General features: G+C 59.5%; 48 protein-coding genes and 6 pseudogenes. 27 read left to right on the top strand and 27 right to left on the bottom strand.

Annotated elements, in window-relative coordinates; genetic code table 11:
- Nucleotides 1–21 precede the first annotated feature (21 nt).
- The 3 genes from G6N73_RS23625 to G6N73_RS23615 form a co-directional block, all read right to left on the bottom strand.
- Nucleotides 22–1,116, bottom strand: a complete 1,095-nt coding sequence (locus tag G6N73_RS23625; protein WP_165032098.1) for an IS630 family transposase — start codon at nt 1,114–1,116, stop codon at nt 22–24.
- Nucleotides 1,117–1,184: 68 nt separating this feature from the next.
- Nucleotides 1,185–1,730, bottom strand: coding sequence for a class I SAM-dependent methyltransferase (locus G6N73_RS23620; protein ID WP_246252479.1), 546 nt, complete (start codon nt 1,728–1,730; stop codon nt 1,185–1,187).
- A 251-nt stretch (nt 1,731–1,981) separates the two neighbouring features.
- The gene (locus G6N73_RS23615) at nt 1,982–3,127 is read right to left on the bottom strand and encodes an MFS transporter (RefSeq protein ID WP_165032096.1); all 1,146 of its coding nucleotides are present in this window, start codon (nt 3,125–3,127) and stop codon (nt 1,982–1,984) included.
- A gap of 115 nt (nt 3,128–3,242) precedes the next feature.
- On the opposite strand from G6N73_RS23615, the pseudogene G6N73_RS38685 reads away from it, so the two are divergent.
- From G6N73_RS38685 to G6N73_RS23600, 4 genes and pseudogenes are all read left to right on the top strand, one after another.
- Nucleotides 3,243–3,377 (top strand): annotated as a pseudogene (locus G6N73_RS38685) (LysR family transcriptional regulator); the annotation flags it as partial.
- 63 nt (nt 3,378–3,440) lie between these two features.
- Nucleotides 3,441–4,163: a LysR substrate-binding domain-containing protein gene (locus G6N73_RS23610; RefSeq protein ID WP_246252488.1), complete on the top strand. Its 723-nt coding sequence runs from the start codon at nt 3,441–3,443 to the stop codon at nt 4,161–4,163.
- Between the two features lie 256 nt (nt 4,164–4,419).
- The gene (locus tag G6N73_RS23605; protein ID WP_206079048.1) at nt 4,420–4,695 is read left to right on the top strand and encodes a hypothetical protein; all 276 of its coding nucleotides are present in this window, start codon (nt 4,420–4,422) and stop codon (nt 4,693–4,695) included.
- A 103-nt stretch (nt 4,696–4,798) separates the two neighbouring features.
- Nucleotides 4,799–5,515 carry a hypothetical protein gene (locus G6N73_RS23600; protein WP_165032092.1) on the top strand — a complete coding sequence of 239 codons (717 nt, stop codon included), beginning with the start codon at nt 4,799–4,801 and terminating at the stop codon, nt 5,513–5,515.
- A 212-nt stretch (nt 5,516–5,727) separates the two neighbouring features.
- Here the strand turns inward: G6N73_RS23600 and G6N73_RS23595 are convergent, their stop codons facing one another.
- Complete coding sequence (locus G6N73_RS23595; protein ID WP_206079047.1) at nt 5,728–5,955, bottom strand: hypothetical protein; 228 nt, start codon at nt 5,953–5,955, stop codon at nt 5,728–5,730.
- Between the two features lie 57 nt (nt 5,956–6,012).
- On the bottom strand, nt 6,013–6,450 hold the full coding sequence (locus G6N73_RS23590; RefSeq protein ID WP_165032088.1) for a dihydrofolate reductase family protein: 438 nt from the start codon (nt 6,448–6,450) through the stop codon (nt 6,013–6,015).
- Between the two features lie 101 nt (nt 6,451–6,551).
- On the opposite strand from G6N73_RS23590, the gene G6N73_RS23585 reads away from it, so the two are divergent.
- The gene (locus G6N73_RS23585) at nt 6,552–6,710 is read left to right on the top strand and encodes a hypothetical protein (RefSeq protein ID WP_165032086.1); all 159 of its coding nucleotides are present in this window, start codon (nt 6,552–6,554) and stop codon (nt 6,708–6,710) included.
- A 364-nt stretch (nt 6,711–7,074) separates the two neighbouring features.
- On the opposite strand, the pseudogene G6N73_RS23580 reads toward G6N73_RS23585, so the two are convergent.
- The 3 genes and pseudogenes from G6N73_RS23580 to G6N73_RS23570 form a co-directional block, all read right to left on the bottom strand.
- A pseudogene (locus tag G6N73_RS23580) lies at nt 7,075–8,321 on the bottom strand (adenylate/guanylate cyclase domain-containing protein).
- Nucleotides 8,318–8,707 carry a response regulator gene (locus tag G6N73_RS23575; RefSeq protein ID WP_165032105.1) on the bottom strand — a complete coding sequence of 130 codons (390 nt, stop codon included), beginning with the start codon at nt 8,705–8,707 and terminating at the stop codon, nt 8,318–8,320. Before G6N73_RS23575 ends, G6N73_RS23580 begins: the two are co-directional and overlap by 4 nt.
- Nucleotides 8,708–8,711: 4 nt before the next feature.
- Nucleotides 8,712–10,844, bottom strand: a complete 2,133-nt coding sequence (locus tag G6N73_RS23570) for a GAF domain-containing protein (RefSeq protein WP_343044719.1) — start codon at nt 10,842–10,844, stop codon at nt 8,712–8,714.
- Between the two features lie 82 nt (nt 10,845–10,926).
- Here G6N73_RS23570 and G6N73_RS36405 point away from each other — a divergent pair.
- The 3 genes and pseudogenes from G6N73_RS36405 to G6N73_RS23555 all read left to right on the top strand — a co-directional run.
- Nucleotides 10,927–11,094, top strand: a pseudogene (locus tag G6N73_RS36405) (carboxymuconolactone decarboxylase family protein); the annotation flags it as partial.
- A gap of 95 nt (nt 11,095–11,189) precedes the next feature.
- A complete protein-coding gene (locus G6N73_RS23560) occupies nt 11,190–11,603 on the top strand; it encodes an MbcA/ParS/Xre antitoxin family protein (protein ID WP_165032084.1) in 414 nt (137 codons plus the stop codon).
- The gene (locus G6N73_RS23555) at nt 11,597–12,295 is read left to right on the top strand and encodes an RES family NAD+ phosphorylase (RefSeq protein WP_343044718.1); all 699 of its coding nucleotides are present in this window, start codon (nt 11,597–11,599) and stop codon (nt 12,293–12,295) included. The genes G6N73_RS23560 and G6N73_RS23555 overlap by 7 nt, the downstream gene beginning before the upstream one ends.
- A gap of 289 nt (nt 12,296–12,584) precedes the next feature.
- On the opposite strand, the gene G6N73_RS23550 is transcribed toward G6N73_RS23555, so the two are convergent.
- The 5 genes from G6N73_RS23550 to G6N73_RS23530 all read right to left on the bottom strand — a co-directional run bounded on the left by G6N73_RS23550 (nt 12,585) and on the right by G6N73_RS23530 (nt 16,284).
- Nucleotides 12,585–13,142, bottom strand: a complete 558-nt coding sequence (locus G6N73_RS23550) for a GNAT family N-acetyltransferase (RefSeq protein ID WP_165032079.1) — start codon at nt 13,140–13,142, stop codon at nt 12,585–12,587.
- Between the two features lie 51 nt (nt 13,143–13,193).
- Nucleotides 13,194–13,643, bottom strand: a complete 450-nt coding sequence (locus G6N73_RS38680; RefSeq protein WP_165032077.1) for an HIT family protein — start codon at nt 13,641–13,643, stop codon at nt 13,194–13,196.
- The gene (locus G6N73_RS23540) at nt 13,636–14,169 is read right to left on the bottom strand and encodes a GrpB family protein (RefSeq protein ID WP_165032075.1); all 534 of its coding nucleotides are present in this window, start codon (nt 14,167–14,169) and stop codon (nt 13,636–13,638) included. The genes G6N73_RS38680 and G6N73_RS23540 overlap by 8 nt, the downstream gene beginning before the upstream one ends.
- 133 nt (nt 14,170–14,302) lie before the next feature.
- Nucleotides 14,303–14,983: a hypothetical protein gene (locus G6N73_RS23535; RefSeq protein ID WP_165032073.1), complete on the bottom strand. Its 681-nt coding sequence runs from the start codon at nt 14,981–14,983 to the stop codon at nt 14,303–14,305.
- A gap of 395 nt (nt 14,984–15,378) precedes the next feature.
- The gene (locus tag G6N73_RS23530; RefSeq protein WP_165032071.1) at nt 15,379–16,284 is read right to left on the bottom strand and encodes a LysR family transcriptional regulator; all 906 of its coding nucleotides are present in this window, start codon (nt 16,282–16,284) and stop codon (nt 15,379–15,381) included.
- Nucleotides 16,285–16,403: 119 nt separating this feature from the next.
- Here G6N73_RS23530 and G6N73_RS23525 point away from each other — a divergent pair, with 119 nt between their 5' ends.
- The 7 genes from G6N73_RS23525 to G6N73_RS23495 all read left to right on the top strand — a co-directional run bounded on the left by G6N73_RS23525 (nt 16,404) and on the right by G6N73_RS23495 (nt 22,398).
- Nucleotides 16,404–17,072, top strand: a complete 669-nt coding sequence (locus G6N73_RS23525; protein ID WP_165032103.1) for an RraA family protein — start codon at nt 16,404–16,406, stop codon at nt 17,070–17,072.
- Entirely contained in the window at nt 17,069–18,289 is a 1,221-nt protein-coding gene (locus G6N73_RS23520) for an aspartate transaminase (protein WP_343044717.1), read from the top strand. Before G6N73_RS23525 ends, G6N73_RS23520 begins: the two co-directional genes overlap by 4 nt.
- Nucleotides 18,290–18,314: 25 nt before the next feature.
- The gene (locus G6N73_RS23515; RefSeq protein ID WP_165032070.1) at nt 18,315–19,130 is read left to right on the top strand and encodes an ABC transporter substrate-binding protein; all 816 of its coding nucleotides are present in this window, start codon (nt 18,315–18,317) and stop codon (nt 19,128–19,130) included.
- Nucleotides 19,131–19,180: 50 nt separating this feature from the next.
- Nucleotides 19,181–19,879: an amino acid ABC transporter permease gene (locus G6N73_RS23510; RefSeq protein ID WP_165032068.1), complete on the top strand. Its 699-nt coding sequence runs from the start codon at nt 19,181–19,183 to the stop codon at nt 19,877–19,879.
- On the top strand, nt 19,879–20,592 hold the full coding sequence (locus G6N73_RS23505) for an amino acid ABC transporter permease (RefSeq protein WP_165032066.1): 714 nt from the start codon (nt 19,879–19,881) through the stop codon (nt 20,590–20,592). Before G6N73_RS23510 ends, G6N73_RS23505 begins: the two co-directional genes overlap by 1 nt.
- On the top strand, nt 20,589–21,317 hold the full coding sequence (locus G6N73_RS23500; protein WP_165032064.1) for an amino acid ABC transporter ATP-binding protein: 729 nt from the start codon (nt 20,589–20,591) through the stop codon (nt 21,315–21,317). The genes G6N73_RS23505 and G6N73_RS23500 overlap by 4 nt, the downstream gene beginning before the upstream one ends.
- A gap of 607 nt (nt 21,318–21,924) precedes the next feature.
- Complete coding sequence (locus G6N73_RS23495) at nt 21,925–22,398, top strand: Ros/MucR family transcriptional regulator (protein ID WP_165032062.1); 474 nt, start codon at nt 21,925–21,927, stop codon at nt 22,396–22,398.
- A gap of 356 nt (nt 22,399–22,754) precedes the next feature.
- On the opposite strand, the gene G6N73_RS23490 is transcribed toward G6N73_RS23495, so the two are convergent.
- The 7 genes from G6N73_RS23490 to G6N73_RS23460 form a co-directional block, all read right to left on the bottom strand.
- A complete protein-coding gene (locus G6N73_RS23490) occupies nt 22,755–23,135 on the bottom strand; it encodes a GFA family protein (RefSeq protein ID WP_165032060.1) in 381 nt (126 codons plus the stop codon).
- A 267-nt stretch (nt 23,136–23,402) separates the two neighbouring features.
- Entirely contained in the window at nt 23,403–24,131 is a 729-nt protein-coding gene (locus G6N73_RS23485; RefSeq protein ID WP_165032058.1) for an ATP-binding cassette domain-containing protein, read from the bottom strand.
- 37 nt (nt 24,132–24,168) lie between these two features.
- Complete coding sequence (locus G6N73_RS23480) at nt 24,169–24,843, bottom strand: amino acid ABC transporter permease (RefSeq protein ID WP_165032056.1); 675 nt, start codon at nt 24,841–24,843, stop codon at nt 24,169–24,171.
- Nucleotides 24,840–25,517: an amino acid ABC transporter permease gene (locus tag G6N73_RS23475; RefSeq protein ID WP_165032054.1), complete on the bottom strand. Its 678-nt coding sequence runs from the start codon at nt 25,515–25,517 to the stop codon at nt 24,840–24,842. Before G6N73_RS23475 ends, G6N73_RS23480 begins: the two co-directional genes overlap by 4 nt.
- 102 nt (nt 25,518–25,619) lie before the next feature.
- On the bottom strand, nt 25,620–26,408 hold the full coding sequence (locus tag G6N73_RS23470; RefSeq protein WP_165032052.1) for an ABC transporter substrate-binding protein: 789 nt from the start codon (nt 26,406–26,408) through the stop codon (nt 25,620–25,622).
- Nucleotides 26,409–26,511: 103 nt separating this feature from the next.
- Nucleotides 26,512–27,684: a saccharopine dehydrogenase family protein gene (locus G6N73_RS23465; protein WP_165032050.1), complete on the bottom strand. Its 1,173-nt coding sequence runs from the start codon at nt 27,682–27,684 to the stop codon at nt 26,512–26,514.
- On the bottom strand, nt 27,681–28,196 hold the full coding sequence (locus tag G6N73_RS23460; protein WP_165032048.1) for an Lrp/AsnC family transcriptional regulator: 516 nt from the start codon (nt 28,194–28,196) through the stop codon (nt 27,681–27,683). Before G6N73_RS23460 ends, G6N73_RS23465 begins: the two co-directional genes overlap by 4 nt.
- Nucleotides 28,197–28,616: 420 nt before the next feature.
- Here G6N73_RS23460 and ilvD point away from each other — a divergent pair, with 420 nt between their 5' ends.
- Nucleotides 28,617–30,290 (top strand): dihydroxy-acid dehydratase, encoded by a 1,674-nt coding sequence (ilvD, locus tag G6N73_RS23455; protein WP_165032046.1) that lies wholly within the window; start codon nt 28,617–28,619, stop codon nt 30,288–30,290.
- Nucleotides 30,291–30,335: 45 nt separating this feature from the next.
- Here the strand turns inward: ilvD and G6N73_RS23450 are convergent.
- A pseudogene (locus G6N73_RS23450) lies at nt 30,336–31,148 on the bottom strand (isocitrate lyase/PEP mutase family protein); the annotation flags it as partial.
- A gap of 394 nt (nt 31,149–31,542) precedes the next feature.
- Here G6N73_RS23450 and G6N73_RS23445 point away from each other — a divergent pair.
- The gene (locus G6N73_RS23445; protein WP_343044716.1) at nt 31,543–31,983 is read left to right on the top strand and encodes a 4a-hydroxytetrahydrobiopterin dehydratase; all 441 of its coding nucleotides are present in this window, start codon (nt 31,543–31,545) and stop codon (nt 31,981–31,983) included.
- Between the two features lie 418 nt (nt 31,984–32,401).
- A complete protein-coding gene (locus G6N73_RS37135; protein WP_165032044.1) occupies nt 32,402–33,082 on the top strand; it encodes an MBL fold metallo-hydrolase in 681 nt (226 codons plus the stop codon).
- On the opposite strand, the pseudogene G6N73_RS38675 reads toward G6N73_RS37135, so the two are convergent.
- Nucleotides 33,043–33,502: pseudogene (locus G6N73_RS38675) on the bottom strand (FAD-dependent monooxygenase); the annotation flags it as partial. The gene G6N73_RS37135 and the pseudogene G6N73_RS38675 overlap by 40 nt on opposite strands.
- 295 nt (nt 33,503–33,797) lie before the next feature.
- On the opposite strand from G6N73_RS38675, the gene G6N73_RS23430 reads away from it, so the two are divergent.
- The 3 genes from G6N73_RS23430 (at nt 33,798) to tcmP (ending at nt 37,172) form a co-directional block, all read left to right on the top strand.
- Nucleotides 33,798–35,102 carry an RDD family protein gene (locus tag G6N73_RS23430; protein WP_165032040.1) on the top strand — a complete coding sequence of 435 codons (1,305 nt, stop codon included), beginning with the start codon at nt 33,798–33,800 and terminating at the stop codon, nt 35,100–35,102.
- Between the two features lie 95 nt (nt 35,103–35,197).
- Nucleotides 35,198–35,956 (top strand): DUF5131 family protein, encoded by a 759-nt coding sequence (locus tag G6N73_RS23425; protein ID WP_165032038.1) that lies wholly within the window; start codon nt 35,198–35,200, stop codon nt 35,954–35,956.
- 13 nt (nt 35,957–35,969) lie between these two features.
- The gene (tcmP, locus tag G6N73_RS23420) at nt 35,970–37,172 is read left to right on the top strand and encodes a three-Cys-motif partner protein TcmP (RefSeq protein ID WP_165032036.1); all 1,203 of its coding nucleotides are present in this window, start codon (nt 35,970–35,972) and stop codon (nt 37,170–37,172) included.
- Between the two features lie 328 nt (nt 37,173–37,500).
- On the opposite strand, the gene G6N73_RS38030 is transcribed toward tcmP, so the two are convergent.
- The 4 genes and pseudogenes from G6N73_RS38030 to G6N73_RS38025 all read right to left on the bottom strand — a co-directional run.
- Entirely contained in the window at nt 37,501–38,001 is a 501-nt protein-coding gene (locus G6N73_RS38030) for a serine hydrolase (RefSeq protein ID WP_165032034.1), read from the bottom strand.
- On the bottom strand, nt 37,998–38,330 hold the full coding sequence (locus G6N73_RS38670; RefSeq protein WP_165032032.1) for a serine hydrolase: 333 nt from the start codon (nt 38,328–38,330) through the stop codon (nt 37,998–38,000). Before G6N73_RS38670 ends, G6N73_RS38030 begins: the two co-directional genes overlap by 4 nt.
- 117 nt (nt 38,331–38,447) lie before the next feature.
- Nucleotides 38,448–39,002 carry a type IV toxin-antitoxin system AbiEi family antitoxin domain-containing protein gene (locus G6N73_RS23405; protein ID WP_281352970.1) on the bottom strand — a complete coding sequence of 185 codons (555 nt, stop codon included), beginning with the start codon at nt 39,000–39,002 and terminating at the stop codon, nt 38,448–38,450.
- Nucleotides 38,979–39,080: pseudogene (locus G6N73_RS38025) on the bottom strand (AbiEi antitoxin N-terminal domain-containing protein); the annotation flags it as partial. The pseudogene G6N73_RS38025 and the gene G6N73_RS23405, both read right to left, overlap by 24 nt.
- Nucleotides 39,081–40,065: 985 nt before the next feature.
- On the opposite strand from G6N73_RS38025, the gene G6N73_RS23400 reads away from it, so the two are divergent.
- From G6N73_RS23400 to G6N73_RS23375, 6 genes are all read left to right on the top strand, one after another.
- A complete protein-coding gene (locus tag G6N73_RS23400; protein ID WP_165032030.1) occupies nt 40,066–40,677 on the top strand; it encodes a hypothetical protein in 612 nt (203 codons plus the stop codon).
- A gap of 117 nt (nt 40,678–40,794) precedes the next feature.
- On the top strand, nt 40,795–43,035 hold the full coding sequence (locus G6N73_RS23395) for a Mu transposase C-terminal domain-containing protein (RefSeq protein ID WP_246252482.1): 2,241 nt from the start codon (nt 40,795–40,797) through the stop codon (nt 43,033–43,035).
- The gene (locus G6N73_RS23390; protein ID WP_165032026.1) at nt 43,032–44,069 is read left to right on the top strand and encodes an ATP-binding protein; all 1,038 of its coding nucleotides are present in this window, start codon (nt 43,032–43,034) and stop codon (nt 44,067–44,069) included. The genes G6N73_RS23395 and G6N73_RS23390 overlap by 4 nt, the downstream gene beginning before the upstream one ends.
- On the top strand, nt 44,069–46,009 hold the full coding sequence (locus G6N73_RS23385) for a TniQ family protein (RefSeq protein ID WP_165032024.1): 1,941 nt from the start codon (nt 44,069–44,071) through the stop codon (nt 46,007–46,009). The genes G6N73_RS23390 and G6N73_RS23385 overlap by 1 nt, the downstream gene beginning before the upstream one ends.
- Nucleotides 46,006–46,665, top strand: a complete 660-nt coding sequence (locus tag G6N73_RS23380; RefSeq protein WP_165032022.1) for a hypothetical protein — start codon at nt 46,006–46,008, stop codon at nt 46,663–46,665. The genes G6N73_RS23385 and G6N73_RS23380 overlap by 4 nt, the downstream gene beginning before the upstream one ends.
- Nucleotides 46,658–46,867 (top strand): hypothetical protein, encoded by a 210-nt coding sequence (locus tag G6N73_RS23375; protein WP_165032020.1) that lies wholly within the window; start codon nt 46,658–46,660, stop codon nt 46,865–46,867. Before G6N73_RS23380 ends, G6N73_RS23375 begins: the two co-directional genes overlap by 8 nt.
- Nucleotides 46,868–46,927: 60 nt before the next feature.
- Here G6N73_RS23375 and G6N73_RS36395 read toward each other — a convergent pair.
- A partial coding sequence (locus tag G6N73_RS36395; protein WP_206079043.1) for a hypothetical protein occupies nt 46,928–47,250 on the bottom strand: 323 nt, incomplete at its 5' end.

Below are 47,250 nucleotides of genomic sequence, written 5' to 3'. Positions count from 1 at the left end.
TTTCTACGCCAAAGGCCGTTGTCAGCAATCATGAGAGTGGATTGATTCCAACGTTTGGAACCCTCGGTTTCGGGCGGCGATGATGTCGTCGGGATCGGCTCTCCAGACGAATGGCTTGGGGCTGTCGGCATTGTATTCGCGAACGAAGCGGTTGATGGCTGCCTGGAGATCGACGACGGAGTGGAAGACGCCGTGCTTGAGCCTACGCCGGGTGAGTTTGGCGAAGAATCCCTCGACGGCATTGAGCCAGGAGCAGGAGGTCGGCGTGAAGTGGAAGGTCCAGCGCGGATGGCGCGCGAGCCAGGCGCGGACCTTGTCCTTCTTGTGTGCGGCGTAGTTGTCGAGGATGACGTGGATGGCCTTGTCGCCCGGCACCTCGCGCTCGATGCGGTTGAGGAAGCGGATGAACTCCTGATGGCGATGGCGCTGCATGTTCTGCGCGATGACCGTGCCGTCCAGCACGTTGAGAGCGGCAAACAGCGTGGTCGTGCCGTGGCGCTTGTAGTCATGGGTGATCGTGCCGGCTCGGCCCTTCTTCATGGGCAGGCCGGGCTGTGTGCGGTCGAGCGCCTGGATCTGCGACTTCTCGTCGACCGAAAGCACCACCGCATGGGCCGGCGGATCGACATACAAGCCAACGATGGTCGTGAGCTTGTCGGCGAAGGCCGGGTCGTTGGAGAGCTTGAACTGCCGCCAGCGATGCGGGCTGAGACCGTGGGCCTTCCAGATCGCCTGCACCGTCGACGCCGCGATGCCGGCGACCCTGGCCATCGCGCGCAGCGTCCAATGGGTCGCCTCATGCGGCGGCGGCTCCTGCGTCAGGCGGATGATCTCGGCAACACGCTCCGGCGGGACCGGCGTCTTTCCCGGCGGACGGGAGCGGTCGCAAAGCAGGCCATCCACGCCCTCATGCATGAACCGCTCCTGCCAGCGCCACACGCAGGTCTTGGATTTGCCGGTCTCGGCCATGATTGCCGTGGTGCCCACGCCGTCGCCGCTCAGAAGGACGATCCGCGCCCGCCAGACGTGTTTCTGCGGGCTCTTGGGGTTCGCGGTGATGGCGTTCAATCGCCGACGCTCGGCGGAAGATACGGTGAAGGAAATGTCGCTGCGCATGCAGTAGACTCGCAGGCCATCAAGCCAAGGGGAATCCCAATTCGGACTCTTTTGTTCCGATCAATCCACTAGGTCCTCGGCTTCTCCCATTCCATCAGCAATGCGTAAGGGATGCGCCTATAGCGCGCCTCCTTTTCGGGATCGCCACCAAGGGGCGGCGGCTCGTCGAAATGGCGAAGGATCATCCCTTGGGCAAGCAGCAGCGACATGTAGCGGCTCAACGGGCGGTGCCAGTTGGGGATGCGGATGCCACGCCAGGCGAGCCATTCCGAACGTTCCTCCAGATAGCGGTCGATGCAGTAGCGCATCTCGCCGTCGGCGCTTCGCTGCCACCCTCCACCGACCACAGCCGTGTTGAAGCTGTTCAGATTGGCGATCAGAAGGGCTCCGCCGGGCCGCAGGACTCTTGCCATCTCAGCTATAGCCGTTTCGGCGTCCGGAATGTCGACGAGGGATAGATAACTCACCACCAGATCGAAGGACTCGTCCGGAAATTCGAGTGCTTCCACCCGGCCGATCCGGTAATCCCCTTCTGGGTCGAGCGACCGGGCATGCCCGATCAGCGCGGCGGTCGGGTCGATACCCACGGTAGGAATGCCGCAGTCCTGCATCATCCGGCAGAACCTCGCCGCAGCCGACGTCGAGAGCGAACTCGAACCCGCGACCACGCACCCTGGCCATCATCGGCGCGTCAAGAACATGTTCCCGGGTGTAATCGCCTCGGCTTCCCATTGCCGCGATCCAGGCTTCCCCCGACTCGTCCCATCCGTTCGACATTTTTTGCGCCTTTCGGAGCGGTGCGTACCTACAAGTTAACGACGGCATCGCGTGAGGTCAGGCCATCCGCATTCGGCGCGCATTCACACTATACCGTCGGCTCGAGAGGTTGGAAGGCAATAGAACCGACGAGTACGGCCGCTAGATAGATGCCCGCGATCAGTAGGTAAAAGCCCGTTGCGCCTATTAGATCGGTCGCGCTCCCGGCGGTCAGGGGCGCAAAGGTTGAAGCGACGGCATAGACGGCCGCAAAGGCAGCGGTGGCGATTGTCAAGCTTTCGCCTGTGAACCGATCGCCGATCAGTGCCAGGCCAGCCGTGTAAAGCCCATAATTTGCGCCGCCCCACACGAACATGATCCCGGCCGCGGCCCAGAACGTGAACTGTCCGGAGAATGCTAGCAGCAACGTGCATGCGAGCGAGAGTGCACAGCAGACGACGACTGTGCGCTGGCGACCGACCACGTCGAGTGCCGTGCCGACAAGCGGTTGGCCTGCGAGCAGCCCGATGTGGAATACCGTCACGAAGAGCGCACCTTCGGTGATCGGAAATCCCTGGTCCAGGGTGATGATCGGTAAGAGGCTGATCGCCACCGCGTCGATGGCCGAAGCAATGAACAGAATTGCAAAAGGAAAGGGGAACGCCAAGACAGCGGAGCCCATCCGCCGTGCTGGCGCGGTCCTCACCTCGGCGTCGATCGGGCGGCGCACCCGGCTGAGCGGCAACAGCGCAAGCGCCGCCACTCCCGCGCACCCTAGCAGCACCGGCAGCGGCGCATCGGGAGCAGCTGCCACGATAGCCGGACCGGTGACGAAACCGAAGGCGACAGCGGCACTGTAAAGGCCCATGATCCGTCCGCGGCGGTCGGATGGGGAGAAAACGTTCAAGGCCGTTTCGACGATCACGAACATGAAGTTTGCCCCCACGCCGAGCGCAAGGCGGGCGGCGAAGATGAGCCAGAAATCCCGCGTGAGCGCAAGCGCGGTCAGCGACGTCGCCATGGTGGCGACCCCGATCAGCATCGTCATACCGGTGCCAATCCGCCGCGAGACGCTCGGCATTGCCAAAACGCCCAGCAATAGACCCAGGCCCGTCGCTCCGGCGTTCAATCCGTTCAGCGTGCCGGTCACCTTATGGGAGAGAACGACACCGAGCAGCGGGTATGTCGTACCCATAGCGAGCCCATAGATCAGCACGCCGGCGATCAGTGCGGCTATTACATTGTTTGGTTTCATCGGGTGCTAGCCAAGAAGTCAGCCTCTTTTCTCGGAGACCCTTTAGGCCGCAGATTCAAATCACGCTCAAACGATTATTTATTGCTCTAGGCTACGTTTTGGTTACGCTAGAGCGATGCGCAGGCTGCCCAATCTCAATGCATTACGCGCTTTCGATGCCGCTGCGCGGCAGGGCAGCTTCGTGGGCGCAGCGGAGGAGTTGAGGGTAAGCCATGCCGCGGTAAGCCGCCATGTGCGCAATCTCGAGGCGGAACTCGGGACAGCCCTGTTCGAACGACACGCGCGCCACGTCGTGCTCACCGGGGAAGGAGCCTTGTTCGCCAAGACGGTGGGTGAGTCTCTGTCTTCGCTTGAGATCGGCGCGGGCCGGCTTCGACGCGGCTTTGTGCGCAGCACGGTCGTTCTGGATATCGAATCCGATCTGGCCGTGAGTTGGCTGATGCCGCTTCTGACCGAAGATGTTCTGGACGCTCTCAATGTCCATCTCGATGTTCGCGTACGTCCGGACCCACCACGCTCGGTGCTTGGCGACGCGGACCTCGCTGTAAGCTGGGGTGCGGTCCAGTGTACGGGGTTCAAGACTGAGCGCTTTCTTGATCCGATCGTTTTCCCGGTAGCCTCACCGGCGTTGTTCGGAGCAGGAACAAAGCTGGAAGACCTGGGGATCTTCACAAGCAATCGGCTTATCCACGAACGCGGTCTCTACTGGTGGCGGCGTTCCTTCGAGACACTCGGCTTATCGCTCGACGATGCGGCCGGCCATCTGTTCTTCAACCGGTCGCATTTATGCCTTGAGGCGGCGGTTCGCGGTCTCGGACTTGCGATGGGTGACGATGCGACCTGTGCGGCCCATCTTGCCACCGGTGCGCTGGTCCGTCTTCCGCAGCCGGAAATGCCAAGCCGCGACGGCTATTACCTATTGGTTCCCGACAGAACTCAGCTATCTCGCCCCGTCCAACGCGTCCGTGATTGGCTCATTGAGGTTGCCCACCAGACGCGTTATTCGCGCAAGTCCGCCGCCATCAAGCGGCCGTAGCGCATGCGGATTTGGCTGTATGTGCGGGCGCGCCGACTAAGAAGAGTCATTTCAGACTTTGGCAATCGTTTTCGCGGCCGTCAGCTTTGCGCCCAATCTTGGCCGTTCACGGCGGTACTGTCCGAGCCCATAAGCTGACGTAGTTCTCGTAACCAATTCGAAGTGCAAAACTTCGTCGAGAAGAGGCAAGGCGCTATCGGCCGGATTTCATCCTGCGCATCGACGATGGTGTGGTCCTGACGATCCGCTCAACCTCGTGGTTGAGATCCAGGGCGCGCGGGACGGGGACGACAAGGAAGCCGAAACCATGCGCACGCTATGGGTGCCAGGCGTCAATGCGCTTGGCGCTCATGGTCGCTGGAATTACAAGGAGTTCAAGGACGTCTGGACGATTGCGTCAGAGTTCGCTGCCAAGGTCGAGGCATGGTTGGACAGGGTTGGGGGGATATGGCGTGAAGCAGACAAACGAAAACCTGAGCTCGGACACGGCTACAAAGGCCATGATGCGATGGCTCGCTGCCGCAGCGCTTGACAATGCATCCCTCACCTACGGAGAAGCTAGGCGACGCCTCGAGGAAGAAGTGGGGTTCGAGAGGTTAGCCCGAGCGGGTCGGACAGGGTACACCGCCGGGGCAATGATAGACAAACTGCTGGAGGTCTACCCTGCTGTTCCGTTGCTGAACGTATTGCTTGTTGAGCGGGCGACAGAACTACCGAGCGACGGAGCCGGTAGCTATCTGGCCGACCGATACAATCAGCCGCTGCTCAGGCAGGAAGGTGCGAAGGGTCGATACCCTAAACTCTGGCGACGTGTCTTCAATATGGCGGCTGGAGAAGTCTATGCGACGCCGGAGTCGGAGTGGTGCCGTCTTTTTCAATTGGCTTACAATGAAGCGCTCGACGAGCAGCAGGTCGAGCAGGAGAGACAGCGACGGAAAGCTGGAACCGAGAACGACGGTATCCACCATGGACGGACTGGCGAAGGCCCGCACCACAAGGCGCTGAGACTGTGGGTCCATGCCAATCCGGGACGGGTACGCCAGAAGTTCGCAAGTGCAGTCGCAGTGACAGAGTTCGTCCTGGATTCCGCTGATCGCGTTGATGTCCTCTTCCGAACCGGAGATGGCGTGGTGGCAGTGGAAGTCAAGTCGCGAGACTCTAATCTCGTTGATCTCCGCCGCGGCGTCTTCCAGTGCATCAAGTACCGAGCGGTTCTTCAGGCGATGGACATTCGCGACGATCGCTTCGTCGATGCGATGCTCGTCACCGAGGAGGCTCTACCCGGCGAGATCAGCGTGCTTCTGAAGAAACACCAGATCAGCCACTTCCTTGCCCCTATGAACAGAAATTGATGGCCAAGATGCCCCCTGACGGTCGAGACGCTTACCAATGACGAGGCGAGCCGGAAGAATGCGCCGGCGGCGAAGCTCGAAGCCTTCGTGCAGCCCGAGATGAAGACGCCGGTCCAGGTGGCGTATGAGCGGTGCAATCCCGATCTCGATCCGCAGCTAGTCTGGCGCGGCAAGGATGTGGCGGACTGGACCAACTGCAGATCCTGCTGGACTCACTCGAGATCATCGTGAAGACTTGGACCGCGGCGCGCGCAGAGGACTGCGGAATCACCGAAGCCGAGGTACGCGACGCGCTCGTCAATTTCGACCTGCTCTGGAACGAGTTGTTCCCGGCCGAGCAGGCCCGCATTGTCCAGCTCCTTCGCGGATCTGCGCGCGGCGATCGACCGCATCGCGGCGCATGTCGTGTTCTGGCCGGATGCAGTCGAGGCGGTGAGCACATGGCTTTATTTTGATGCCCGCCATGCCGAGCCAAAATATGCGGCGGAGGTTCGGGCCTACTTTGACGAACTGCTGCCCAACGATGCTGTCGAGGACTTGGGTGTAAGCCATTGAGGGTCGAACCAGCGGTCGGCGGGACCGTCGTAAGGCAAGCGCGTGATATCCCAATGGCTGACAAACGGCGCATAAACATCCCAGACAGACGGACCGCCGCCAATAAAGACGATGCGGCCTGCAAAGCGCTTGAACAGTTCCTCCGGGCCTATGCTCGAGCGCAAGACGAAGAGGTTGCGATCCGATCGCGCAAACGCTGGAACGCTGGAGAGAGTTTTGGGCCCTGCGGCCAGCACATGGCCTCTCGTGATTTCGAAGAACCGGGCGACGTCAGCCTTGTACTCCGGTGATCGATCACCTTCCCAAGGTAAATGCCCTTTGAGGCCCATTTGTCCCGACTGGCCGACGGCGCAGATCACTCTTACGATCGTCTGTTGCATCCCTGCTCCGTAACTGGCGATCGGCGTTCTTGTGACTCACTCCGCCCCTTTTTCGGAACAACCAGGCTCCACCATAGGTTCCTGCCGCAAGGAGATTTCTGATGTCTGATCGCAAAAAGCCTATGCCAAAGAAAGAACAGGATCATCAGCCTGAGGAACACAACGAGGTGCCCGATAAGCCGGTGCCGCTTGGTCCAGGCCCGTCGTTTGAACCCGACCCGGATCCGTCACCTGACCCCCCGGACCTTCCCGGCGGGTGATGCCTGCCAACTAGGCAACGCCCGTTGATAGCGCGCCAGTTCCTCGGGACTGCCCGCTTCTTTCGCTCATTGCGCCACCCGACGCCCATTTGCGGTTAGTTCTTCGGCTTCATTCGCTTACTCGCTGAAAACTGCTCCCGGCTCCCAGAACTGCCGGTCGGCTACGCGCCCCATCTCGGTCATTCCGCCGGCCTCTCCAGTTCTCCAGAAGCGGACGTCGCTGGTGTCAACTCCACGGCGAGGTTGCGCCAAGAAAAGACGTTGCCGGTGCCTTTTCAAAGCGGTCGTTGCCACCACGGCGCCTGGTATTGGCCGCGCCTCCAATGATTACTCCGCCGTAAGCCCTGAGATTCCGGCCGCCATTTCAAAGGGCGATTGTCGTACTGGCTTCGCCATTCAGTAGGCGCTTCAGATGAAAGGCGGCAAGACGATCTTCCGGGTTGCGGCCAACCAGCGCGGCGAACGATGCAAACGCACCGGGATCGCCAGCCTCAAGCTTTTCGAAAGCCTCGATGTAGGCCTGCGTCTCTGCGCTGGCGCATGTTTCGGCGACAAGCGGCTCGAAAGCGCGGATTGGCTCGACCCGTCCTCTGAGAAGGAGGTCACCCACCGGCCGGCCGCAGAAATCCTGTGCTTTCGCGGCGAGGCTTCCGCTCACACAGATGCGGGTTCCCAGAGTTTTGTTAGCCGCTTCCAGGCGTGCGGCGACATTGATTGTATCGCCGTAGGCGCTGTAGTCGAAAAACCTTCCTCCCCCGAAATTGCCGACGACGGCCGTGCCGGCATGTGCACCAATACGGGTCGTGCCGACCGGTATTCTTTTGCTGTTCCAGTGCTCACGAAAGGACCAAGCGAACGCATCAAGCGCAAGCGAACAGGCAACCGCGCGACCGGCATGGTCCGGCTGATCGGAAGGAGCTCCGAAAAGGACGTGGAGAGCGTCGCCGATGATTTTTGCGACCGTACCATCGTGGGCAAACACGATGTCGGTCATCCCAACGAGGTAGTCATTGAGGAGCTGCCCGAGCACGTTCGGCTCAATTGTTTCGGCAAGCGTGGTAAAACCCGTCAGATCGGTAAAGAGCGAGGCAACTTCCCGACGCTTGCCGCCCAGGTCGGGGGCATCGACGCTACTGGCCAGACGCTCTGCGAGATTGGGCGAAAAGTAGCGGGCAAGTGACGCGCGCGCCTGCTCTGCCGCGGATTGCCGGCGCTGCGTTTCGCGCAGGCCTCCACGTGGCGGATCGTCTTCAGGATCGTTGCCTCCAGGTCGGGGAAATCGATCGGCTTCGTCACGAAATCATACGCGCCGCGGTTCATCGCTGTGCGAATATTTGCCATGTCGCTATAGGCGGAGACGATGATGGTCGAGAGGTCCTGGTCCCTCTCTTGAAGCTCCGCCAGAAGCGACAATCCGTCCATGCGCGGCATGTTGATGTCGCTCAGCACCATGTCCACGTCCTCATTGGCTCCGAGCACCGCCAAAGCGTCGACCCCGTCGCGGGCAAACAAAAATTGCATCGAGCCGTCGCGGATCTGCTTCCGGAACTTCTGAACAAGGAGGGCCTCCAGGTCCGGTTCGTCGTCTACAACGAGTATGCTGGTGCTCATACCACGCGCTCGATCCGCGTCTCGATCTCTTCCCGCAGAGTTACAAAGTCGATCGGCTTCGTGAGCAGCGCCTCTGCACCGCTCTCCAGGGCTTTACGCGTGGTATCCTCATCACCATAGGCGGTGATCATGATCACGGGAACGTCGGGCCGTATGCGCCTCGCCTTCGGCAGCAATTCGAGACCGCTCATCCCAGGCATATTTACATCGGACAGTATCAGGATGAGCGTGACGTCGGCCGCATCGGCGATGCGCTCGAGTGCGGAGGACGCCGATTGAGCGAACTCCATCACGAAGCGGCCAGCGCGCAGATCGCGGCGGAACTGCTGGCGGAAAAGCAGTTCGATATCGGGCTCGTCGTCGACCACCAAGATGAGAAGGCTCATGACTTCACCTTGCCGCGACTGCAGCATTCCGCGGCAGCCGAATGCGAAACTCGGTACAGCGTCCCGGTTCGGAATCGATCTCGATTGAGCCGGCATGCTGCTTGACAATGATGTCGTGGCTGAGTGACAAGCCGAGCCCCGTTCCCTCGACCGCAGGTTTGGTCGTGAAGAAGGGATTAAACATCTTCTCCTTCACCTCCGGCGGAATTCCGGTGCCGTTGTCGCGGATGATAATCTCAACGCTGTCGCCGAGGTTCCTTGTCACCGCGGCAAGGATCGGCTCGTAGCTGTTGCCGAGCTCGGAAGCAGCACGCTTGGTTGTTGCGTAGAAGCCATTGGAGATCAGGTTGAGGAGCACGCGCGTGATCTCTTGAGGATAAAGGTCAATCTCCCCGGCCGTCGGATCGAGGGATTTTTCCAGCGTGATGTTGAACCCCTGCTTCTCGGCCCGCGCGCCGTGATAGGCCAGGTTCAGGCTCTCCTCAACGATGGCGTTGATGTCGGCCGGCCGGTGTTCACCGGAGCCCTGGCGCGAGTGCAGAAGCATGTTCTTGACGATCGAGTCGGCGCGCTTGCCATGCTGGACGACCTTTTCGAGATTGCTCTTGAGCATCGAGGCCAGCTCTTCGATCTCGGCGTTCACCACGTCTTCGACTGCAGCGACATCGAGTGCTCGCCGCAAGTCCTCGATTAATTCGATCGACAGCGCTGAGAAATTGTTGACGAAGTTGAGGGGGTTCTTGATTTCATGCGCAATTCCGGCGGTCAGCTGGCCGAGCGAAGCAAGCTTTTCTGTCTGGATTAGCCGGTCCTGCGCGGTTCTCAACTCTTCGAGCGAACGCGACAGCTCCTCGGTTCGCGCTTGCACCTCCTGGAAGAGGCGCATGTTTTCCATGCCGATGACTGCCTGGTCGGCGAAAGTCTGGACGAGCGCGATCTGCCGATCGGTGAACGGATCGACGGTCTTGCGCAAAAGCACGATGATCCCGGCAACCTTTCCGTCCTGGAGGAGCGGTACGCCGAGCGCGGAGCTGACCGACACGCTTTCACCCAGGCTATCCAGAAAAGTATATTCGGCATCGGCCGCTATATTGTGGATGTGCACTGCGCGACCCTCGATGGCCACGCGTCCGGAGACGGTCGATCGATCGATGGGCAGGACCGGATTCTGTCGCGAGTAGTCCGCGAGGGTGCTATCACTTCGGGTCCACGCCGCGGCGTGGTGGAGGCCGCCTTCCTTTAGAAGGCGAACGATCGCGACCTCCGCCCGGCAGAGATCGGCAGCGGTCCCGACTATCGCGTCGAGGACCGGCTGCGAGTCTGAAGCCGAGCGGCCGATCACCTCGAGTACCTCGCTGGTGCCTTTTTGGAACGCAAGGGCCTCCTCCAGATCCCGCGTTTTTGCCTGCACCTCCTCGAACAGACGCGTGTTCTCGATGGCGATCACAGCCTGATCCGCGAACTGCATCAGCAGTTCTTCCTGCCCTTTCGGTATGGGGCCGGCCTCGGCCCAGCCAACGACAATCACGCCAAGCAACTCGCCCTGGCGTAGCATCGGCACGCCAAGCATCCTGCGCCACTTCATGGCCAAGGCGAACCGGTGGTCGTAGTCGGGATCGGCGAGCGCGTCGTCCAGCCGGACCACCGACTTCGTGATTATCACTCGTCCGGATACCTGGGACACATCGGGCCGCATCGGGTACTTCGACTGCAGCATCTCGACGTAACTTGGGCCTACATTGTGGCTGGCGACGTAATGGAGCAACTCGCCATCGAAGCGGAACACGTTCGCAAACAGGCTGTCGCAGAGCGAGACCACGCTTCGCACGATCGCCTCGAACACTGGCTGCACATCTGTCGGCGAGGTAGAGATCACCCGGAGGATTTCGCTGGTGGCCTGCTGCTGTTCCAGCGCCTGAGTGACTTCCCGATTGCGCGCTTGAACTTCATCGAAGAGCCGCACGTTCTCGATCGCGATCACCGCCTGATCGGCAAAGGTTGTGACTAAGGCGATTTCCGGATCGGCGAAAGGCTGCGGCTCATCTCGCGCCATCACAAAGACGCCGATCAGCTCGTTCTCCCGCAGAAGCGGAACGGCTAGAATGGATCGGATAGGCGACCGGGTGGAGAAGCTCACCGTCAAACCGAAACACAAAGCAGAACTCTGCCTCGCACAGCCTTGCTGCGTTTTCCGCTATGGCTTCGAAGACCGGCCCCACGTCCATATCGAAGCCGGCTTGAACGTCGGGCTCAGCCAAGAGGAAATTGTCGAGATCCTGATGCAGATGGCGGTCTATGCGGGCTTTCCGGCGGCGCTTAACGGTCTCTTTGCCGCCAAAGACGTGTTCGAGCGGCGGAAGTCGGCTTCACGAGGAGTAGCAGCATGACCTGTAGCGTGCGGCTGCTCTCGTCGGGGACCTTGTAGCGCGGCCTTGTCAAATGGCATGGATATGCTATGTTTCTGCCAAATGCGAGGACGGGAATGCTGCTACAGCAAATTGTCAATACTCCCGCTGCCGCTGGCACAACTCTCATCACCGACGAGGAAGCGGGGGCTCTGGCGCGCACCACGGTCAACTTGTTCAAGGTCTGGAACCTGAGCGATGCCGAGGCTTGCACTCTTCTGGGTGGCATGTCCTCCCGAACCTGGGCGCGCTGGAAAGACGGGAATATCGGCAGGATCGACCGCGACCTGAGAATGCGGATGGCTCACCTGATGGGCATCCACAAAGGTCTGCGTTACCTGTTCAAGGATCCGGCCCGCGGGTATGCTTGGATCCGCAAGCCGAACAGTGCCTTCGGAGGCCGATCGGCCCTCGACCTGATGCTCCGGGGAGAGATGTCCGATCTATCGGAACTGCGTGAATGGATCGATGCGGAGCGTGGCGCGTGGTAAACGGGCCTGCGGTCCGCCGCCGCATTCACTGGCACCGGACTTACCGCATCATCCGCTCGATTCATCCTCCTGTTAATCTTTTCGAGGACATCGCAGACCCGAGGGATTGGGAGGCCCTTGTCGCAGTCGAGGCAAAGACAAATCCACGCATTCGGCTTGGAGTCGGCGATCTCGGCAAGGTTCCGGCCGCCCGACGGGTTTCTGGTCCTGGCGCGAGCTTCGTCATGGCACCCTTCGTGCACTGCTCGACCATGCGGTCGGGACGCTTCAGCGATGGCAGTTACGGCATTTATTACGCAGGCGACAGCGAGGAGGTGGCGCTCGCCGAGACCATTCATCACCACGGGAAATTCATGCGTGCTACATTCGAGGACTCCGGCTGGACGGCGGACTTCCGTGTCCTGATCGGCAGCATCGACCGGGACCTCGATGACGTCAGCGCCGTGCCGGACGTGCTCCACCCAGACGACTACACTGCCTCACAGATCGAAGGAAGCCGCCTGCGAGCGGCAGGAAGCGACGGTCTCGTGTGGGGCAGCGTCCGGATGCCGGGAAGATGGTGCATCGGCATCTTTTGGCCGGACGTCCTCCCGGTCCCGGTCCAGGGGCGGCATTACAGCTATCACTGGAATGGAGCCCGAGTGGATTATGTTCGCCAGCACGACACCGGACGCGTGCTGGCGGTCGCCTGAGTCCTCCGGAGTCCTTGCGCACGGCCGAGCCTGGCACCGGAGGCCGATTTCGGTTCTAAGCCGGAGTTCATAGCCGCCGTTTGAATCGCAATTTCCGGTCGCAGAATGAGGCTTTTCGGTAGCGGAGCGAAACGCTATGTCGATAGAAAATACTGTTTAGTTCAATGAGTTACTTTGCTGACGATGAACCGCCTTTTCCGGTTTTGAACCGCGCCCATCTTGTCTCTACATGGGACTCATGGCCGGGGCTGATATTAAGACGATGCTAAAGTGACGGCTGTAGGGAGTTTCAGACATCGCGCAGGCCAACGCAGTCCAACGCCCAGAAAGGGTCGGAGTACACGAGCGTTCCTGTCATCCAAAGTTCGTAGGATGAGAGCCGCGCGACCTGGAAAGCCTGGTCGGGGATTCGGAGCGATGGCGTTCGGAACCCTGTCTCGGAAGCTCGCTCGAAACCGCGCAACCCGTAGAAACGCGGCGACCCCTCAAGGAAGACGAGAGGCTCTCCCCGCTGTTCGGCAGCTTCGATGGCGTTTTTGACCAGCGCCGTTCCGATACCTCGTTTTTGAAACTCTGGTAGCACACCCAGGGGCGAGAGCACGAGCACGTTCACAATTTGCCGCGGCGCGTCCAGCCTTCCGGCGCTCATCATGATGTGACCGATGATGCGATTGTCCCTGACAGCCACGTAGGACATCGGTGCGGTTGGAGCCGAGGCGGATCGCAGCGCGTCTACTAAATTCGGCACCTGGTCATCGCCAAAGGCCGCTGAATGTACGTCTCGAATGTGCGGACGATCAGTCTCCACTTCCGGGCGCACGTTAAAGGCGAAGCCTTCGTCATGCATCGTAGCTCTCCAGATTAGATGTCGCAGCCCATGTCCGCAATCGAGCGGACGTTACAGCGCGCTTCTCAGCTCCGCCGCAACGCTTTCGAGTTCTTCCACGCCAGGATTCGGGAGCGCGGCGAAAGTCAGCGTTTCCTCTTTGATATACCGTCGCGAAGTTATGTCGGTCTTTTCGACCATTGGCACGACATGAGCGTGAGCGTGTGGCACGTCGCCACCTGTAAAGAGAAAAGCGACGCGCTCAACGCCATAGAGCCGTTTCTGAGCCCGCGCGATCTTCTGCCCCAATTCAATGACCTCGCTCGCGAGATCAGGGGGAAGGTCGTCGAAGTGAACAAAATGTTCGCGTGGCACGATTTGAACATGGCCTCGGCGAATCGGCGCAATGTCGAGAAAGGCCAACAAGCGATCGTTCTCGAAAACGACATTGGTCCTAATCTTGCTCCGAGCCACCTCGCAGAAGAGGCACGGGACTAGCGCATCAGTGTTATTGTCACTCATCTTCTCGCCTCTTGCGCAGCGCCGCGACTACGAAATCATGTTTGGCATTGCGATAGCCGACGATGTCATCTTTGAACGCAACCGCGAGGGACCTCTTCAGATCCCCGTATTCGCTCGCTGCGTCTGGGTGGGCGCGCAGGTAATCCCGAAACGACAAAAAGGCTTCCCAACGCGGATTGGAGAGTTCCATGACGTGGACGTGGTGCGTCCAGGGGCCGGGAACTCCCTTTCGAAAAAATAGCTCATCAGGTAACCACGACTCGTATTGCGGGATATAGGTGTAACCCAATGCCTGAAGCTGCTCGATGCAGTGAGACCGCACCTCGGTCAGTTGGCGAACGCCGACCAGCAGATCGATGATCGGTTTGGCTGCTAACCCGGGCACCGCCGTGCTTCCCATGTGTTCAATTGTAAGGATAGGGGTGCCGAGAACGGATTGCAGCCTCGCCCGTTCTTGCTCGAACATCTCGGGCCATGCCGGATCGTAATCCGAGACCGAGATCGCTCCGCCGCCATACCGCTCCACACGCATCTCCGAGATGGAAATCAGTCCAGAGTAGAATCGCGCGGTCGTCGGCCCTTTTCAACCAAATACCGGGAATTGCCGTTCTGGCCAGAAGCACGCCCGTTCAACGGGCGGGCGAACGCGCCGCTTTAGATCATGTTAAATGACGTCTGTGCGTCATTCTTTCGCGTTGCCAGCATCCGACGGTTCGACCGCAATAAAGCCTAATAGATGTCGCCGGCGGGCTCAGCGGCGAATGCGGAACTGGCACCAATTGCAAGGCTGCTATCGGTCCGATGGAGCGGTCGAGCCAGCGCGCGACAAGCAATCGGCGCAATCCGAACAGACCCATCATCGGTACGGCGATCGCGAGCAGCGTGTTACCCGTGTAGGTGAATGCCCAAATTATAGCCGCGGCCGAGGCCACCAAAAGGATAAGCGAGTAGCCCCAGCGGCTTGAGTCCGGCAGATCATCGGTGCCGATGAAGCCCCGTCGGGAGAAGGCGGTGAGAGCGCAACCGACGATGAACACCGTCACGAGCACACCGCGTTCCGAAGCAGCAGTCAGCGCACGTGCAAGATCCAGTGCTCCCATCTGGGAGACCGTCACTATCAGCGGCGTGATGATCAACAGGTGGACGTTGATGCCGAGCAGGATCGGGTTGAAGTGCACCCGAGAGAGGCGGAAGCCAATCAGCACAATGGCGGCGAGCCCGACGCCAAGCCAGCCTGCCATCTCCATATCCACGTCGCTTCGCCACAGAACGAGAAAAATGATCGACGGAGCGCTTTCGAGAATGTCTGTCAGCCATTCTCTTTGTCGGGAACCGGACACGCGTTCCATCCTTTTCAGTTGACGCAACCAGCAGTGACGGTAGCAAAACAGCCTCCGATTGCATAGCAATGGTTCCGGCGCGTAGAACCTGCCCTCACCCGATCGCAGTTGTTAGCCCCTACATGTCGCTGCTGCTTGCTCAAGGCATGATCCTCCGCCATTTCGACGAGCCGCCACCCCTTGGGGGCAACGCCGAAAAGGAGGCGCGCTATAGGTGCATCCCTTACGCATTGCTGATGGAATGGGAGAAGCCGAGGACCTGGCACGAGGCGCGCGAGAACTTGCGTCGGGTCCGACGTCTCAGTCAGCGCTCCAGGTTCGGACACGCAGACATTTTACGGTGAGTGCATCAGCACGCTGCAGCAATGAAAATCGATACGGGTCGGCGTTTGGTTTCACCCAGAATTTGCGGCGTTCGAAAAATCACAGCATAGTTTTGCAATCTGCGAAATCCGGTCGGCGAGTGGATCCAGCGCGTCTGTGCGGTAGACGGCGAAATACTGGATCGGCGGTATTTCCGGCATCGTTCGAATTATTCGTAACCGCCCGCTTCTGAGCTCGGCCTGAGAATAATGTTCGTTCAAGAATGTGATACCCAAGCCAGCCGCTGCGAGCGCCGCCAGCACGCTTAGGCTATTGCACTTCACGATTCGATCGAAGGTGATGCCATTTCCGTGCAATCGGTCGATCACGAGCTTCTGCAAACCTGACCCCTCACCCTGTGTGAGGACCGGATAACGTGCCAACTCCGAAAGCGGGACAATGTCGGCTTCAGGCGGCCCAGCACCGGGGGCGCACATCCATTGCAGCTTTACGCTGTCCAGAGGCACAGACCGGAATGAGTCGGTTGATGGGGGATCGAGCCCGACCGCAAGATCGAGGCGGCGCTCGGCAAGTTTATCAAAAAGCGACACACTCGCATCGACTTCGGGTTCTGGAACTAGCTTCGGATACGCGTCCTTCATCGCCACGATAAGTTTCGGAAGCCATGTCAGGGCAATGAGCTCGGTCACGCCGAAACGAAAAGGACCGCTGAAAGCACGGGGACCGGTCGCGGTTTCACGAAACCTCACCTCCAGCTTTAAGAGATCGGCTGCGATGGGAACAAGGTTCTCGCCGACGCGGGTTAGCCTGACAGCCCGGTTGTTTCGATCAAAAAGGGCCGCCCCAAGGAAGGTTTCGAGTTCAGCAACGCGTTTGGACAAGGTTGATTGCGCGAGATTTAATCGTACAGCCGCTTCGACCACGCTGCCCAGCATTGCGATCCAATAGAAGGCCTCGGCCTGCTTCAGCGTGATCATCCAAGCCTAACGTGAATAAAAGCGATGCAGATCGTGAAGGTTATTCACTTTCTTTCATTTGGGCAACTCCTTACGCTCCGAAGTCGAGATACCAGAGCCCATTAAAGCTGTCGGACCCCATGCCCATACCAGGTCACCGCTCCTATCCGTCCTCCCCTACCGTCCCGCAGAACCTGTTAGATAGCTTCCGCGGCGTCGCTGTAGCTGTCGTATCTGACAACATGAATCGCCTCCATGGCACGCGCGGACTTAAGTCCTTTGGGGCGGGAGTCCTCGTGGGGACCGCCGTAACGGTCAAGACCCGCCCCGGGGACAACATGACGCTTCACAAAGCCTATGAGATTTTGAGACCCGGCGATGTGCTGGTGGTGGACGGCGGTGGCAATGTGGAACAGGCGCTCGTGGGCGAGATCATGATGGCGCGCGCCAGGGCCATGGGCGTCGCTGGTTTCGTCATTGATGGCGCGATCCGAGACGTGGCTGCTTTCCGAGATGGCGATTTTCCCTGTTTCGCCCGCGGTGTCACTCACCGAGGTCCGTACAAGTCCGGGCCTGGCGAAATCAACGTTCCTGTGAATATTGACGGCATGGTGGTTATGCCGGGAGACATCGTTCTCGGCGACAACGACGGCGTAGTAGCCTTCCCTCCTTCGATCGCCGAAGAACTGCATGCACTTGTCCGCCAGCAGGAAGAACGGGAAGCCGATGCCTTGAAAGCAATTCGAGAGGGGCGCTTCGACAACTCTTATATCGGAGCGCACGGACTTTCCAAGGTGAGCAGCCAGTGACCCCAGCCGAAGGCTCCATCGCCCTCTCAGCGCGGGTCCGCCGTATCAAGCCTTCCGCCAGCATGGTGGCGCGGGACCGTGCGCGGCGGCTGCAGGCGGAGGGCCGGGACATTATCGACCTCACTGCCGGGGAACCGGATTTCGACACGCCGAAACACATCTCCGAGGCCGTCGCCGCAGCCCTAGCTGCAGGCGAGACTCGCTACACGCCTGTGAACGGAACCATCACGCTGCGAAAGGCCATCGTTGCCAAATTGGCCCGCGAATACGGCGTTCGTTACGAGCTTGACCAGATCGCGGTGGGCTGCGGGGCCAAGCAAGTGATCTACAATGCCCTCGCAGCCACCGTCGGCGAGGGAGACGAGGTCATCATTCCAGCCCCGTATTGGGTCTCCTATCCCGATATGGTCCTTGCGTGCGATGGCACACCAGTCGTTGTTCCATGCGGCGAGACCGCCGGATTCAAGCTCACAGCGGAAGCGCTAGAGAAAGCTGTGACTCCCAAGACACGATGGGTGATTCTGAACTCACCGTGCAATCCGACAGGCGCGTTCTATTCCGAAGGCGAGATGCGCGCATTGATCAAGATGCTCCTACGGTATCCGCAGATCGCCTTGATGACAGACGACATCTACGACCAAATTCGGTTTGATGGTGGCGCGCCTGTTTGTCCAACGGCACTCGAGCCAGAGCTCGGCGGCCGAACTCTCCTCGTGAACGGCGTCTCAAAGACCTACGCCATGACCGGGTTTCGGATTGGCTACGGCGCGGGTCCACGCGCTTTAATAGCAGCTATGAATACCATCCAATCTCAATCGACCTCATGCGTATCGTCTCTCAGCCAGGCAGCCGCAGTAGCTGCACTGAACGGTCCCCAAGATTTCGTTGCGGAGGCGCTCGCAGCCTATCGCCAGCGGCGTGATCGCGCCGTCGAACTCTTGAATCGGGTTTCAGGCTTGAGTTGCCAAACGCCGGACGGAGCTTTCTACGTATATCCATCCTGCGCAGGCCTGATTGGCAAGAAGACGCTTGAAGGCAGGATTCTGGCCACCGATTTCGACGTCGTTATGTACTTCCTCGATGCTGCCGGAGTGGCCACGGTGGATGGAGCCGCCTATGGCTTGTCGCCCTATCTGCGGCTTTCCATCGCCACCTCCATCGACAAAATCGATGAAGCCTGCGCTCGCCTGGCGAGATCATGCGCGGCACTCAACTAAGTGAGAAAAACCGGAGGAGAAGGTTATGAAACTGACGCATATTCTAACGATTGGCGTCGCTCTAGCGGCCGCCACCACGACAGCTCGCGCCGACCAGCTGGCTGACATCAAGGAACGCGGCACCCTAGTCTGTGGCACATTGGGTACCGCCGAGCCATTCAGCTTCCAGGATCCGAAAACGCGCGAGATCGTGGGTTACGATGTCGACATGTGCAGCAAGGTTGCCGACCACCTCGGCGTCAAGCTCGAATTGAAGCCCATGTCCGTGGAAGCCCGCATTCCCGAGCTCATGCAGGGACGCGTCGATATTCTCGCGGCCAACCTGGGCTGGACCGCGGAGCGCGCCCAGCAGATCGATTACAGCCACTCCTATTTCGTCAGCCAACAAAAGGTGGTGGTTACCGAGGAGTCCGGCATCACGGCTCTTGAGCAACTTGCTGGCAAGAAAGTAAGCGCGCTCAAAGGTTCATCGTCGGCTCAAGGAGTCCAACGCGAAATCCCAGATGCGGAGACGGTAACGTACCAGGACACATCGTCGGCATTTTTGGCCGTGGTGCAGGGCAAGGTCGACGGCTTCTGCGCCTCTGAACTGATCCTCGTCAAGCTGCGGAAGCAGGCAGAGGAATCTTCCCCGTTGAGCATCATCGAGAAATCCGTCTTCGTCGAGCCATGGGGCCTTGGTATTCGCAAGGGCGAGACCGCATTCAAGACCGAGGTAAACAAGGTTCTCACCGACCTCGATACTTCAGGCGAAGCTGATGGCCTATTCACGAAATGGTTCGGTCCCGAGACAGTCTATGAAATGAAGCGTGATTTCAAGATTGGGGAAATCCAGGGTTAATCCGCTGGGACGGCGGGCCCATTTCATCCTGTCATATGGGTTGAGGGCCAATGGGCTACGTGTTCGATCCGGCAGCCGTCCTTTCAGGGCAATATCTGGATTGGTTTCTTTGGGGCATCGCGACAACGATTGCTCTGACGGCTGCCGCTTGGCTCGTCGGCATGACGACAGGTATCATCTTGACTCTCGTCCGGATGGTACCCTTTCGGCCATGCGAGTGGCTTGTGGTTGGTTATGTTGAGTACCACCGCAACGTGCCGCTGCTCGTCCAGATTTTCCTCTGGTATTTCGGCATACCGGAGCTCCTTCCGGACGTCCTGCGGGACTGGATCAACAGCCATAACAGCGAATTCGTACTTGCGACCATTGCGCTGGGACTTGCGAACGGTGCCTACGTTACTGAGGACTTGCGCAGCGGCATCCAATCTATCCCGAAAACACAATACGAAGCGGCCCGTTCGATCGGCTTCAATTACATGCAGGCGATGGGCTGGGTCATTCTTCCGCAGGCATTCCGCATCGTCATCCCGCCGTTGGTCAACCAAACCTTATTGCTCTTCAAAAACACAAGTCTGGCAATGGCGATTGGTGTCGGCGAACTGACCTACCGCACACGGGAGGTCGACAGCTACACCTTCAAGACTTTTGAGGCGTTTGCGGTCGCCACAATTGTGTACCTCGGGATTTCTTTCGCCATCATGGCGATTGGCAATATCGCTGACCGAAAGCTGAAGCTGGAGATCCGATGATGTTCCAGATTCTCCAGGACAACTGGCTCCTGTTTCTCATCGGCCAATACCCGCACGGGCCCATCGGGGGGCTGGCGATGACACTCTTCATGGCCGTCCTTGGGCTTTCCTTAAGCTTTCCTTTAGCGATCGTGCTGGCGCTTGCCCGGCTCAGTCCTTATCGCTGGCTGCGGCTGCCAGCGACAGCGATAGTGCACGTGGTCCGCGGACTGCCCCTGATCATGTTTATCTTTTGGGTGTATTTCGTCGCCCCACTTGTTATCGGCCGTCCTGTCGGAGGCGTCGAGACGTTGGTCATCACGCTGGTTATATACGAAGCGAGCTATCTATCGGAGATCATCCGGGCCGGTATCCAGGGGCTTCCGAAGGGCCAGGTGGAGGCTGCCAAAGCACTCGGGCTAGGCTATTTCCCAACAACATTTCGTGTCGTGCTACCGCAAGCGCTGTATAACATGCTGCCGAGTATGGTCAGCCAGTTCGTCTCGACTATTAAAGAGACGTCGCTCGGTTATGTCATAAGCGCCAACGAGTTAACTTTCGCCGCCGCCCAGGTGAACAACCAATTGATGACACAGCCGTTCGAAGTCTATGGGCTGCTCGCACTCACGTATTTCGCCCTCTGCTTCACGCTGACTTCGGTAGCACGGTTGCTTGAGCGCCGGATCGCTGCCGAACGCGGCAGTGGGCTCAGCATCGCTGCGGTACCCGCATGATCAAATTTGAAAACGTAGAGAAGTGGTTCGGCTCACATCAGGTGCTTGCTGGCGTCTCGGGCGAGGTCAATCGTGGCGAGGTAACCGTCGTTCTCGGCCCGTCTGGGTCGGGTAAATCAACTTTGATCCGCACAATCACCCGTTTGGAGCCAATCCAACGCGGAAGAATCTTCGTCGGCGATGTCGACGTCGCCTCACGGGAGGTGAATATCAATCGGCTGCGGCAGCGGATCGGCTTTGTGTTCCAAGCATACAACCTGTTCCCTCACCTGACCGCTCTCGGCAACATCACCCTTGGCTTGGAACGGTTGAGGAGGATTCCGAGGACGGAAGCCAAGGAGCGGGGCGTCCGAGAACTCGCCAGGGTAGGCCTTGCTGACAAAGCCGACGCCCTGCCAGCGAAGCTCTCGGGAGGTCAGCGCCAGAGAGTTGCGATCGCTCGTGCCTTGGCGCTGGATCCTGAGATCATGCTGTTTGACGAGCCGACCAGCGCGCTTGATCCAGAAAAGGTGGGCGGGGTCCTTCATGTCATGAAGGCACTCGCAAAAAGCGGGATGACCATGATTGTCGTCACCCACGAGATCGGGTTTGCTCGCGAGGTGGCTGACACGGTCTGGTTCATGGACGGTGGCAAGATAGCGGAAAGCGGTGCGCCCAGGATTGTGTTAAACACTCCAGAGCACCCCCGACTCAAACGGTTTCTAGCGCGAGGCGGCGACCATTAGCAGATTTTGCGGCTACGCGACTCATATTTGGGAGGTCGAAGGCCGCGAAACCAACGAGATCGTGTTCGAGCTGCTCTCGTAGTCAAAAGCCAACCCGCATGACAATACACTGGAAGATGCTCTATCTCGACTATCACTGATGCCTGAACCGAGCCTATATCGTCCCACGGGTCCTCGAGAGGCCTGATTGTCCGCGGACCCGCCTACCCATCGCAGGCACACCCCTTCCCTTTTGTGCAACGGCGATCCCTCGCGATACAGCTATCGCCGCAAGCCTTGCCCTTGGAACATGTTTTGCAGCATCCCTGGTTCGGAATAGGCTTCCACGGTATTCGTCCGAAGACGACGGCGGCACCAATCGCGGTACGTCAGCCACCGCATGTGATAATGATAGCAGGCAAGCGCAGCCCAGCGCAGCCAGCAGGCCTTTAATCCCCATGATTCCCCCACGAGAGGCCAATCAAAACAGTTTGGCGGTCCAGAGTCGAGCAGCGCCAACTTACTGGGCCTCGAAACTATGCCAGCGCGTCAATTGGACTTCGTTATCAGTACCCCGATAGGGTTGCATCCTAGCCAATCAGCAATATCTACGCGCTGGGCGATCTTTATGAATAATACAAGGAATTCCGATTTGACTGACGACTTCAACAACACCGACCCCATCGGGCTGACCGCAGGCGTGATCTCAGCCTATGTCTCGAACAACCCGGTTCCGGTGTCGGATTTGCCCGCTCTGATCGCGCAGGTCCACCAGTCTTTGGTTCGACTTACGAATGGTTCCGCGACTGAGCCGGTAGAAAAGCTTGTACCCGCTGTTCCCATCAAGAAATCGGTGACCCCCGAGTACATAGTCTGCCTCGATGACGGGAAGAAGTTCAAATCCCTGAAGCGGCATTTGAAGACAACTTTTGGGATAACGCCTGAAGAATACCGGGCGAAGTGGAACCTGCCGGCCGACTACCCGATGGTCGCTCCGTCCTACGCGGCGACACGTTCGGAACTCGCCAAGAAGATGGGGCTCGGCCGCAAGCCCAAGGCAGCGGAACCTGTAAAGCGGGCGCGCAGGAAAGCCGCCGCCTAGTCGGCAAAAAGAAGAGGCGGGTTCATCACCCGCCTCTGGTGTGTGCGACTTGTCGCCTAGCACCCCGCGAGGCCTGCGTCGGCAATCTACGCCCCAGCAGCAGAGACGTCGGACAACTTCGTGCCCTGCACCGCACCGTCCTGTTGCCCTTCTAGACTTCTCTGGCGAGCGTGCTCGCGCTTCTGAGCGCCCAGTTGATCTGCAACTGTTGCACTAACTGGTCCAACGGCCCCGGTTCAGCTTTTCCCGTGTCCTTTGCCCTGCTCTCCTTCGGCCACCGCCAACGGTCGCAGAAAGGGTGAGCGGAGCTTCCGGCTATGTAACGGTACCTTCGCACCGTTCGTGCGAGCTACTCCTCAAAGCCACTCGTCACGATCGTGGTCGTATCGTCTCGCGAGCGGAAACGGCGGCAACCAGGACTCGCGACGGACGATCCAGCTCTCGTAGGTTGGCATCAGCTGGTCAGGGGCATCCAGGGATCCCAGGTGCACTTCGGTTTCATCTGCACTGCGCGCGAAAACGGACGAGCCGCAGCGGGGACAGAAAAACCGGCCGGCGTAGTCGCGTGTTTCGCCATCGATCGTCACCGCATCCTGAGGAAACACCGCGGCAGCGTAAAAAAGGGCCCCATGATGCTTACGGCAGTCGAGACAGTGACAAAGGCCGACCCGTTTAGGGAGTCCCGACGCCACAATTCGGACGTTGCCGCACAGACAACCGCCGGTGAATCGGTCCATGCTGCGTCTCCTCAAAATCAAGCGGTCGGATGGTTACAACGAACCCCGTCGGGCGTCCATCAAAGATGCGCCAGCCTTGTCGGCTTTAGGCTTTACACGCGGGAAGGTCCTAAAAGGGCGTGGGAAGGGCCCTTGATTCGACTCGCCCGGACGAGGCAGGTGCATCCGGGAGCAGCCGTTCGCGGGATGGTTCTTCCTCCGCTCAGCGCGCCCCACATAGGGCGAATGATTGAGTGTCAGGAATCGATAGTGCGGTGCCGCCACTGTTCAGTGACGCAAGATTTTGCTCAGGAAGGCGCGGCTGCGGTCGGTCCGGGGGGCGGAGAAGAATTCCTCCGGCGTGCCGCTTTCGACGATAGCGCCTTGGTCCATGAACACCACTCGTTGCGCGACCCTGCGGGCAAAACCCATCTCATGGGTGACCACCATCATCGTCATCCCCTCTTCGGCGACGGCGATCATCACGTCGAGCACTTCGCTGATCATTTCGGGATCGAGCGCCGATGTCGGCTCATCGAACAGCATGATTTTCGGTCGCATTCCGAGGCACCGGGCGATCGCCACCCGCTGCTGCTGTCCGCCGGAAAGTTCCGACGGATAGGCATTGAATTTGTCGGCGAGCCCGACCTTGGCGAGCAGCTCGCGTCCGGCTTTCTCCGCCTCGGCGCGGGGCGTCTTTCGGACATGGGTCGGGGCAAGCGTGACATTCTCGAGCGCGGTCTTGTGCGGATAGAGATTGAATTGCTGGAAGACGAAGCCGATCTCGGTGCGTAACAGCGTCATATTGGTTGCGGGATCGCCGACACGTTTGTCGTCGACGACGAGATCGCCGTCCTGTGTCGCCTCGAGGCCGTTGATGCAGCGGATCAGGGTGCTCTTGCCCGAGCCGCTGGGACCACAAACGACGACCACCTCGCGCGGCTCGACGCTGAGGGTGATGTCCTTGAGCACATGAAGTGGTCCGAACCATTTGTTGACGCCACGAAACTCGATCACGCTTGGCTGCCTTCCTTGATGGAACCTCGGGTGGTGCTCACAATTTCACCTCGCCATGGGCGGCGCTCATACGGCGCTCCAGCCGGCGAGCCAGCAGGATGAGCGGGTAGCACACGAGAAAGTAGCCGACGCCGACAATGGCAAAAACAAGCAGGCCATTGGGAACCCGCTGCACCGCAAGCCAGCCCACCCTTGTGAGGTCCGTCAGCCCGATGGCGGAGACGACGGACGAATCCTTGATGAGCAGGACATATTGCCCGACGAGCGGCGGCAGAACCACGCGCATGGCCTGCGGCAACACGACTTGCCGCATGCGCTGCCATAGCGACAGACCCGACGCGAGGGCCGCCTCGATTTGGCCCTTGGGAACCGCGCGAATGCCGGCAACCACGATCTCGCAGATGAAACAGGCAGCCAGATTTGTCAGCCCGATGATCCCGGCGGTAAACGCATCCAGTTCTACCCCGAGTTCGGGCAGGATGAAGAAAATCAGGAATATCTGCACAAGGAATGGCGTTCCCCGGATCAGATCGACCCAGGTGCCGATGGCGGCGCTGATGAAGCGATTTCCGGTCGCTCTCAGCACGCCCAGGCCGAAGCCGAGCAGCGTGCCGAGCACGAGGCTGATGAGCGACAGCATGACGGTCATGCCAAGGCCGCGCAGCGCCAGCGGATAGCTCCTGATGAGATCCTGAAGTTGTTCCCAAATCATGCGCGGCTCCCCATTGGTCGCAAGCCGAGCCACCACTCGGACAAGCCTGCGAGGCCCTTGAGGCCGTAATAAAGCACGAGGTAGCACGCCGCCGTGGTGATGAAACCTTCGGCCGGCATGAACCGATCCGAAGCGAGAAGCTGGCCGGCACGTGTCAATTCCGCAACTGATATCAGGGACAGCAGCGCCGAATCCTTCACCAGCACGATGGCTTGCCCGAGCAGGGGCGGAATAGTCACCCGAAAGGCCTGCGGCAGGATGACGAGGCGCATTCGCTGGACATAGGTCATGCCCGAGGCAACGCCGGCCTCGACCTGCCCGCGCGAGATAGACAGAATGCCGGCCCGAATGATCTCGGCGAGGTAAGCCCCGCTGTTCAGCGCGAGGGCGAGGATTCCGACGACGAATTCCGGCAGAATGATACCGAGCCGAGGCAGCCCAAAATAGAGGAAATAGAGCTGCACCAGCAAAGGCGTCGCCCGGATGGCGTCGATATAGATTTTCGCCGGGGCCTGCAGGAGCCGCCCGCGCTGCAGGTTCATCGCACAAAGTACGATTCCGACGGCGAGCGCCCCGACAAATGAAACCAGCGACAACCACACCGTTGCGACGAGGCCCTGCCCAAACAGGGGCAGGTACTCGACAATGGTGCGGAAGCTGAAGTTTTCGAGCATACTGGGCGATCTCTCAGGCGACTGCGCGACGCCGTGATGCGAACGATCGGATGGGATCTACGATCCGAAGACCGCGCGAAACCGTCCGAACCTTATTGTCCGCTAGTGGTCTTTCTTCCAGTCGTCCGAATTGACCCAGTAGTCGAGGTTCGTCTGTAGACGGCCGTCGAGGGCAACCTGGTCGAGGAACAGGTTCATCCAGATCAGAAGGTCCTGCGAATCGTAGCGTGTGGCGAAGGCGAGCGGCTCCTTCGACAGCATCTCCGGCATGATGGTGAATGTCCCCGCCGGATAAGCGGTCGACTGGCCCTTGACCGCTGAGACATCGTTAACGCCGCAATCGGCCTGGCCGTTGTTGACCGCGTCAAGCAGGAGCGGGCCGCCGCCCTTGTAGCTCTTGATGTCGGCTTCCGGGAAGGCCTTCTTCGCCTCCTTCTCTCCGGTAGCACCCAAAAGCACGGCGATCTTCGTGCCGGCCGCGCCGCAGGATTCAGTCGAACCAAACTTGCCGCCTGCTTTGGTGAAGACGGTGCTGCCCGTGAACATGAACGGTTTGGTGAAAGCGACCTTCATCGCCCTTGGCAAGGTTGGCGTCATGTCCGCGACCAAGAGGTCGGCCTTGCCGGACATGAGGGCCGGGATCAGGCCGTCCCAGTCGAAATCCAGGAAAGTGATCTTCACGCCCATCTCCGTCGCCATCAGCTCGGCGAGTTCGACGGCACTGCCGGTTCGCGCGCCGGCGGCATCGACCATAGAGAACGGAGGTCCCTGGGTCTGCACCGCAACGCGCAGCTCTCCTCGCGCGGTAATGTCGTCAAGCGTTCCGGCGCTCGCGGTACCAGTGATACTCAGCAGCGCAAGGCCTGCAACGAACAGATTGGCAATCTTCATTGGGTGTTCCTCCTTGTTTCGTTTATGTTCCGCCCCTCTTGGGCCTTCTTTTCGGCGACGTCAGCCATCTTGCCGACCGCTCGCCCGAAAATCTCGTCCTGCTCTAGGAATCCCACGTGACTGTTTCGGACACGTGGATGTCCCGCCTGGCCAGTTCGTCCAGGAATCGCCCGTCGGGCACGTGCGTCATCGGGTTGAGCAAGCCCGGCTGCGCGATTTCGCGCCGCGCCAGCATTTGGGCCACGATGCTTGCTGGGTACCCCACGCCAAGGCTCATGCCGAACAGTCCGGATCTCAGGTCGCGCTCTATGACCAAGTCCGACGTCACTGTCTTGCGGCGACCGCCTTCGATGCCGCGGAAGACATTGCGCATCACGCACAGATCCTTCTCATCCTGGCCGTATTGCAGTTGCGGACTGAGCAGTCTGCCAAGAAATTCACGCGGACTGACGCTCGTGCTCAGGCCCGGCACCGGGTCTTCAGAGAGGAAGCCGAGTTCCTTCAGCGGTGCCCAGAACGCTGACCAGCCTGGCCAGCGCAAGGAGTAGCGGCCGGTGCGCTTCAATCCGCCAGCGGCGCGAAGCATCGCCGCGTAACGGGGCGCATCGCCGTTGGGGAACGCCTCGAGCATTCCAAGGCCGTCGACGGAAATTTCGTGGATGAACCGATTGTCGTGTTGCTCGCCGGCCGAAACCTCGACCCGCTCACCTTCCTCGAGAAGGACGCTGGCGCGGTTCTGGCTCATCAGGACCATGTCGAGATTCCAGCTGACTTTATACGATAGCGGCTCCGTTCTCGCCTTTGGCTCGGGGATGCCGCCGCAGTAGGAATCGATCACCGTGATGGTGTCGAACTGCCGCGCAGCGCGCGCGTACAGCACGAGGTCGATGCCCGGATCGAGACCGCATTCCGTCATGATCGGGACGCCGGCCTCATCGGCCACCGGAGCGAGATCCGCTATGGACTTCGCGTAGTTGGTGGTCACCAAGGGCGTTCGCGTCTCGATGGCAGCGAGGACCGCCTCGCGCATCAGCGGCAGCGGCAGTAGATCGATCACGGCGTCGACGTCTTGCATCACTTTGGCAAGCGCCATGCGGGTCGGCCCTTCCGGGACGACAAAACGGACGCGTCCGAGATCGGCCAGACCGCCGAGCCGTGCAGCCCCATCCGGCGTGGTATCGACGCAGATCACCTCCTCCACGCCGGCGCTGGCGGCGAGATCGGCGATCGCCGCCCTCCCCTGCAGGCCAAGGCCGCCCAGAACGGCAATTTTCATGCGGGCTCCTTGCGCGCAGGCGGCTCGACCCCGTCCGACCAGCAGCCATCCGGCAGGCTGACCCACCTGTTGCACGAGGCCATGACCACGAAGGTCTCGCTGCGCACGATTTCGCCCACTTCGCCGACCCCGGGGATCAGCTCGCTGGTGATGCGGTAGAGGTCTGCGATATCGCCGGCGACGGTCACGTCGACGATGATGTCAAAGCGCCCGGTGACCACCGACGCGGAGTTTACAAACGGCAGTTCGGCAATCCGCCGTGCGATTTCGAGAGCGCGCCCACGCCCTTGGGCATTGATGCCGACGATGGCCGAGATCAATTCAGGACGCTCGGTGAGGTTGAGCAGTCCGACGATTTTGATCAGGTTCCGGTCGAGCAAATTGCGAAGGCGCGAACGCACGGTCGGTACGGATATCGCCATCTTCTCGGCGAGGCGATTGACGCCAGCTTGCGCATCTTGCGACAGCAGCTTGACGAGCCTTCTATCCGTTTGATCTAGATGTTCCCGCAAGCGATCTTCTTTCCGAAATGCAAATGTTCATCGCGTATTTTTTCATATCTGCCATTTTCTAGGTTCAATATTTTCAGAACGCAACATAATTTCTAGAGGCGACACCGATGGCGATCGCCAGTGGACGAGTGTCACGGTTCGTCTGCGGCTTTCTCTTTTCCGATGTCCGGTGCTTCACCTAAGGAGACCTTCCTTGGGACCGGCCTAAGGTCAGGAACGGGTCCGACTCCTGCCCTCGAGTGAACGTCGGCTTGCGAGAAGCGCTGTGAAAGTCAAAACCGGGCGGCGGTCTTTGGCGACCCGTTTCCACGGCGGCAGGGCGCAAAGCACTGCGCACCTGTTCGGCGTGGACGAGCCCTAATATTCACAAGCTATTGGAATACCAGTAGGCTAGGTCCATCTGGGTACCGGGAGGCACTTTTGGCCCACAACGAACGTTCGCAGCACATCACCCAAGGCATCGCCCGCTCGCCGAACCGCGCGATGTATTATGCCTTGGGCTATGAGAAGCCCGACTTCGACAAGCCGATGATCGGCATTGCCAACGGACACTCGACCATCACGCCTTGCAATGCGGGGCTTCAGCCGCTCGCCGACGCCGCCGTGGCCGCCATCCGGGCGGCTGGAGCCAATCCGCAGATTTTCGGGACGCCCACCATTTCGGACGGAATGTCCATGGGAACAGAGGGCATGAAATATTCCCTGGTCTCGCGCGAGGTCATCGCTGACTGCGTGGAGATTTCGGTACAAGGGCAGTGGATGGACGGCGTTCTGGTGCTCGGCGGATGCGACAAGAACATGCCGGGCGGCATGATTGGAATTCTGAGAGCCAATGTTCCGGCCATCTATGTCTATGGCGGCACCATCAAGCCGGGCCATTGGAAAGGCCAGAGCCTATCTGTCGTGTCTGCCTTCGAAGCCGTCGGGGCGTTCATGGCGGGCAGGATGAGCGAAGAGGACTTCGAGGGGATCGAGCGCAATGCATGTCCGACTACCGGCTCCTGTGGCGGCATGTTTACCGCCAACACCATGAGTTCTTCCTTCGAGGCGTTAGGCATGTCGCTGCTCTACTCCTCCAACATGGCCAATCCAGACCCGGAGAAGATCGACAGCGCAGCCGAATCCGCTCGCGTGCTGGTGGAGGCCGTCAAGGCTGGCATCAAGCCTCGGGACATCGTCACCCGGAAGTCCATCGAAAACGCCGTGGCGCTGATCATGGCGACGGGAGGATCGACCAATGCGGTGCTGCACTATCTGGCCATTGCGCATGCGGCGGAGATCGAGTGGACCCTGGAGGATTTCGAGCGTGTGCGCCGCAAAGTGCCGGTGATATGCGATCTCAAGCCGTCCGGGCGCTATATGGCGGTCGATCTTCATCAGGCCGGTGGCGTTCCGCAGGTTCTCAAAATCCTTCTCGATGCGGGTCTGCTGCATGGCGAGTGTCTGACGATCACCGGAAAGACGATAGGTGAAGCGTTGTCAGCCGTTCCCGGCGAACCGCGCGTGGATCAGGATGTTATCCGTCCGCTTGGATCACCCCTATACCGCGAGGGGCATCTCGCCATCCTCAAGGGAAATCTGGCCGAGGGCGGAGCGGTGGCCAAGATCACTGGCCTCAAAAGCCCGGTGATCACCGGCCCGGCCCGTGTTTTTGAAGACGAACAGTCGGCCATGGAGGCCATTCTCTCCGACCAGATCAGGCCCGGCGATATCCTTGTGCTGCGCTATCTGGGGCCGAAGGGCGGTCCAGGCATGCCGGAAATGCTTGCCCCAACATCGGCCATAATCGGTCGGGGGCTGGGAGAAAGCGTTGGGCTCATCACCGACGGACGGTTCTCAGGTGGCACTTGGGGCATGGTGGTCGGGCATGTCACGCCCGAAGCCTTCGATGGCGGAACAATCGCGCTCGTTGAAGAAGGCGATCAGATTACGATCGATGCTCATCGCCAGCTGTTGCAATTAGAAATCACCGACCAGGAGATCGCGAGGCGGCGGTCTATGTGGAAACAGCCAGAGCCTCGCTACAGGCGTGGCGTGCTTGCCAAGTTCGCAGCCTTGGCCCGACCGGCCAGTGAAGGCGCTGTTACCGGCTAGGTGCGCTTTGCACTGTGAGCCGCGATTTTCGAGCTTTTCGCCGGACATGAGCTGGCTGACGGCCCGATCCGGAATCGCGTCAGCCGCATAGGTGAAAGTTCCCTTCGTAAGCACTTCTTCCGCTGCCCGTTTCAACGCACCGAGCGCAGCGCGGGCGAACGACCCGCCGACACTGATCCGACGAACACCCGCCTCGGAGAGCTGGCGGACAGAATAGGTCTGACCTTGCAGCCCCATAACGACATTCACAGGTTTATCGATCTCACGACAGACTGTTCTTATGGCATCAATGTCCGGCAGTCCCGGTGCATATAGCACATCCGCGCCAGCGTCCGAGAACGCCTGGAATCGCGCGATGGTGTCGGAAAGATCGGCGCGACCCCAAAGATAGTTTTCGGCGCGCGCCGTCAGCAAAAACGACCGGCCGGTCGTCATTGCTGCTGCCGCTCGAATCCTATCAACAGCCGCCTCCTTCTCGTAGATCGGGCGATCAGGATCGCCGGTCGCATCTTCGATTGAGCCTCCGACCAACCCCACTTCGCAGGCCATGCGTATTGTTTCGGCGCAGGTCTCCGGCGTGGGGCCGAAACCATCTTCAAGGTCGGCGGAAACCGGCAGGTTCGTTGCGTTCACAATCGCCGAAGCGTTTGCGAGAATTTCAGCCCTACTGAGCCCGGCAAAGGAATCTCGCCTGCCAACGGAAAAGGCATATCCGGCGCTTGTCGTCGCCAATGCCTCGAATCCCATGCTGCTAAGAATTCTCGCAGTCCCCGCATCCCACGGGTTCGGCAAAACGAATGCCCTGTCCCTGAAATGCAGAGATTTGAAGCACTCATATTTCTCAGCGCGCGTTTGCATCCTGAGGCCCTTTGCCCGATCTGCTGCTCCCACAGCAGTCGGGCAAGGATGATTGCTGAATTGCGACGTTCATTCCAGAGCCGACATTGCATCGCCTCATGATTGACAGCCCTCTGGCTTCTTGAGCGGAAATATCCGCTTCCGGTCAAAAAATCGGAGTGGTCGGTACAGGAGATTTCAATACCAGGTATTGACGCTTCATGCTCGTTCCGTTCAGAGAGCGTCCTCGGTTCGGGCTGGCGACGGGAACCCGGTCGAAATCGTCTCTGGGACGAAGACGGCCACGTTGCCGCTTGTGATCTGAGCTGACAAACACCCGAAACGGAGACGGGTACCGATCGACTGAGTCCACAAAAGCGCCGCGATCGGCCGAGGGAGACGGACAACAAGCGCCTTGCCGATCAGATTCGCAAGTTTCTCCGTAAGCACTATGCGAGCAAATGCCAGGTGCGGTAAACAGTGGTCGCTGCACCTGGAACAAGAAGGGAAGATCTTCATGGCAGAGAGCATTGCCCAGAAAACCTGTACGCCCTGCCGCGGCGGCATACCGCCGCTGACCGAAAAGGAAGCCGGCGGATATCTTTCCCAGACGCCTGGCTGGGATCTTCTGGAGGCGGGACACCTGATACGCCGCAGATTCAAGTTCCCGGACTTCCGGGAAGCACTCACCTTCGTCGACGAGGTCGGCCGGTTGGCGGAAGAGGAGGGGCACCATCCGGACATCTGCTTCGGCTGGGGCTACGCGGAAATCTCGCTGCAGACCCATAAAATCAGAGGCCTGCACGAGAACGATTTCATCATGGCAGCGAAGATCAATCAGTTAGCTGGTCTGTAAAGGGCGCTCGGTCCCGAACGGCCGGAACGGGTCAGCTGTCCGGGCCGCCAACGGCTCACTCGGGCCAGGAGTGACAAACCGATCTTTCCTTGGATTGGTAGGCTCAACTACATTGATCTTGGGAGGTGGAACGCCAGGGCTGAGGCGAATAGATGCTTAGCTCGGAAGCCGCCCGCGGCTGACAGGATGGCAACAGCATGCAAGCGGAGCATTGATACTCGATCGGTAAGCCCACCGCCGAAGTTACTCCAATAGGGGCGAAAGCTCGGCGCGGAGCTGTCGATGTTGATACGAGCAATGCTCCGATTTGGCGATCGGCATCTTTGCGACGACGGAATAATCGCCTCCAGGGACCGCATGTCCTCTGTGGCTGAACTCACGCGGCAGGTCCAAGTTGGACCGGAAGCACGGAAGCAACGTGATCTATCTCGTCCAACCAAGGCTCGTGAACGAACCGTTTTCCGACCCGTGCGTCTTCCTGGATTTCCGCTTTGGACGTCGCGCCATGCTGTTCGACATAGGCGACCTCACGCCGCTCGCCCCGCGCGAGATCGCGCGCGTCACCCACGTTTTTGTGTCGCATATGCATATGGACCATTTCACCGGCTTCGACCGCTTGCTTTGTCTTAAGCTCCACAAGACCGACACGGTCCACTTCATCGGTCCGCCGGGACTGGGTGATGCAGTGGACGCAAAGCTGAAGGCCTACACTTGGAACCTGCTCGACGCGCATTCTGCCGACTTCGTAATTGTCGCTTCCGAGTGGTCGCGGGGAGGATTCACTCAATGCGGCACGTTCCACGCCCGGGATGCATTCCGACGAGGCGACGCGGTACAGCAAATGAAGCGGACCTTTGTCGAGCAGGGTCTCGAGGAGGTCGCCGAAACCCAGCTAATGATCCGCACGGACTATCAAAGCTTCGACGACTACTGGACGCCGATTGCCGCGGGCGAAGGGCCGCTCGGCAAGTATGTGGCCACGCTCGACGCCGCGGAGCGGGCGCGCACCGACGCTGCCGTGCGCGACGCGTACCCGATGCTCGCGGCCTTTGTGCGCTCTACCACCTCGGCCCCGACAGGGCGACGTTCGGCCTCGTAGCTGTCGAGGAAGGCGGCCGGTGCCACCCCCTTGAGGACGAGAGCGAGTTTCCAGGCGAGATTGTACGCATCCTGGATGCCCGTATTCATGCCCTGGCCACCCGTTGGAGGGTGAATATGGGCGGCATCGCCTGCGATGAAAACACGTCCCTCGCGGTAGCGATCGGCAAGTCTCATGCTGATGCGGAAAGTGGAGGACCAGCGCAGATCGCCAATCTGCGGCTTGTCGGACAAAATGTTCTCCGCCACCGCTTGAATATGCGCGAGCTCTGGCCCGCGGGTCTCCGACTGGATGCCCATGATCGGTGCCGCCGACTGCATTGAACTCGGGAGGCGCAAGCATGGAAACGCGGTAGCGGCCCAGCTCCGGCAGCGGAATTGCAATGAACATATCCGGAGGGCCATCCTCGACGAGCCGCAGGCCGCCACCGTCACGCCAAGGCCCGCATCGAAAAGCCTTCACCAAAGCTGCCTGTCCGAAAAGCGCCTGCATCTCGACCGTTGAGGGAAGCTTCCCACCTCCTGAAAGTCGACATTCCAAGCGGTCAGGCTGAGCGAAGTGTTGTGACTGATCTTCCCGAACAGCAAATTGTCTATGCACGCCGTTCGGGAAGAGTAGTTGAAACGATCGGAGAAGCGTTAAATCTGACAAGTCTTGCTCTGCCAGCCAGACCCTGTAGTGTCTCGCCACGGGTTCTTGGGGGGTTTATTGCGGAATGGCGGGATGGCATTACGTCGCCGACGGACAACCTGTCGGTCCTGTCACGGCCGAAGATATCGAAAAGCGGTTTCAGGACGGCATCATTGATCGTGACACCCTTGTCTGGGCCGAAGGCCTGCCGGAATGGCGGCTGATAAGCCAAGTCGAAGCATTCGATGCCCTGACGCGCAAGAAGGGGCCGCCGCCTATCCCTGGGACGGCACAGCCGAAAGCGCCCGTAGAACCAGACCCGCTCCCTTTCCCGGAGATCGGCGAAATTGCCTCCGAGAAAAAGGAGACCTCGGAAGAGGAAAGAAATCAGATACGGCTATCGAATCTTAGGATGTCCGAGCCTCGGATACCCTGGACGAGATACTTTGCCAGGACATTTGATGTCTCCGTTCTCGCCACCGTAATGTTGACGGTCACGTTCATCGCAGCACCCTACATCAACCCCAAGCTTTTTCTTGCGATATACACAGCCGACCCGAGGGCGCTCCTAGTCCTCACGCTGCCTGTCGTGATGGTGCTGAACGGCATCATTATCACAGCCTTCGGAAACTCCCCCGGCAAGAAACTCTTTGGTATACACGCCGTCAACGTGCAGACTGATCGGCCATTCACGCTGGCTGAGAATGTCGCCCGAGAGCTGCGGGTATGGGTGCGTGGACTGGCGCTCGGCATCCCCCTCATCAATTTGTTCACGATGGTCCCGGCATTCCGCCGGGTCAACGACGGAAAGCCAACCTTGTACGATGAGGGCGTTGCGTCGGTAAGGCCGTATTCCGACAGTCCTGTTCGCCGCGCAATAGGCATGTCCCTGACCCTGCTGATCTTGGTCGCAATCGTGGCTTCCAACGCGATCGACAAGCAGAACCTGGAACGGGTTTCGCGGCCGTACTCATGGACCAATCCCGTGACGAACCTGAAGACGATGATACCGGGGGGATGGGAAAACGAAAGCATGCCTGGTCCGGCTGGAACGCTCTATTCGTTCACGAACCTGAAGTCGGGCGTGGTCGCCTTCCTTGCGGTTGAGACGTCCGCGGAGCACACGCTGGTGTCCTACGCCGATGCGTTGGAAGCCTCGTTGTCGAGGACGATGAACTTTGACGATTGGACCCGGTACGATCTGCCGGGAGTCTGGAAGCGGACGGCCACGATGAAGGAAGGAAACCACCCGGCGGCCCTGCTTCTGAGACAGATGGATACGAGCTTCTGGCGAGTAGTCTACGTCGACCAGGTCGGAACAGACCGCAACCGCGCAGTGGAAAATCCCGAGCTGACTCGGGCACTCTTCGCCAGTGTGGGGGTGAAGTAATCTGCCAACGCAAGCCGCGGTCTGCCGCCTGAATTAACACTTCCCTAACCATGCGCGATGCACTATGTGTTCCCTTTATGTTCCAGAGCAAGCGCATGGCTGGCACCACAGCAATCGAATGGACCGATGCGACGTGGAATCCCGTCACAGGTTGCACGAAGATCAGCGCGGGCTGCGACCACTGCTATGCGGAACGGTTCTCCGAGCGATTCCGCGGCGTCCCCGGGCATCCCTTCGAGCATGGCTTCGACCTCACGCTCAGGCCGGAACGGCTGCTTGCGCCGCTCTCGTGGAAGCAGCCGAAGATGATCTTCGTGAACTCCATGAGCGACCTGTTCCACAAGGGCGTGCCTTACGCCTTCGTGGACAAGGTGTTCGAAACGATGGAGAAAGCCGATTGGCACACCTTCCAGATCCTGACCAAGCGTAGCTCGCGCCTACGCGACTACGTGAACAGGCGATACGCAGGTTCCATCGCGCCGCTGCACGTCTGGCTCGGGACGTCGGTCGAGGACGGCTCGAGGAAGTCGCGCATCAGGCACATGCAGGGCATGAATGCCTCCATCAAGTTCCTGTCTGTCGAGCCGCTGATCGGGCCTATGGGCAGCATGGACCTCGGAGGAATCGACTGGGTGATTGTCGGCGGCGAGAGCGGGCCGAAAGCAAGACCCATGCATCCCGACTGGGTCAGGGAAGTCCGCGACCAGTGCAACGACGCGGGCGTAGCCTTCTTCTTCAAGCAGTGGGGTGGAGTAAGGCCGAAAAGCGGCGGTCGAACACTGGACGGCAAAGAGTGGAGCCAGTTACCTTCTGCGAGTCGATCACGGGAAGTCATGACAGTGGGTGCTGGATAGCTAAGGGGACTGGATGGACCACATTTACAAGGATCGGGAACAGACCGCGGCGAAGCACGTCATACTGAGGCACTACCTGCAGGAACTCGCGCTGATCACCTTGGGCGGCAAGGATACCAGCTATCCGGCCCTGACATACGTGGACGGCTTCTCCGGCCCTTGGGAGTCGCGCTGCGCCGACTATTCCGACACCTCGTTCATGATCGCTATAGGGGTGCTCAAGGACGTCCAACGCCAGCTTGCGGCCAAGGGCGGCAGGCCGGTCATCAAATGCTTCTTCGCTGAAAAGAAGCGCTCGTCGTTCAGGCAGCTCGATCCCGCCGTGCGCGCTCATCACGACCCCTCCAGCGGCTTCCACGTCGAGACGTTCGACGGGCGGTTCCAGGACGCCATCCCGGACATCATGAGCTTCGCCGAAGGATTCACGCTCACCTTCATCGACCCAACCGGATGGACCGAATACCCTTTCGATGCGATCTCGGCGCTGCTGACGAGAAGGCCGGGCGAGGTGCTCGTAAACTACATGTACGACTTCGCGGGTCGCTTCACTTCGTGGAACGATCCGACGATCATTGCATCCTTCAACGGCATCCTGCGCCCGGGGTGGCCAGAAAGGATCGACAGGGATCTGCCGCCGGCCGAAGCCGCCGAGAACCTGTTCCGGCAGGAGTTCAAGGACGCAGGAGGGTTCCAGTACGTCGTCTCTACGCCCATCAAAAAGCTCGCCGAGCGCACCCACTTCTGCCTCACCTATGGCACGCGTCACTGGAAGGGGCTGGAGGTCTACCGCAGCCTCGAGAGGAAGGCGCTCAAGGGACACGATTTCCGGAGGTTCGAGGCGAAGCTCGCCAAGGAGGAGGACGAAACCCGCCCGTTATTCTTCACGGCCGCAGACCTTCATCAGACGGCAACGCTCGATGCGCAGATCGAAAGGGAAAAGCATGCTGCGGCCGAATGGCTGTTGGACGCGCTGCGCATGAAGGGTCGTCCGATTCCGTTTGGGCAGGTGTCACCTTGGCTCCTGGAGCGCTTCGCGCTCACGCCCTCCGAGGCGAAGGACGTCTGCGTAGCATTGGCCGACGCAGGAACTGTCCTGCCAACATGGCGAGATGCGGGGCCGCGCAGGAGAAAGCCAGACAAGTCTGACCTGATCACCTTGATCCCGCTCTTAACGAGCCGGGGACAAGTCAGCCTTCCAGCCGCTTTGCCAGTCTGAACGCTGCCATCTCCGACAGCCTCTCCTGCCTCAGCCGCTCGTGCTCGTCGAGGACGGCGTCACACCACGTCCGGTGCTCTCATCGCTCATGCTCCCCTGATGTGGTAGATCGAGTCTCGGTCATTTCACTCCCGTATTCCCGCCTAGAACGCTGAGAGGGAGGTCATTCTTTCCCCCCGCATTGCCAGCTGATCGGCGTGCCGGACAGCAAAAGAGCTGGTAACCCTCAGCTCTTTCGACCAGACGACGTTCGCCCCACAGAAGGCTTTGAAGCTAAATGTCCGCATCGGCCAATTGTGGTCGGGAAGCTGACGGACGGCCCAAAGCGTCAGATGCCGCCGCTCCGCAGACTTCGAAAGACTTCCACCTCTGGATCGACACCAGATGCCGTAGCCGCGCAAACGACGCATGTTGTCCCCTGTTGCGTGTAGACAGCGATCCGACTGCCTGGACCACTTCCGCTGTGTCCGAGGGGATGGCCGAGCGGATTCGTTGCCCGCAGCATCAATCCAAATCCGTATGCCGGATCGGGATGAAGCTCCGAGCGGAATTGTGGGAGCGGTCTAGGTTCGAGCATTCTGGAGAGCGAGTGGGGTTTGACAAGATCGCCTGACAGTAAGCGGCGAAGAAGGCTGGCCGCGTCCATCGCCGTTCCCACGACCAGTCCGTGGTAGACCCAGCCCGGATGGTAGCCGACCGCATCGCCCATGCGAACATCTGCCAAATCTGCCGGCGTGACGGCGAGCCTGGCTGTGGCAAGTTCGGCGGGAACGAAGACGAGATCAGCAAGAGCATCGGCTAGGGGCAGCTCCGATGCTTTCCTGATCAATCGGGCGATCTCCGGTAGCCGATATTTGAATAGGCCCACCCGTGACCGGGCTCATATCGCATTCGATCCGATTCGACCGCGTTCAATAGATCTTCAACGGACCAGGGCGAACGCCTCGCTTCGACATCAGCATGGTACCTCGGAAGGGAGGCGTAGTCTGGCAACCCCGCTTCGTGCCGTAGGAGTTGGACGGGCGTGTAAGGCTTGCCCTCGACGACTTCGTCTAGGCTGACCCTGCCTCGTTCCGACAGACGTAGCAGAGCGATTGCGAGTGCCGTCTTGGTGAAGCTCCACCAAGGCAACGGGACCGAAACCCCCGTTGCGTCCACTTCGCCATCGCTTCGCGGGTATCCGCGACCCAAGTCAGGTCCATGCCACCGACAGGCGCGGCATGAAGCAACCCTCGCTGCCACTTAGGACAGCACGTCGAGCAGGGAGAGCTGTCCCTACAGACGTGGCTTTGCATCCGGCACCAACTCCCTGGGAACCATGATTTTGTATTCCGGGATATACGTTCCCTTGCTCACGAGGCTGCGTGCTCCAGATCCCAGGTCGATGCCGGAGCGGTCGATGTGCCTAACCCAATCGTGCCCGGCCGCATCGGCGAGGTAGAGGAAGAGGCGCTTCACCTTGATGGAGGTGCATGCTTCGAGCAGGGTCTGCACAATCATGGGCCCGAGATTGTTCAACCCGTCCATCAATTCCCTGGCTTCGACGAGATCGTCGCCACCCGATGCCAGATGGAGGCATTCCATGACCGCCCGGGGCGCGGACGAGATCTTCAGCGGAAAGCCACCGGCCTCGACGTCGACCGACCCGAGGTTTGGCGGAAGGAAAGAGGTCCTATGATAGTCGATCTTCACTCCCCAGTCAGCTTCGCGGAACCACTTCGGCAGCCTCGCGTCCGTGGGTCCGAACAGCGTCACAGACGGCCATCTGCAGAAAATGAGCCTTGCCCAGAAGCGCGCCAGCGCCGTCCTGGCCCCAGGCGTGACCGGCATGGACGCCTGGTTCTGGAGCGCATAAACCGCTCCTTCATAGCCAACCGTGTCCCCTGCCCTGATCATCGCGCCTGTTCCAACAGCGGAAAGTCATCCGCTCGTTCGATAGCGCCGGATCATCTGAGGGCTGTAGCCGTTTTTATTCAGCCATGACGACAACGCCACGGCTCCCTTCGGAACTCGGCGTTCAGCAAATTTTTCAATTTATGACGGTCTTCTAAACTCATAGTCTATTTACATGCCATAAATTGAAAAAGATCACGATGGTTCTGTAAGTGTCTTATCGTGCCGGCCCCGCGACCCCAAGGATCGCGCAATTCCCGAGTGATGCCTTTTCGGGGTTAACCATAATTTTTAATTGCAAGTTCGGGGATCTTGCACGTTTCCCGAATCGCTGACATAAGCCGCCTCCCGACGCACAAGTCGGCAGTACAGGACCGAAGACATGACGATGTTCGTATCGATATCTGAGCGGGAAGACCGCGCAGCCGCCGTCTAGGCATCGGTACGATTTCGCCGATGCCTTGGGCATCGGATGTAACTCTCCCCTCAGCAGTATTTCGCCAGCGTGAGCTGTGGTGCGTTGTTCGCCAACGCGTCACAAGCCCTCGCAACTCACCTGCGTTCGCCCTGTCGATGGCGGGCGTTCTCGCCGCCTGTCGCACACGCAATGGGCATGTAGAAACCTGTCGTGCAAACGACCAGCCAGAGGAGGCATAAAACGATGAAGACATCCGCCAGCCCCGCCTCTCGCGGCAGCAAACGGACTCTCCACATAGCCCGTTGATTCCGTCAGCAGCAATTCTGGCAGCCTGCATGTGCGGGCTGCCGGAACCGTCGGAATTCAACAAGAAACGGAGATCCACATGCATTGTCACAACAATCTTCTCGCTGCCCGGCTTCGCGATCGTCAGTACGGTTTCTCGCCAGCGCTATTGGACGCCAGTCAAAACGGGAGCATCGGCGGCACTACCACCATCGGGGGCTGGTCTATAGCGGCCATGCTTCCAGTTCGGCTTGGGTGAAGAGCCAACCCGCCATTGAAATCTGCAGTACGGTCGGCATGCGTAAGCCTACCCCGAAAAAGCGCGGATCAAAGATCGGCTTTGTGATCGATCCTTTCCGCCGTCGCGAGGTTTGGTTTGAGAGCGGTCTTGAGGAGAATTGGGCAACCGTTCTGATCGCGCGGCCCGACGTCGAGGAGATCAGGGAGCAGCAAACGGTTTCCTATGGAAACGGCCGCACCCACACACTCGATTTCGTGGTGACTTGGACCAGCGGCTACAGGACGGCTTATGCAGTCAAGTATGCGGCTGACGTGGACCAGGACCTCAGACGCGTCCTACGGGCCATTGCCGAACGCAACGGAGATGATGTCGCCGACGATTTCTGCATTCTGACCGAAGAAGAACTCGACCTCACGACGATCGCCAATGCCCGGGAAATCCTTTCGTGCAGCACAGATTTCGACTTCGAGGGACAGAGCGTGGTCAGGGATTACCTTGCTGGAGTCGGCCGGCAGGTTCGCCTCGGCGATATCGGAAAGCGGAGCGGGCTGAGTTATCGCGGTTATAGGGCTGCCGTCGCGCTGTTTCACGATGGCGCTCTGGTGGCCGATCCTGCCGAGCTCCTGCGGGTCAACCTCGTCGCAAGCAACTGTCTGTCGGGCCAGTAGCTGCCGCAAAGATGATCCGTATTAATCCAATTCTTAGAACGACTGATTAGGGAGGGAACGTGGCCACCCGGCTGCGGCCTCCCGCCTTCAATCTTCTTCCCGGACACGGACTTGAGAATGAACCAGCACAGTGAACGGAAACATGTCTTTGGCAGGCACGATCGCCTTGTTATCGACGGCCAGTCATATCGCGTGGCTCACAAGGAAAAGGGCACGCATTTCCTTCAGCTCGTCAACGGCGACCTCATCGAAGATCATTTCGTGCCAAAGACTGATCGACAGATCGACGAATTGAGACGTTCCGGGCGGCTTAGGCACGAAGAAGGATATTTCTCAAAAACGTTGTCCCTTCTCCGTGTACGGCATGACAATTCGGATCTCAACGATCTTTCCGAAGCCCAGCTCAGAACCGTCGCGTGGAAGAAAGAATGGTGCGTACGCTTTCTGCGTCAGGCTGGCGATCCGAAGCGCACGTGGAGGCCCAAGAGAACCCAGGCCGACATGCGGGCGTTCGTTGAGGCCGAAAAGGACCTCATGGACCGTTGGTACCTCGACCAGTTCGGAGAACGGCGAGCCCCCGGGCGAACGCGAACCGGTGAAATCCGAAAGGCTTTCGACTATCCCAGCCCCAGTGCACTCCGCGACTGGCTGAGGCTCTATTCCGAAGCCGGATATCGGATGGAGGCGTTTCGTCCCGGATACGACCAGTGCGGCAACCGCAGCCAGATTGATCCTCGGGCCCTGCCTGTCGTAAGCGCGGCGGTCCAGAAATACGCCAGCGTCCTGCGCCCGACCATGGGCGACATCTGCGAGGATGTTGAACTTCAGCTGGATAGATTGAACGGAAGCCTTCGGGATGAAAAACCGATCTCCGTCAGTGACAAAGCCATCCGGAGGCGGCTCAATGCGATTGATCCGTTTATCCGCGACTTCGGCCGCCGCGGCCCCGACTTTGCACTGCGCAAATACACTCCAGTTGGCAAAGGATTAAACATCACCAAGCCGCTCGAGCGCGTCGAAATGGATGATTGGGAAGTCGACCTCCACAGCCTGATCGTCAAGTCGAGTGTTTGGAAGACGCTCTCCAAGAAGGAAAGGGATTCGATTCCGAGGACTAGAATTACGGTGACCGCGGCGATCGATTGCGCAACCCGGTGCATCGTCGGGTTCCACGCGACGCCCTATTCGCCGTCGGCAGCCACGGCCAAATCAGCGTTGCGCTCGACCATGATCGACAAAACTCCCATGGCCCTTCTGGCTGGGGCAAAGAGCGACTGGAACATGTACGGTCGCCCAGGATTCGTCGCGACTGACGGCGGTCCGGTGTTCCGCGGGGAGTTTGAAGAAGCCGTCCGGAGATCAAGGGTAAACCGCGTGCTCCCCGACCAGGATCCCCGAATGCGGGGGACCATCGAAGCGTTCTTCCGAACCTTCAAGCGTCTTTGTCGATATTTCGCTGGATACGCCTTCAAGGACGTCGTCGAGAAGGGCGACTACCCTGCCGAAAAGATGGCCAGCCTCACCTTCGACGCGGTCTTTCGTGCAGCCATCGTGTTCATCGTCGATCGTTATCACCACCGCAAGCATCGCGGGCTCGAGGGAGGGACGCCGTACGGGGCATGGCAGTACCTGACGAGGGACGGCCTCAGCCCCTCTCTCTCCGATGAACAGCTGATTGCAGCATTTGGATTCAGCATCCCACGCAGTGTGGACAAGCACGGAATCTCGTTCCTGAACCTTTCCTACAATTCTGATGAGTTGGGGAAACTCTATCGGCTTGTTGACGACGAACAAGTGGACGCAATCGTTGATCCTAATGACATGGGCGCAATCCTCGTCCGGATTCCGCCAAAGCACAGGGGTCGAATCCTTTCCGAGGACCGGCACTACCTCACGGTGTCCAGCGTCGGCGGTATCGGGCGCGGCGTTCCGTTGGTGGCTTTTTTGGAGGAGGACGCCGCCGTCAAGAAGCTTGTGAAGGAGCAGCAGGATGCGGGACGTCCGTTCCGGCTTGCCGCCCATCGCTACCTTCTCGACGAGGCGGAAAAGGCGCGGAAAACGGCAAACGTGCCTTCTCACGAACTCACCCAGAAGAATGTCGATCTCATCGTGGCGGCCATTGGGCAGAAGACGCGTGCCGCTATGTCCGGCGTCAATTATGCCGCGTCGCCGCCGAAACCGGGCAACCTGCCGGGCCAGGTCGTCGCAAGCGCCCGCCGTACAGAACCGCGGCTCGGGAAAACCGGGGCACAGGACGTTTCCAAGAGCGGTGTCGGTACTGAGACGCGTCCGCCGTCCGAGAACGATCTGCGGCAGCCGTTCGGAGGGGGCATGAACCTTTATGGAGAAGACGAATGAATGCACACGGCAGCAATCCCCCGGCCGCTGGCGGATTTTCCGACGACGATTTCCTGCGCTCGGTCGCGGACAAATTACCCGAACGCGACCAGCACGTAAGGGAGGTCCTTGAGCGCGTGAAGAGCGTCTACGTCGAATGCGGGCGCGACGCGGTGCTGGCGAAAGCCCTCAGGAAATTTGTCGTGGCGATGCTGGCGAAGCGCGGCCACAGGCGCGATGACGGCCGCGCTTTCTTCATCACGGGAGAAAGCGGTGCCGGAAAGTCCCGTGCGATCGAGCACATGCTGGCAACCAACAGTTCCCTTCAGCCCCAAATGACTTCATTCGGCCTCATCAAGCCCGTGGTTACTGTGCGGCTCATGGGCCCGACCACGCTGAAGCTGCTCGGCAAAAACATCCTGGACAACGCCGGGTACCCAATGAGACAGAAGTTAGAGCAAGGCGAGCTTTGGGACATGCTTCCCGTCCAGCTGCACCTGAGAAAAGTCCTGATCGTGTACGTCGACGAAACCCAGCACATGCTGAAGCACACCGAGTCCGATCAGGAACGCCAGAATCTCGCGAAAGCTTTCAAAGGAGTCATGAACTACGAGCCCTGGCCGGTCAGCTTCATCATGTCCGGCATGCCGCGGACAACGGAACTGTCGCGCCTGGACGAGCAGATCGAGCGCCGCGGCAGCTTTTGTTTCCTGCCCGACGTTGCAATGCCGGAAGAACGGAAACTGATCTTGAGGATTGTCCAACGGTTATCGGACGCGGCGGAGATCAATGCCGACCGCGTTCTTTCCAGCGACCTGCCCGATCGCATTGCCCACGCTGCCCGCTACAGGTACGGCCGCATCACACAGGTCACCTTGGCAGCGTTGCATGTGGCGCTGGAGCGCGGCGACGGGGTTCTCACTCGAGAGCATTTCGCCCTCGCCTACATCGATCATTCACACGCACGGGGCCATGACGAAATGAATCCTTTCCTGGTAGACGACTGGGCACGCCTCGAACCCGGTTCATTCCTGTTCAAGGGGCACGATGCCTGATGAAAGGTGATCGCCCTCTTCTGGAGATGGCGTGGCGCTACCCCCTGGAGCATCGCGAAACCGCATCAGGGTTTGCCTCCAGACTGGCGGCGCTCAACGGGCGGTCGCTCCGAAAATTCCTATGGGAAATGGCAGTGAGGCCCCGCGATCTCGACAGGAGCGAGGAACTCGCGATCCAGGCCGTCGCCATTCTCGGAGAGGCGGACTTAACGGACCTTTCCCGGTACACGCCAAGGCCGCTTGACACCCGCTTCTGGGGGATCGGCAACGAAAAACTCGGACGCCTCTCGATCAACCGGACGTATTTCCGGTTTTGCCCACGTTGTGTGTCCGAGGATCTTCGGAAATACGACGGCCCCGTTGCTGCGAGGCCGTGGCTGCGCCTGGAGTGGACGGTCGGCTTCTTTCGCTCATGCACGCGGCATCATGTCTTTTTTGACGTGACGCAACCCGCTCGCAGACCTTTCCAACCGTTCGATTTCACCGAGACCTTATCCGAATTGCTGCCGGCTCTGGCGACAAGAGCAGAGAGTGCCGAGACCGCACCCCCCTCCCCGTTCCAAGACTGGATAATGAACCGCCTGGACGGGTTGCGCGACAGCGGGAACTGGCTTGATGATCTTGAACTCCATGCCGCAGCGCAATTCTGCGAAGCGCTGGGGCTGTCTTCACTCCACGAGCCGAAAGTCCGGACAACAACCCTGGCTCCGGCAGACTGGGCTGCGGCAGCCGACGAGGGCTACCGCATTGTCAGCAAGGGCGAGGTGTCGCTTCGGGCGCTGTTGGCACGTCTCAACGAAGCCCAGGCTTCTACCCGCGGGGTGTGGGGGCCGAGAGACACGTACGGTTACGCATACGGCCTTCTCCAAAAAACCGTTGACGATCCCGCATACGAAAAACTGCGCGATGCGGTGCGCCGGTTTGCGATCGAAACGATGCCGTTGGAGCCGGGCATGGACGTTCTGGGGCATGTGTTGGCCGACCGCAAAGTCCATACAATCAGGACTGCGTCAAAGGACTCCGGCGCGCACGCCCTGACCATCCGTAAGCTCTTTCAACGCAAAGGCTTGGCGAATGACGGGGCCGGCCTCATGGACCACCGCGTCACAGTCGACGCGGACGAAATCAGCAACGTCGTCAAATCCCTGAAAAGCGCGATGACGACGCCGCAGGTGGAGAAGCTGACCGGCATCCCGCGGTTGCATTTGAAGGAGATGATCTCGGCCGGATACCTGCAAACTGTCGCTGACACCAGCAACCGGAGTTATGCCAAGCATCGGTTTTCTCCTGCAGCCGTAGACGAATTGATGGATCGCCTATTCCTCGGCGCAGCCGATGTCACCGAACCGGATCCTCGCCAAATGTCCGTTATGGCGGCTCGGCAGGTTGCGACCGCTACTGTGTCGCAAATGCTGGCATTCCTCTTCGAACAGAAGCTCCAATGGAAGGGACGTCTTGCCGGGGTCGACGGATACCGGTCGCTTCTCGTGGACGCCGATGAAATCACGAGATTGGTGCGCACGGAACAAACGAAAACTGGACTCACCAAAGATGAAGTTCTGGACTTCATCCCAGGCATGGGCAAAGCATCGCCCCAGGTTTTTATCGACCACGACCATCTGACCATGGTCGAGGAATTCAACCCTGAAGCTCGCCGAGTTACCAAGGTTGTTTCACGCGAAAGCGCCGAAGAGTTCCGAAGGACATACGTCTCCCTCGGTGAACTCAGCGGCAAATCGGGACTGCATCACAAAAGGGTTAGGCTGCTGCTACGCGGCGTTGGGATCGAGACGAGCTTCGATCCGGATGTCTTCGGGTGCTTTTTCTATAGCCGCGCTGACGTCCAAAGGGGCGAGCGCGAGAGCTTGCAATTCTGGCACTACGACAAAGCGAGCGCTCAAAAGAAGGCTCGAAAACAAACGGGAACAAATCCAACGTGATCGAAAACGAATACGGTTCGGAGCTTAGTGAAGTCATCCAAAGGCACATGTCCTGCGGGCTGCCCGTAGAGATGTTGACCTCGGTTAGTTTCGTTTCCGCCCGCCGGCTCCGTTTCACTTCTATTGGACGTGACCGCCGCGGCGAATGTGTTACGACGATTAAACGCACGATCGATTTGGAGCGGCGTGAATTGGATGGCGGCGATACCTTCATCTCCCATCCTCTACGTGGTTGTGGTCATGGAAGACAAATTGCGAGGAACTGTTATCAACTGGCTGAGTCGTTGGAATTGGTTCGGATGAATATCCACGCAGTCCTGGACGGCCGATACGCGTGGGCGAGATGCGGATTCACGCCGACCATCGAGAATTGGCCTAGTGTCAAAAAACAACTGGTCTCGATTATGGAAACACCGACTTTCCGTGCGCACCCGGCCGAAAGGTTACACGCGATGCGGATTGTCGAGCCGAACTCTCCTTGGTCCCTCTACATGCTCACCCGGATAACCGAACTTGTGCAATGCGGAGAATTTAACGATCATGGAAGTGTTACGTTTGGACGCGCCTTGCTCTGTCAGCTGACGGGCTGGAAAGGCACGTTTGACATGGCAAACGAGCGGAGCCGCGCAATACTTTGGGAGGACGGAAATGGCTGAAAAGAATCTGTTTTATGAGGATCTTATCGCCGATTCTGAGCGCATTGCGTACAGTCCTGCGATCAAAAACCTCGTCAGAGAAATTTGTGCTGATAAGGAATTCTCGAACGTTCTAAGTGAGCAAGATATTGAATTGCTGGTTAATGGTCCGGGAACTACCCCAAAGTTTGACCAAGTTACCCCTACAGCACCACGTAGATAGGGAACTCCACAACGAAATTGAAGTTGCATCCGACGAACTGCGGAGGGCGGTGGCGTCTCGTCACGTTATCCGAAGATAGCCAGCTTCCATCTCGTCAAAATTGTCGGCGGCCACCGGATCCTCTGACAACCTTGACCTTGGATTCATCCAGGATGTTCCTTTGGGACCTGGCCACGGAGTGCCAGGAAGAGCGTTGCGGATGTACTCGTGAAAAAGGGTTTGCCTGAGCTCATCCAAGGTTCTGGGTATCGGAATTCCCCTATCCTCAAAATCCTCTGCCCACCATGCCCTCGGACGAGTCGGCTTACGGGGATCGTGGGCCTCAGCGCATTCCGGATCGAAGTCCAGCATCTCGCCGGTAGTGAGGCCCTCGAGCCTGTAAA

The organism is Allomesorhizobium camelthorni, assembly GCF_011045125.1.
Lineage (GTDB): Bacteria > Pseudomonadota > Alphaproteobacteria > Rhizobiales > Rhizobiaceae > Allomesorhizobium > Allomesorhizobium camelthorni.
Note: the sequence above shows the minus strand (reverse complement) of the source record. Positions and strands in the feature narration are given on the sequence as shown.

What these genes read in the sequence shown, in the direction of transcription:
- G6N73_RS23625 (WP_165032098.1), bottom strand. Translation starts at nt 1,116, where the DNA reads ATGCGCAGCGACATTTCCTTCACCGTATCTTCCGCCGAGCGTCGGCGA.
- G6N73_RS23620 (WP_246252479.1), bottom strand. Translation starts at nt 1,730, where the DNA reads ATGATGCAGGACTGCGGCATTCCTACCGTGGGTATCGACCCGACCGCC.
- G6N73_RS23615 (WP_165032096.1), bottom strand. Translation starts at nt 3,127, where the DNA reads ATGAAACCAAACAATGTAATAGCCGCACTGATCGCCGGCGTGCTGATC.
- G6N73_RS23600 (WP_165032092.1), top strand. Translation starts at nt 4,799, where the DNA reads ATGATAGACAAACTGCTGGAGGTCTACCCTGCTGTTCCGTTGCTGAAC.
- G6N73_RS23590 (WP_165032088.1), bottom strand. Translation starts at nt 6,450, where the DNA reads ATGCAACAGACGATCGTAAGAGTGATCTGCGCCGTCGGCCAGTCGGGA.
- G6N73_RS23585 (WP_165032086.1), top strand. Translation starts at nt 6,552, where the DNA reads ATGTCTGATCGCAAAAAGCCTATGCCAAAGAAAGAACAGGATCATCAG.
- G6N73_RS23575 (WP_165032105.1), bottom strand. Translation starts at nt 8,707, where the DNA reads ATGAGCCTTCTCATCTTGGTGGTCGACGACGAGCCCGATATCGAACTG.
- G6N73_RS23560 (WP_165032084.1), top strand. Translation starts at nt 11,190, where the DNA reads ATGCTGCTACAGCAAATTGTCAATACTCCCGCTGCCGCTGGCACAACT.
- G6N73_RS23550 (WP_165032079.1), bottom strand. Translation starts at nt 13,142, where the DNA reads ATGCATGACGAAGGCTTCGCCTTTAACGTGCGCCCGGAAGTGGAGACT.
- G6N73_RS38680 (WP_165032077.1), bottom strand. Translation starts at nt 13,643, where the DNA reads ATGAGTGACAATAACACTGATGCGCTAGTCCCGTGCCTCTTCTGCGAG.
- G6N73_RS23530 (WP_165032071.1), bottom strand. Translation starts at nt 16,284, where the DNA reads ATGATCACGCTGAAGCAGGCCGAGGCCTTCTATTGGATCGCAATGCTG.
- G6N73_RS23525 (WP_165032103.1), top strand. Translation starts at nt 16,404, where the DNA reads ATGCCCATACCAGGTCACCGCTCCTATCCGTCCTCCCCTACCGTCCCG.
- G6N73_RS23515 (WP_165032070.1), top strand. Translation starts at nt 18,315, where the DNA reads ATGAAACTGACGCATATTCTAACGATTGGCGTCGCTCTAGCGGCCGCC.
- G6N73_RS23510 (WP_165032068.1), top strand. Translation starts at nt 19,181, where the DNA reads ATGGGCTACGTGTTCGATCCGGCAGCCGTCCTTTCAGGGCAATATCTG.
- G6N73_RS23505 (WP_165032066.1), top strand. Translation starts at nt 19,879, where the DNA reads ATGTTCCAGATTCTCCAGGACAACTGGCTCCTGTTTCTCATCGGCCAA.
- G6N73_RS23500 (WP_165032064.1), top strand. Translation starts at nt 20,589, where the DNA reads ATGATCAAATTTGAAAACGTAGAGAAGTGGTTCGGCTCACATCAGGTG.
- G6N73_RS23495 (WP_165032062.1), top strand. Translation starts at nt 21,925, where the DNA reads ATGAATAATACAAGGAATTCCGATTTGACTGACGACTTCAACAACACC.
- G6N73_RS23490 (WP_165032060.1), bottom strand. Translation starts at nt 23,135, where the DNA reads ATGGACCGATTCACCGGCGGTTGTCTGTGCGGCAACGTCCGAATTGTG.
- G6N73_RS23480 (WP_165032056.1), bottom strand. Translation starts at nt 24,843, where the DNA reads ATGATTTGGGAACAACTTCAGGATCTCATCAGGAGCTATCCGCTGGCG.
- G6N73_RS23475 (WP_165032054.1), bottom strand. Translation starts at nt 25,517, where the DNA reads ATGCTCGAAAACTTCAGCTTCCGCACCATTGTCGAGTACCTGCCCCTG.
- G6N73_RS23470 (WP_165032052.1), bottom strand. Translation starts at nt 26,408, where the DNA reads ATGAAGATTGCCAATCTGTTCGTTGCAGGCCTTGCGCTGCTGAGTATC.
- G6N73_RS23465 (WP_165032050.1), bottom strand. Translation starts at nt 27,684, where the DNA reads ATGAAAATTGCCGTTCTGGGCGGCCTTGGCCTGCAGGGGAGGGCGGCG.
- G6N73_RS23430 (WP_165032040.1), top strand. Translation starts at nt 33,798, where the DNA reads ATGGCGGGATGGCATTACGTCGCCGACGGACAACCTGTCGGTCCTGTC.
- G6N73_RS23425 (WP_165032038.1), top strand. Translation starts at nt 35,198, where the DNA reads ATGGCTGGCACCACAGCAATCGAATGGACCGATGCGACGTGGAATCCC.
- tcmP (WP_165032036.1), top strand. Translation starts at nt 35,970, where the DNA reads ATGGACCACATTTACAAGGATCGGGAACAGACCGCGGCGAAGCACGTC.
- G6N73_RS23405 (WP_281352970.1), bottom strand. Translation starts at nt 39,002, where the DNA reads ATGCCGGTCACGCCTGGGGCCAGGACGGCGCTGGCGCGCTTCTGGGCA.
- G6N73_RS23400 (WP_165032030.1), top strand. Translation starts at nt 40,066, where the DNA reads ATGCGTAAGCCTACCCCGAAAAAGCGCGGATCAAAGATCGGCTTTGTG.
- G6N73_RS23395 (WP_246252482.1), top strand. Translation starts at nt 40,795, where the DNA reads ATGAACCAGCACAGTGAACGGAAACATGTCTTTGGCAGGCACGATCGC.
- G6N73_RS23390 (WP_165032026.1), top strand. Translation starts at nt 43,032, where the DNA reads ATGAATGCACACGGCAGCAATCCCCCGGCCGCTGGCGGATTTTCCGAC.
- G6N73_RS23385 (WP_165032024.1), top strand. Translation starts at nt 44,069, where the DNA reads ATGAAAGGTGATCGCCCTCTTCTGGAGATGGCGTGGCGCTACCCCCTG.
- G6N73_RS23375 (WP_165032020.1), top strand. Translation starts at nt 46,658, where the DNA reads ATGGCTGAAAAGAATCTGTTTTATGAGGATCTTATCGCCGATTCTGAG.